Origin of the sequence: Kribbia dieselivorans NBRC 106261 (assembly GCF_001552435.1) — a bacterium.
GTDB classification, from domain to species: Bacteria; Actinomycetota; Actinomycetes; order Actinomycetales; family Dermatophilaceae; genus Kribbia; species Kribbia dieselivorans.
Genome location: NZ_BCRE01000029.1, coordinates 1 through 50,366, shown reverse-complemented (window position 1 = coordinate 50,366; position 50,366 = coordinate 1). Strand labels below are relative to the sequence as shown.

Annotated in this window: 52 protein-coding genes and 1 pseudogene; 11 read left to right on the top strand and 42 right to left on the bottom strand. The window is 68.7% G+C overall.

Annotated features, from left to right (window positions below; translation table 11 throughout):
• From KD1_RS02885 to KD1_RS02865, 5 genes are all read right to left on the bottom strand, one after another.
• A partial coding sequence (locus KD1_RS02885; protein ID WP_157073127.1) for a hypothetical protein occupies positions 1–205 on the bottom strand: 205 nt, incomplete at its 3' end.
• Positions 202–513, bottom strand: coding sequence for a thiamine-binding protein (locus tag KD1_RS02880; RefSeq protein ID WP_068397254.1), 312 nt, complete (start codon positions 511–513; stop codon positions 202–204). The genes KD1_RS02880 and KD1_RS02885, both read right to left, overlap by 4 nt.
• Positions 514–566: 53 nt before the next feature.
• On the bottom strand, positions 567–2,000 hold the full coding sequence (locus KD1_RS02875; RefSeq protein WP_068397250.1) for a WS/DGAT domain-containing protein: 1,434 nt from the start codon (positions 1,998–2,000) through the stop codon (positions 567–569).
• 22 nt (positions 2,001–2,022) lie between these two features.
• A complete protein-coding gene (meaB, locus tag KD1_RS02870; RefSeq protein ID WP_068397246.1) occupies positions 2,023–2,982 on the bottom strand; it encodes a methylmalonyl Co-A mutase-associated GTPase MeaB in 960 nt (319 codons plus the stop codon).
• A complete protein-coding gene (locus tag KD1_RS02865) occupies positions 2,982–4,184 on the bottom strand; it encodes an acetyl-CoA C-acetyltransferase (RefSeq protein ID WP_068397243.1) in 1,203 nt (400 codons plus the stop codon). Before KD1_RS02865 ends, meaB begins: the two co-directional genes overlap by 1 nt.
• A gap of 187 nt (positions 4,185–4,371) precedes the next feature.
• Here KD1_RS02865 and mce point away from each other — a divergent pair, with 187 nt between their 5' ends.
• Positions 4,372–4,800: a methylmalonyl-CoA epimerase gene (gene mce / locus KD1_RS02860; protein WP_068397268.1), complete on the top strand. Its 429-nt coding sequence runs from the start codon at positions 4,372–4,374 to the stop codon at positions 4,798–4,800.
• A 126-nt stretch (positions 4,801–4,926) separates the two neighbouring features.
• Positions 4,927–6,264, top strand: a complete 1,338-nt coding sequence (gene ccrA / locus KD1_RS02855; RefSeq protein ID WP_217995782.1) for a crotonyl-CoA carboxylase/reductase — start codon at positions 4,927–4,929, stop codon at positions 6,262–6,264.
• Positions 6,265–6,364: 100 nt separating this feature from the next.
• Here the strand turns inward: ccrA and KD1_RS02850 are convergent, their stop codons facing one another.
• The 4 genes from KD1_RS02850 to KD1_RS02835 form a co-directional block, all read right to left on the bottom strand.
• Complete coding sequence (locus tag KD1_RS02850) at positions 6,365–6,661, bottom strand: Rv1322 family protein (RefSeq protein WP_068397237.1); 297 nt, start codon at positions 6,659–6,661, stop codon at positions 6,365–6,367.
• A gap of 48 nt (positions 6,662–6,709) precedes the next feature.
• Positions 6,710–8,701: an MSCRAMM family protein gene (locus KD1_RS02845; RefSeq protein ID WP_068397233.1), complete on the bottom strand. Its 1,992-nt coding sequence runs from the start codon at positions 8,699–8,701 to the stop codon at positions 6,710–6,712.
• 566 nt (positions 8,702–9,267) lie between these two features.
• The gene (locus KD1_RS02840) at positions 9,268–10,797 is read right to left on the bottom strand and encodes a multicopper oxidase family protein (protein ID WP_068397266.1); all 1,530 of its coding nucleotides are present in this window, start codon (positions 10,795–10,797) and stop codon (positions 9,268–9,270) included.
• Between the two features lie 80 nt (positions 10,798–10,877).
• On the bottom strand, positions 10,878–11,078 hold the full coding sequence (locus KD1_RS02835) for an SHOCT domain-containing protein (protein WP_245627250.1): 201 nt from the start codon (positions 11,076–11,078) through the stop codon (positions 10,878–10,880).
• A 199-nt stretch (positions 11,079–11,277) separates the two neighbouring features.
• Between KD1_RS02835 and KD1_RS02830 the strand changes: the two genes are divergently transcribed.
• Entirely contained in the window at positions 11,278–12,000 is a 723-nt protein-coding gene (locus KD1_RS02830) for a response regulator (RefSeq protein ID WP_068397227.1), read from the top strand.
• A 5-nt stretch (positions 12,001–12,005) separates the two neighbouring features.
• Positions 12,006–13,133: a sensor histidine kinase gene (locus tag KD1_RS02825; protein ID WP_068397224.1), complete on the top strand. Its 1,128-nt coding sequence runs from the start codon at positions 12,006–12,008 to the stop codon at positions 13,131–13,133.
• 78 nt (positions 13,134–13,211) lie between these two features.
• Here the strand turns inward: KD1_RS02825 and KD1_RS02820 are convergent, their stop codons facing one another.
• The 7 genes and pseudogenes from KD1_RS02820 to KD1_RS02795 form a co-directional block, all read right to left on the bottom strand.
• The gene (locus tag KD1_RS02820) at positions 13,212–13,829 is read right to left on the bottom strand and encodes a peroxiredoxin family protein (RefSeq protein WP_068397221.1); all 618 of its coding nucleotides are present in this window, start codon (positions 13,827–13,829) and stop codon (positions 13,212–13,214) included.
• Positions 13,830–13,834: 5 nt separating this feature from the next.
• Entirely contained in the window at positions 13,835–14,779 is a 945-nt protein-coding gene (locus tag KD1_RS02815) for a cytochrome c biogenesis CcdA family protein (RefSeq protein WP_068397217.1), read from the bottom strand.
• Positions 14,779–15,018 carry a glutaredoxin family protein gene (locus KD1_RS02810; RefSeq protein ID WP_245627249.1) on the bottom strand — a complete coding sequence of 80 codons (240 nt, stop codon included), beginning with the start codon at positions 15,016–15,018 and terminating at the stop codon, positions 14,779–14,781. Before KD1_RS02810 ends, KD1_RS02815 begins: the two co-directional genes overlap by 1 nt.
• A 102-nt stretch (positions 15,019–15,120) precedes the next feature.
• Positions 15,121–16,677, bottom strand: coding sequence for an ABC transporter permease (locus KD1_RS16450; protein WP_157073126.1), 1,557 nt, complete (start codon positions 16,675–16,677; stop codon positions 15,121–15,123).
• Between the two features lie 58 nt (positions 16,678–16,735).
• Positions 16,736–17,089 (bottom strand): annotated as a pseudogene (locus KD1_RS17480) (ATP-binding cassette domain-containing protein); the annotation flags it as partial.
• 86 nt (positions 17,090–17,175) lie between these two features.
• Positions 17,176–19,467 (bottom strand): heavy metal translocating P-type ATPase, encoded by a 2,292-nt coding sequence (locus KD1_RS02800; protein ID WP_068397211.1) that lies wholly within the window; start codon positions 19,465–19,467, stop codon positions 17,176–17,178.
• A gap of 50 nt (positions 19,468–19,517) precedes the next feature.
• The gene (locus KD1_RS02795; RefSeq protein WP_068397208.1) at positions 19,518–19,751 is read right to left on the bottom strand and encodes a heavy-metal-associated domain-containing protein; all 234 of its coding nucleotides are present in this window, start codon (positions 19,749–19,751) and stop codon (positions 19,518–19,520) included.
• 500 nt (positions 19,752–20,251) lie between these two features.
• Between KD1_RS02795 and KD1_RS17270 the strand changes: the two genes are divergently transcribed.
• The 3 genes from KD1_RS17270 (at position 20,252) to KD1_RS02780 (ending at position 23,407) form a co-directional block, all read left to right on the top strand.
• Entirely contained in the window at positions 20,252–20,500 is a 249-nt protein-coding gene (locus KD1_RS17270) for a hypothetical protein (protein ID WP_245627248.1), read from the top strand.
• Positions 20,501–20,559: 59 nt separating this feature from the next.
• Positions 20,560–20,763, top strand: coding sequence for a hypothetical protein (locus tag KD1_RS02785; protein ID WP_068397205.1), 204 nt, complete (start codon positions 20,560–20,562; stop codon positions 20,761–20,763).
• A 79-nt stretch (positions 20,764–20,842) separates the two neighbouring features.
• Positions 20,843–23,407, top strand: coding sequence for a heavy metal translocating P-type ATPase (locus KD1_RS02780; protein WP_068397201.1), 2,565 nt, complete (start codon positions 20,843–20,845; stop codon positions 23,405–23,407).
• Between the two features lie 155 nt (positions 23,408–23,562).
• Here the strand turns inward: KD1_RS02780 and KD1_RS02775 are convergent, their stop codons facing one another.
• The gene (locus tag KD1_RS02775) at positions 23,563–25,344 is read right to left on the bottom strand and encodes a 3-hydroxyacyl-CoA dehydrogenase family protein (protein WP_068397197.1); all 1,782 of its coding nucleotides are present in this window, start codon (positions 25,342–25,344) and stop codon (positions 23,563–23,565) included.
• Between the two features lie 150 nt (positions 25,345–25,494).
• On the opposite strand from KD1_RS02775, the gene KD1_RS02770 reads away from it, so the two are divergent.
• On the top strand, positions 25,495–26,502 hold the full coding sequence (locus tag KD1_RS02770) for an aldo/keto reductase family protein (RefSeq protein WP_068397261.1): 1,008 nt from the start codon (positions 25,495–25,497) through the stop codon (positions 26,500–26,502).
• A gap of 6 nt (positions 26,503–26,508) precedes the next feature.
• The gene (gene nucS, locus KD1_RS02765) at positions 26,509–27,204 is read left to right on the top strand and encodes an endonuclease NucS (protein ID WP_068397194.1); all 696 of its coding nucleotides are present in this window, start codon (positions 26,509–26,511) and stop codon (positions 27,202–27,204) included.
• A 16-nt stretch (positions 27,205–27,220) separates the two neighbouring features.
• Here nucS and KD1_RS02760 read toward each other — a convergent pair whose 3' ends face one another.
• From KD1_RS02760 to KD1_RS02745, 5 genes are all read right to left on the bottom strand, one after another.
• Positions 27,221–27,586, bottom strand: a complete 366-nt coding sequence (locus KD1_RS02760; RefSeq protein WP_068397191.1) for a hypothetical protein — start codon at positions 27,584–27,586, stop codon at positions 27,221–27,223.
• A 6-nt stretch (positions 27,587–27,592) separates the two neighbouring features.
• The gene (locus tag KD1_RS02755) at positions 27,593–28,015 is read right to left on the bottom strand and encodes a hypothetical protein (protein WP_068397187.1); all 423 of its coding nucleotides are present in this window, start codon (positions 28,013–28,015) and stop codon (positions 27,593–27,595) included.
• 8 nt (positions 28,016–28,023) lie between these two features.
• Positions 28,024–29,442: a trypsin-like serine protease gene (locus KD1_RS16440; protein ID WP_157073125.1), complete on the bottom strand. Its 1,419-nt coding sequence runs from the start codon at positions 29,440–29,442 to the stop codon at positions 28,024–28,026.
• A 107-nt stretch (positions 29,443–29,549) separates the two neighbouring features.
• On the bottom strand, positions 29,550–31,634 hold the full coding sequence (locus KD1_RS02750) for an ethylmalonyl-CoA mutase (protein WP_083541976.1): 2,085 nt from the start codon (positions 31,632–31,634) through the stop codon (positions 29,550–29,552).
• A gap of 89 nt (positions 31,635–31,723) precedes the next feature.
• On the bottom strand, positions 31,724–32,056 hold the full coding sequence (locus KD1_RS02745; protein WP_068397183.1) for an STAS domain-containing protein: 333 nt from the start codon (positions 32,054–32,056) through the stop codon (positions 31,724–31,726).
• A 214-nt stretch (positions 32,057–32,270) separates the two neighbouring features.
• Here KD1_RS02745 and KD1_RS02740 point away from each other — a divergent pair, with 214 nt between their 5' ends.
• Complete coding sequence (locus KD1_RS02740) at positions 32,271–32,924, top strand: cob(I)yrinic acid a,c-diamide adenosyltransferase (RefSeq protein ID WP_068397182.1); 654 nt, start codon at positions 32,271–32,273, stop codon at positions 32,922–32,924.
• A gap of 4 nt (positions 32,925–32,928) precedes the next feature.
• On the opposite strand, the gene KD1_RS02735 is transcribed toward KD1_RS02740, so the two are convergent.
• The 15 genes from KD1_RS02735 to KD1_RS16435 form a co-directional block, all read right to left on the bottom strand.
• Entirely contained in the window at positions 32,929–33,357 is a 429-nt protein-coding gene (locus KD1_RS02735) for a DUF2550 family protein (RefSeq protein ID WP_068397179.1), read from the bottom strand.
• 8 nt (positions 33,358–33,365) lie between these two features.
• Positions 33,366–33,641: a F0F1 ATP synthase subunit epsilon gene (locus tag KD1_RS02730; protein ID WP_068397174.1), complete on the bottom strand. Its 276-nt coding sequence runs from the start codon at positions 33,639–33,641 to the stop codon at positions 33,366–33,368.
• A 141-nt stretch (positions 33,642–33,782) separates the two neighbouring features.
• Positions 33,783–35,240, bottom strand: a complete 1,458-nt coding sequence (atpD, locus tag KD1_RS02725; protein ID WP_068397171.1) for a F0F1 ATP synthase subunit beta — start codon at positions 35,238–35,240, stop codon at positions 33,783–33,785.
• A 17-nt stretch (positions 35,241–35,257) separates the two neighbouring features.
• Positions 35,258–36,160, bottom strand: coding sequence for a F0F1 ATP synthase subunit gamma (locus KD1_RS02720; RefSeq protein WP_068397169.1), 903 nt, complete (start codon positions 36,158–36,160; stop codon positions 35,258–35,260).
• 120 nt (positions 36,161–36,280) lie between these two features.
• Positions 36,281–37,918: a F0F1 ATP synthase subunit alpha gene (gene atpA / locus KD1_RS02715; protein WP_068397167.1), complete on the bottom strand. Its 1,638-nt coding sequence runs from the start codon at positions 37,916–37,918 to the stop codon at positions 36,281–36,283.
• A gap of 60 nt (positions 37,919–37,978) precedes the next feature.
• On the bottom strand, positions 37,979–38,791 hold the full coding sequence (locus KD1_RS02710; protein WP_068397165.1) for a F0F1 ATP synthase subunit delta: 813 nt from the start codon (positions 38,789–38,791) through the stop codon (positions 37,979–37,981).
• Positions 38,791–39,396, bottom strand: coding sequence for a F0F1 ATP synthase subunit B (locus tag KD1_RS02705; RefSeq protein ID WP_083541974.1), 606 nt, complete (start codon positions 39,394–39,396; stop codon positions 38,791–38,793). The genes KD1_RS02710 and KD1_RS02705 overlap by 1 nt, the downstream gene beginning before the upstream one ends.
• A gap of 68 nt (positions 39,397–39,464) precedes the next feature.
• On the bottom strand, positions 39,465–39,656 hold the full coding sequence (locus KD1_RS02700) for an ATP synthase F0 subunit C (RefSeq protein WP_068397163.1): 192 nt from the start codon (positions 39,654–39,656) through the stop codon (positions 39,465–39,467).
• A 124-nt stretch (positions 39,657–39,780) separates the two neighbouring features.
• Positions 39,781–40,581 (bottom strand): F0F1 ATP synthase subunit A, encoded by an 801-nt coding sequence (gene atpB / locus KD1_RS02695; protein WP_068397161.1) that lies wholly within the window; start codon positions 40,579–40,581, stop codon positions 39,781–39,783.
• 71 nt (positions 40,582–40,652) lie between these two features.
• A complete protein-coding gene (locus KD1_RS02690) occupies positions 40,653–40,895 on the bottom strand; it encodes an AtpZ/AtpI family protein (RefSeq protein ID WP_068397158.1) in 243 nt (80 codons plus the stop codon).
• Entirely contained in the window at positions 40,892–41,308 is a 417-nt protein-coding gene (locus KD1_RS02685) for a hypothetical protein (protein ID WP_157073124.1), read from the bottom strand. The genes KD1_RS02690 and KD1_RS02685 overlap by 4 nt, the downstream gene beginning before the upstream one ends.
• A gap of 159 nt (positions 41,309–41,467) precedes the next feature.
• A complete protein-coding gene (locus KD1_RS02680) occupies positions 41,468–42,556 on the bottom strand; it encodes an MraY family glycosyltransferase (RefSeq protein ID WP_306307005.1) in 1,089 nt (362 codons plus the stop codon).
• A 36-nt stretch (positions 42,557–42,592) separates the two neighbouring features.
• Complete coding sequence (gene glyA / locus KD1_RS02675; protein ID WP_068397149.1) at positions 42,593–43,870, bottom strand: serine hydroxymethyltransferase; 1,278 nt, start codon at positions 43,868–43,870, stop codon at positions 42,593–42,595.
• Between the two features lie 8 nt (positions 43,871–43,878).
• Positions 43,879–44,772 (bottom strand): L-threonylcarbamoyladenylate synthase, encoded by an 894-nt coding sequence (locus KD1_RS02670; protein ID WP_083541972.1) that lies wholly within the window; start codon positions 44,770–44,772, stop codon positions 43,879–43,881.
• Between the two features lie 137 nt (positions 44,773–44,909).
• Positions 44,910–45,059 (bottom strand): hypothetical protein, encoded by a 150-nt coding sequence (locus tag KD1_RS16435; protein WP_157073123.1) that lies wholly within the window; start codon positions 45,057–45,059, stop codon positions 44,910–44,912.
• Positions 45,060–45,090: 31 nt separating this feature from the next.
• On the opposite strand from KD1_RS16435, the gene KD1_RS16430 reads away from it, so the two are divergent.
• Positions 45,091–45,312, top strand: coding sequence for a hypothetical protein (locus KD1_RS16430; protein WP_157073122.1), 222 nt, complete (start codon positions 45,091–45,093; stop codon positions 45,310–45,312).
• A gap of 247 nt (positions 45,313–45,559) precedes the next feature.
• On the opposite strand, the gene prmC is transcribed toward KD1_RS16430, so the two are convergent.
• The 5 genes from prmC to rho form a co-directional block, all read right to left on the bottom strand.
• Entirely contained in the window at positions 45,560–46,432 is an 873-nt protein-coding gene (gene prmC / locus KD1_RS02660) for a peptide chain release factor N(5)-glutamine methyltransferase (protein ID WP_068397143.1), read from the bottom strand.
• Entirely contained in the window at positions 46,429–47,502 is a 1,074-nt protein-coding gene (gene prfA / locus KD1_RS02655) for a peptide chain release factor 1 (RefSeq protein WP_068397141.1), read from the bottom strand. The genes prmC and prfA overlap by 4 nt, the downstream gene beginning before the upstream one ends.
• 112 nt (positions 47,503–47,614) lie before the next feature.
• Positions 47,615–47,836 carry a 50S ribosomal protein L31 gene (rpmE, locus tag KD1_RS02650; protein ID WP_068397137.1) on the bottom strand — a complete coding sequence of 74 codons (222 nt, stop codon included), beginning with the start codon at positions 47,834–47,836 and terminating at the stop codon, positions 47,615–47,617.
• 129 nt (positions 47,837–47,965) lie between these two features.
• The gene (locus KD1_RS02645) at positions 47,966–48,448 is read right to left on the bottom strand and encodes a GNAT family N-acetyltransferase (protein ID WP_068397133.1); all 483 of its coding nucleotides are present in this window, start codon (positions 48,446–48,448) and stop codon (positions 47,966–47,968) included.
• Between the two features lie 178 nt (positions 48,449–48,626).
• The coding region (gene rho, locus KD1_RS02640) for a transcription termination factor Rho (RefSeq protein WP_245627247.1) at positions 48,627–50,366 on the bottom strand (1,740 nt) is incomplete at its 5' end.

Here is a 50,366-nt window from a genome sequence, read left to right as displayed (position 1 = left end):
CTCGAGCCGTGATTTCGACGGGCGCGTCGACCCGGTTGAGCACCTGCGGGTCGAGCGAGACGATGCCGTCGGTGTCGACCGCGGCGGTGAACGTCGCGCGACCGCCACTGCCGATGTGCGACAGGACGGGCAGCACCGTGGCCAGCACGACGATCCCCAGGATCGCGACGACCGCGCCGACGATGCGGCGAATGAGAACGCTCACTGCTGCGCTCCGTTCGTCAGGCGGGCCTCGACCCGGTCGACCTTCGCGGTCAACTGGCCCGTGTACCCGGGGCGGATGTCGGCCTTCATCACCAACGAGACACGATCGCCGTAGGGGGCCATCGCGTCGACGCACGCCTTGACGACGGCCATCACCTCGTCCCAGTCCCCCTCGAGGGTGGTGAACATGGCGTCGGTGCGATTGGGCAGGCCGGACTCGCGCACGATCCGCACGGCGTCGGCGACGGCGGCGGAGTACGAGCCGGAGCCATCGGGTCCGGATGGGGCGATCGAAAAGGCAAGAAGCACGCCCCCACGGTAACGGGTGATGCTGCGCTCCCCCGCCCTCCGCGTGCGCGGCCCTACCCGTGGGCCGCCAACTCCTCGACGATGAGCTCGGCGATGCGCTCCGGATCCGGCACCAGGACAGCGTCGCCGCTGATGCCGATGCTCACCTGGCCGTCGTAGCTGAAGATGCACAACCCGACACTCTGGTTGCCCGACGTGGGGACCCACCCCAGCACCCCGGCCACCGGCACGCCGGCGAACGTCATCGCCTGCCGCGGGCCCGGCACGTTGGTCAGCAACCCGGCGGTCTTGTTGGCGAAGTAGTTGGTCACGCGATACGCGATGGCCTGCGGGGTCTGCGCGATCATCCATTGCAGGCCGAAGGTGATGCTCGGCTGCACGCTGTTCTTGACGCGGCTCATCCGCTCCTGCATCGTCGCGATCGCGGCCCGCAGGTCGGCGTTGCGCAACGGCATCGGCAGGAACACCAGGGCGAAGTGGTTCCCGAGTTCCTCGGGGAGGTTGTCGTCGAACGGCAACAGCGACACCGGGACCAGCCAGGCGATCTCGGGCTGCGGCGTGCCCCGCTCCGTGAGGTACCGTTCGACGCCGCGCGCGACCAGGCCCATGAGCACGTCGTTGACGGTGGCGTCGTCCTCGCGTCCGATCTCCTTGATCCGGTCGAGGTCGAGACCGTCGGCCCAGGCGACCCGCTTGGCCACCCCGGGCACCCCAGACCAGGCCGCGCCGGTGTTGGGCGGTGTCGCGAGCAGGCGACTGAGTTCGGCCGCGGTGTTGACGGAGGCATTGTCGTCGGAGACAATGCCCTCGACAGCGGTGACGAGCCGGCGCGGGTGTCGCACGAAACCCAGCCCCGCCCGCAGTGAGGAGCCGAGCGAGCCGGCGGCGCGCACCGGCCAGAGCATCGCGCCCACGCTCACGTCGACGAGGTCGCCCAGGCCCTGACGCACGGCCTTGGCGCCGGTCGAGAGCAGTCCGCCGGCGGCCGGTTCTCGACCCACCGACGCGGTCTGCGGAGCGCCGTCGATCGGGTCGCACAGCGAGAACAACAGCTGGGTCAGGCGCACCCCGTCGGCGAGGGCATGGTGGAAGCGACAGAACAGCACGGCACCGCGCCCCTCGATCCCCGACACGAGGGTGGCGTCCCACAACGGCCGGTCGGGGTCGAACGGTTCGCTGAAGCGCTCGCCCATCCACCGCCGGAGGTCTCGTTCATCGCCGTCGAGCCGGACCTCACCCACGTGGTGGGTCAGGTCGAAGTCGGCGTCGTTCTCCCAGTACCACGCGCTGCCGCGCTGGACCGCACGCCGGCTGAAGACGGGGTAGCGGTCGATGAGCCGTTCCCGCAGGACGGACCGGACGGAGTCGAGATCGGGCTCCCCATCGAACGACATCAGCGAGCGCACGTGCATGAGGTTGTTGGGTCGATCCATGTGCAGCCACGTCTGATCGGACGGCGGGATCGGCTTCGAGGGCGCACCGCTCACATCCGCCATCCTAGCCACGGCCTCAGTTCAGGGCGGCGAGCACGCGATCCGCGGCGGAGTACGGATCGGTCCGGCGCTCCACGACGGCCGCCGCCTGCTCCTCGACCCGGTGGCCCTCGCGCAGGTCACCCATGCGGGAGCGCAGTTCGGCCAGCACCAGCGCCTCGACCTCGTTCACCGCCCGGGCCACGCGCCGCCGGTGGAGCGTGCCGTTGGCGGTCATCCACGCGGCGTGCTCGTCCAGGGCCGCGACCACCTCGGCGCCACCCTCGAGTCGGGCGGCCACGGTCTTGAGCACCGGCGGGCGCCACCGGCCGGGCTCGGTGCGGTCCGACATCGCGATCATGTGCCGGATGTCGCGCACCGTCGCGTCGGCCCCGTCACGGTCGGCCTTGTTGACGACGAACACGTCCCCGATCTCGAGGATGCCCGCCTTGGCCGCCTGGATCCCGTCGCCCATACCGGGCACGAGCAGCACGATCGTCGTGTCGGCCAACCCGGCGATCTCGACCTCCGACTGCCCCACCCCGACGGTCTCGACGATGATGACATCGCACCCGGCGGCGTCGAGCACCCGCAGGGCCTGCGGCGTCGACCAGGACAGCCCGCCGAGGTGACCGCGACTGGCCATCGAGCGGATGAACACGCCCGGATCGGACGCGTGGTCACCCATCCGGATCCGGTCACCGAGCAACGCTCCGCCGGAGAACGGGGACGAGGGGTCGACGGCGAGCACGCCGACGCGTTTGCCGGCCCGACGCAGCTGCGTCACGAGCATGTTCGTCGTCGTGGACTTGCCGGCCCCCGGCGAGCCGGTGATGCCGATGACGTGCGCGTGGCCGGTGTGCGGCATCAGCGCCGCCATGACCTCACGCAACGCCGGGTGGGCGCTCTCGACGAGCGAGATCAGCCTGGCCACCGCCCGCGGCGCCCCGGCCCTGGCCTGCTCGACCAAGGCCGGGACGTCGACGGCGCGTGACATCAGGACTGAGCAGGAACGCGCAGGATCAGCGCGTCGCCCTGGCCACCGCCACCGCACAGCGCGGCGGCACCGACACCACCGCCGCGACGCGCGAGCTCGAGCGCGAGGTGCAGGGTGATGCGGGCGCCGGACATGCCCAGCGGGTGACCCATGGCGATGGCGCCACCGTTGGGGTTGACCTTCTCCGCGTCGATCCCGAGCTTGCGGGTCGAGGCGATGCCCACGGCCGCGAAGGCCTCGTTGATCTCGACGACGTCGAGGTCGGCGGGGGTGATGCCCTCCTTCTCGCAGGCCTTGGCGATGGCGTTGGCCGGCTGGTCCTGCAGCGAGGAGTTCGGGCCGGCGACGACGCCGTGGGCGCCGATCTCGGCCAGCCAGGTCAGACCGAGCTCCTCGGCCTTCGCCTTGCTCATGACGACCACGGCCGCCGCGCCGTCGGAGATCTGCGACGCGGAACCGGCGGTGATGGTGCCGTCCTTGGAGAACGCCGGGCGCAGCTTGCCGAGGGACTCGACGGTCGTCTCGGCGCGGATGCCCTCGTCGGCGCGGAACGCCACCGGGTCACCCTTGCGCTGCGGGATCTCGACGGTGACGACCTCGTCGTCGAACACGCCGTTGGCCCACGCCTTGGCGGCCAGTTCGTGCGACCGCGCCGCGAACGTGTCCTGCTCCTCGCGGGTCGTGGCGGCCTCGTCGACGTTGTACGCCTCGGTCAGGGAACCCATCGCCTGGTTGGTGAGGATGTCGTGCAGACCGTCGAAGGCCATCGAGTCCTTGACGTTGACGTCGCCGTACTTGTAGCCGTCACGCGACTTGGTCAGCAGGTGCGGCGCGTTGGTCATGGACTCCTGACCACCGGCGACGATGATCTCGAACTCGCCGGCGCGGATGAGCTGGTCGGCCAGCGCGATGGCGTCGACACCGGAGAGGCAGACCTTGTTGACCGACAGGGCCGGGACGTCGAGCGGGATACCGGCCTTGGCGGCGGCCTGGCGGGCCGGGATCTGGCCCTCACCGGCGAACAGGACCTGGCCCATGATGACGTAGTCGACGTCCTCACCCTTGACGCCGGCCTTGTCCAGGGCGCCCTTGATGGCGACGGCGCCGAGGTCGGAGGCCGAGAAGCCCTTCAGGGAGCCACTCATGCGGCCCATGGGCGTGCGAGCACCGGCAACGATGACGGAAACGGGACGATCGCTCATGCGAGACACTCCAGTGGGGTCGGAGACGGATGGATCGGCCGGCGGGGTCACCGCGATCCGCGTACCTGCCAGCCTACCCAGCCGTGCCACGCCGCACGAGGGGCCAACCGGAGCGCGGACGGTGCCACATCTCACACCTGTGTCGCCGGACTCCCGCGCGGCCCGTGCGATCAATACTCTGGGCGGCATGACTGATCTGTTCACCGCCATCGACCACGTCGGCATCGCCGTTCCCGACCTCGACGTCGCCATCGCCTTCTACCGGGACACCTACGGGATGACCCTGGCGCACGAGGAGGTCAACGAGGAGCAGGGTGTGCGCGAGGCCATGATGGCCGTGGGCGGCTCCGGCTCGCACATCCAGCTGCTCGCTCCCCTCAACGAGGAGTCGACGATTGCCAAGTTCCTCGGCAAGAGCGGCCCGGGCATGCAGCAGATGGCCTATCGTGTCGAGGACATCGACGCCGTCAGCGCCACCCTGCGCGAGCGCGGCGTGCGCCTGCTCTACCCCGAGCCCAAGCGCGGCACGTCGAACTCGCGTATCAACTTCATTCACCCGAAGGACGCCGGTGGCGTGCTCGTCGAACTCGTCGAACCGAGCTCCGAGGGGCACTGATCAGGTCGCGGCACGCGTGGCGGGGTGAGTGACATCACCCGCTCGGGCACTCCCCCGTCACCTGAATTGCCAGTAACTTCCACCTCAAGTATCCGAAACCCAAGAGGACTGAGGAATCACATGTCCATGGAGCAGATCCGCGACGCCATCATGGCGGGCGACCGCACCGAAGCCACCTTTGCAGGGATGGCGCTTCCCGAGTCCTACCGGGCCGCCACCGTCCACAAGGACGAGACCGGCATGTTCGAGGGTGTCGCGACCTGGGACAAGGACCCTCGCAAGTCGCTGCATGTCGACGAGGTCGCGCTGCCGGAGCTCGCTCCCGGTGAGGCGCTCGTGGCCGTCATGGCCTCCGCGATCAACTACAACACCGTGTGGACCTCGATCTTCGAGCCGCTGCCGACCTTCGGCTTCCTCGAGCGTTACGGCCGCACCTCGGAGTACGCCAAGCGCCACGACCTGCCGTACCACATCGTCGGCTCCGACCTGGCCGGCGTCGTGCTGCGCACCGGCCCCGGCGTGACCAAGTGGAAGCCGGGCACCGACGTCGTCGCGCACTGCCTGAGCGTCGAGCTCGAGGACGCCGACGGCCACAACGACACGATGATGGACCCGCAGCAGCGGATCTGGGGCTTCGAGACCAACTTCGGTGGTCTGGCCGAGCTCGCCATCGTCAAGGCCAACCAGCTCATGCCGAAGCCGGCCCACCTGTCGTGGGAGGAGGCCGCCTCCCCCGGTCTGGTGAACTCCACCGCCTACCGCCAGCTCATCTCGAAGAACGGCGCCGCCCTCAAGCTCGGCGACCGCGTGCTCATCTGGGGTGCCTCGGGTGGTCTGGGCTCGTACGCCACGCAGATGGCGCTGGCCTCCGGTGCCGAGCCGATCTGTGTCGTCTCCTCCCCCGACAAGGCCGACCTCTGCCGCGCCATGGGCGCCGAGCACGTCATCGACCGCCGCGCCGAGGGCTACCGCTTCTGGAACGAGGACGGGACGCAGAGCCCGAAGGAGTGGAAGCGCCTCGGCGGCAAGATCCGCGAGCTCACCGGTGGCCACGACGTGGACGTCGTCTTCGAGCACCCGGGTCGCGAGACCTTCGGCGCCTCGGTCTACGTCGCGCGCAAGGGTGGCACCATCGTCACCTGTGCGTCCACCTCGGGCTACATGCACGAGTACGACAACCGCTACCTGTGGATGAACCTCAAGAAGATCATCTCCAGCCACTTCGCGAACTACCGCGAGGCGTGGGAGGCCAACGAGCTCATCAACCGCGGCCTCGTGCACCCGACGCTGAGCAAGACCTACGCCCTCGACGAGGTCGGTCAGGCCGCGCTCGACGTGCACCACAACAAGCACCAGGGCAAGGTCGGCGTGCTCACCCTCGCTCCCGAGGCCGGCCTGGGTGTCACCGACACCGAGAAGCGTGCCCAGTTCGAGACGGAGATCAACCGCTTCCGCAACGTCTGATCCCTTCCCGCGCCCCCGCGCCCCCACGCGATTCGAGGTATTGGCGACCGTTGCAGCGGTCGCCAATACCTCGAATGCGACTTTGAGGGGCGGAGCGTCGTCACATCCGGCCGCCGCCGGAGCGCCCCTGATCACGGGCCTTCCAGCAGGAGTTGTGCCAGTGCCGACGGTGGTCGACCCCGCCGAGCCCGTCGACCGGCCAGACGACGACGTGTGGTGTGCCGGGCAGGAGTTCCTGCTGGCAGCCCGGGCAGCGATAGGCGCGCGTCGACGACGCTCCGCTCAGTTGCCGGACGAACCAGGTGCGCCCCGACCATGTCACCCGCGCGTCGAGACCACGTAGCCGCTCCAGGTTCAGCGGTACGTGGTCCCGACGGTTGCGGTTGGCCCGGGGCATGCCGCGAGTCTTCCACAGGGGGCGCAGACCTGGGTCAGGCCCGACGTGTCACGGGTCGACGACGATGGTGCAGACCAGCGTGGTCTTCGGCGCGGTCGGCTCGAGGTCCTTCATCGACAGCGAGACATCGCCGGGCGCGTTGGTCAGGTCACGCTTGACCAGGGTGCCGTCGCCATCGACACAACTGATCGTCGAGGCCGTGCCGCCCGGGATCTGGCTCTTGACGTCCACCGTGACGTCGGTCAGCGGCGTGTTCACGAACGACACCGGCGCGGCGGCGGCCACGGCCGAGCCACAGTTCGCCTCGGCCGAGACGGTCACGGACTTGCTGTCGTTGTGGTTGACGTACCCGGCCGGGACGGACTCCTTGACGGTGTAGGCGCCGTAGAGCAGCCCCGAGACACACGCCTTGCCGGCGGCGTCGGTGGTGATCGTGACGTTCTTCGACTCGCCGAGGTTCGTGCCGGTCACGGTGAAGGACACGCCGGACTGCGGACCCTGACCACCGGTCGCGGCCGCGTGCTTGCGCGTCTTCGTGATCTCGATCGCACCGCGCTCCCGCTCGTTGGTGAACGTGCAGGTCACGTCATCACCGGCGGCGAGCGTGATGGCCGAGGGGTCGTTGCCGTTGCTGCAGGTCGCGCCGGCGAGGTTCCAGCCGGCCGGCACGGTCTCGGCGACGGAGTACGGACCGGTCGCGATGTTGTCGAAGACCTTCGAGTCCGCCCCGGCGGTGCCCGTGCCGGTCGGGGTCAGCGAGAAGCTGGACGGGCTGAGCCCACCGGTGCTGGTGAACGCGAACGCTTGGCCGCTGGGGCTGTCGTTGACCTTCTTGACGACGGTCAACTTGGCCAGTGCCTTGTTGGAGTAGGTGCACTTGAGGAAGTCATTGGCGTCCCCGATCGAGAACGTCACCGTTCGAGTGCTCTGGTCCACCGTGTACGAGACTCCGCCCGTGCTGGCCGAGCAATCGAGGTTGACGAAGCTCCAGCCGGTCGGGAGGGCGTTCTCGGTGACCGTGTAGCCGCTGCCGAAGAGCACGTTGTCGAACGACTTCGTCTCGTCGTCCTTGAGCGAGAAGGTGTTGGCCGATGTGGGGTCGGTCGCGAACGTCTTCGTGTAGTCGAACGACTGGGTGGCCTTGTCGGGGTCGGTCTGCTTGGTGATCTGGACCTTGCCGCAGTTGGTCAGCGTCAGCGGGATCGGGCTGATGAAGTCCTTGAGCTGTGACGTGAAGGAGTCGGAGGACCGGCTCTTGAGCATCGCGGACCCGAAGGACTGGCACTTGGTGCTGTCGAAGATGACGTTGAGGTCGACCGAGGCCTCGCCGAACGTGCGAGGACTCATCGCCGGCATGGGGTCGAGCGTCCCGTTGCCGTCGAGGTCGAGCTGGTCGGTACCGGCCGGAATGGCGGTCTCGTTGATGGTGCCGGCGGCGTGGGCGTCGCTGGTGATGTCGACCGGGTTGCCCCAGGCCTGGTTGGCACTGCTCCAGCGCCGCAAGGTCATGACCGCGCGGGCACCACCCTGAACGATGGAGTATTCGATGAGCAGGTCGCCGTCGGTCCGCACCTTGTTCGGGCCGATGGCGCAGGTCGCCGTGGACTGGTTGAACTCGAAGTCCATCAGCGTCGTGCCGGACGGGTCGCTCACCCGGACCCAGTACATGTGGAGGTAGCCCGGTGACCCATCCTCGGTCCACGTACCGAACTGGAGCAGGTCGCTCTTGTTGTTCGGGATGCTGCCGGTGGTCTCATCCGGACAGGTGGTGTCCTCCTTGACGCCGCCCTTGTACGAGTTGTCGGTCTGGCCCGTCGGCTTGTCGACGCTGAAGGTCTGGGTGACGTTGGCCCAGTCCTTGGTGGCCGCGGTGCTGGGGTCGACGACGAGGTTGGCGTCATTGTCGATCTGGAAGATGCTCGGCGGCTGAACCCCATTTCCGTCGAGCGAGGCCTGATAATGGTTGGCGAAAGCCGTTGGAACCCATGCCGTGAGAGCAAGGAGCAACGCGAGGACGGAACCGATGAGCGTTCGCGTCACGGTGGCGCGCGTGGTTGGCCGTGTTCGGCGAGCACGACGAGCACGACGATGTGCTGAGAACATGCGAAATCCTCTGATCATGGCCGTCCGGGCGTCGACGACCGACGATCGGCAGCGGCACGCAGGGCCACATCGCCCCACGTAGGGCTGCTGTGTGTGGGCGGGCGTGAGCCAAGCACGTCCCATGGCCCGAGAGGGTCTTCTGGATCTACTGGCGGCGAGTCACGCCGCCTCTGTGGACAGCGCTGCCGTCCAGACCCGTAGGGTACACCCGCATGCGTGCAGTTCACACAGGAAATCCCAAGGTTGGTGTGTTGAGCTGGCGGACCACGTGTAGGCCCAGCCGCCCCTACCGCACTCCCGCCCTCTCGCGGTTCGAGGTATGACCGACCGTTACAGCGGTCGGTCATACCTCGAACCGTGAGGGGGGCGATGTCGTCGGCACTCGCGGTGGCCGAGGACCGGGCATCCGCTGCGTCGTGCCGACCACGACGCGCTCAAGGGCATCGACGATGTGGAGTCGCGGCTGTACTGGTGAGGTCAGCCGGCCAGGACGAACGTTGAGGTCAGGAGTAGTTCAGCGCGATCATCATCCCGGCCTCGCCGTGGTAGGCGTTGTGGCAGTGCACCGCCCAGTTCCCCGGGTTGTCGGCCTCGACCTCGAGCGCGAAGGACTCCATCGGGGCCATCAGAAGGGTGTCCTTGCGCAGGCCCGACGGCAGCGCGAAGGTGTGCCCGTGCACGTGCAGGGGGTGGGTCATCATGGTCTGGTTGACGGCCTTGATCCGCAGCCGCTGCCCCTCGCCTACGTGCAGGGCCTCGTTCTGACCGAACGGCGCTCCGTTGATGCCCCACTGATAGGGCTGCATCGAGCCTTGGAGGGCCAGATCGACCTGCGCGTCGGCATCCCGGTCCGCGAGTCGGGCGGACTCCGCCGGCTGCAGATCCGAGCCGATGAGCACCTGCCCACTGAGCTCGCTCGGGTTGACGCCGGCCGATGGGGCCCGTCCCGAAGCCGTCCGGACCAAGGCCACGGCCTGGCCGCCACTCGTCTTGCCAAAGGGTCGCGCGACCAGCGGAAAGACACCGTCCTCCAGCGTGACGATGGCGTCGTACCGCTCCCCCATCCCGATGTAGAAGGCGTCGACCTCCGCCGGCTTCACCGGGAAGCCGTCGGTGTGCGTGATCCGCAGTCGGTGCCCGCCGAGCGCGACGGTGAAGATCGTGTCGGACGCGGCGTTGATGATCCGCAGCCGGACGCGCTGACCGGCCTTGGCACGGAACGTCTCCGGGGCCGTCGCCACCCGGCCGTTGACGAGGAAGTACGGGTAGGTGACATCGCCGGCGTCACCCCACGGCGAGGCGCCCATGGACATCCCACCCATGTCGCCGGAGCCGTGGTCCATCCCACCCATGTCGCCGGAGCCGTGGTCCATCCCACCCATGCCGCCGGACCCACCCGACCCGCCGGCCGCGATCAACTCCTCGAGCACGTCATCCGGGGTGCGGCCGGTGCCGTCAACCCAGTCGTCAAGGACGATGATCCACTCGGCGTCGTAGTCGCCCGGCTCCCGCGGATCGTCGATGATCAGCGGCGCGTACAACCCGCGGTCGAGCTGGACGCCGACGTGCGGGTGGAAGAAGTAGGTACCCGGGTCCGGCACGGCGAACTCGTAGACGAACTTCTCGCCAGGCGCCACCGGATTCTGCGTCAGGCCGGGCACGCCGTCGGCGGCCTGGCGCAGCGCGATGCCGTGCCAGTGGATCGTCGTGTCCTCCGGCAGCCGGTTGTCGAGCGTCACGCGCAGGACGTCACCGACGTTCGCACGCAGCACCGGCCCGGGCACGGAGTTGCCGTAGGTCCAGGTGGACACCTTCGGTCCGCCGAGGTCGACGGTGCGCCGGCGGGCCGTCAGCGTCCGCGAAACCACCCGCTGCCCCGCCGTCGGTGAGAGGGAGGACGGTCCGGGGAAGGACGACGCAATGCCGCTGTCCGCCGCGGTCGAGCGGGCGCAGGCACCGAGCGTGGTCACGCCGAGGGCGCCCAGGCCGCCGAGCAGCACGCTCCGTCGGGTCGGGTGGGGTAGGTGTGTCATGAAGGCCTCTTCGTCTCGGGATTCATCGATGGTCAGGTGGAACGGCGCTTCGGTGGCGGTGGCCGTCCGTGTCACCGCGGTCAATGGCCGCCGGTGATCAGCCGACGGCGCTGCTCATACTCCTCGGGTCCGATGTCACCGCGAGCGAGCCGCTCCTTGAGGACGTCCAGCGGGTCCGGCATCGGGACACGACCGGGGCCGGAGCCAGGCAGCATCGCCCGGATCACGAGGACCACGACGATCCAGAACGCCGCCGTACCCAGGAGCATGAGCGTCCACATGCCCCAACCCATCCCAGTACCCCAACCCCACATCATCGGTCCATCTCCCTGTTCAAGCGCACGCCTCTGCGTGACTCCTCAAGCGTCGATCCGGCGCCATGGGGGTGGGGTCTACGAATCCTCAAGATCTGACGAAGATTCGACCCGCCGATCGGCACTCGACTCCTCGCCACGTGCCACGGTGGAGAACACTGGGGCCATGAGTGCCCCCACCGAGCACCAGCCACCGGCCCTGGTCCTGGTCGTCGAAGACGAGAAGTCGCTGGCCGGCATCGTCTCGGCCTACCTCTCGCGCGCCGGCTACACCACGGACGTCGTCCACAACGGCCCGGACGCCGTGGTCGCCGTGCGCGAGCGCGATCCGGATGTCGTGATCCTCGACCTCGGGCTGCCGGGGCTCGACGGTGTCGAGGTGATGCGCCAGATCCGGACGTTCTCCGACTGCTACGTCATCATCACGACGGCCCGCACCGACGAGGTCGACCGGCTCGTCGGCCTGTCCGTCGGAGCCGACGACTACGTCACCAAGCCGTTCAGCGTCCGCGAGCTCGTGGCGCGGGTGCAGGCCGTGCTGCGACGACCGCGCAGCCGCCGCACGAGTGCTCCCGAGCCCTCCCAGCCGGCGTGGACGTTTGGCGGGTTGGAGGTCGATTCGGCCGGTCGCGAGGCCCGGCTGGCGGGCCAGACCCTGGCCCTGACCCCGACCGAGCGCGACCTGCTCATCACGCTGGCCGGCCGGCCGTCGCAGGCGTTCACCCGACGCCAACTCATCGACGCGGTATGGGGTGAGAACTGGGTCGGGGACGAGCACCTCGTCGACGTCCACATCGCCAATCTGCGCCGGAAGCTGGGCGACGCCCCCGACGCGGCTCGCTATGTGCTGACCGTGCGCGGGGTCGGCTACCGGATGGGGAAGGGGTGAGGGCGGTGATCCCCCGTCGCGCCACGGCCTCCCACGGGTTGACCAGCCGGCTGCTCACCGGACAGGCCATCGTGCTGCTCGCCGGCGCGCTGACCACCGGCCTGCTCGCCACCCTGCTGGGCCCACCGATCTTCCACGGGCATCTCATCGCCGCCGGTCAGGCCGAGAACTCGCCGGAGCTGCGCCACATCGAGCTGGCCTACCGCGACGCCTCGGTCCTCGCCCTGGGGGTCGGGCTGATCATCTCGATCGTCGCGGCCGGCGCCGTGACCTGGTTCCTGACGGGCCGGCTGCGACGCCCGCTCACCGCGCTGACCGACGCAGCGACGGAGCTGTCGCGCGGGCACTATGACACCCAGGTCCCCACGGGCGGCTCCGGTACCGAACTCGACACCCTGGCGGCGACCTTCAACGACCTGGCGCAGCGTCTGGCAGACGTGGAGGGTACGCGTCGCCGGCTGCTCTCGGACCTCGCCCACGAGCTGCGCACCCCGATCGCCACGCTGACGGCCTACCACGAGGCGATGTTCGACGGCGTCACGGACGCGCAGCAGGCGCATGCCGTGCTGTCCGAGCAGACAGCCCGCCTCACCCGGCTGGCGGATGACATCACCGAGGTCTCCCGCGCCGAGGAGGGGGTCATCGATCTGGAGCTCCGTCATCATGATGTCGTCGACGTCCTGACGTCGTCGGCCGACGGATTGCGGGATCGCTTCTCCGCCAAGAGTGTTCGTCTGGTGGTGGACGAGGCGGGTGCTGCCGGGCTCGTCGTGTGCGCCGACCGCGAGCGCCTGGGGCAGGTGCTGGCCAACCTGCTGACGAATGCGCTGCGGCACACTCCCCCAGGTGGGCAGGTCACGTTGTCGGCGGCCGAGCATGGCGCGGAGGTGGCGATCACCGTCACCGACACCGGTGAGGGGATCTCGGCGGAGCAGCTGCCGCACATCTTCGAGCGCTTCTACCGCGGCGACGAGGCCCGCGACCGGGACCGCTCCGGATCCGGCATCGGCCTGACGATCAGTCGCGCGATCGTCGACGCACACGGAGGCGCCCTCTCCGCGCACAGCGACGGCCCTGGCCTCGGATCTCGGTTCACCGTCTACCTCGGCCGGGAGACACCGGCCGAGTCATGACCGCCGAATGAGGAATCCGCGTGCCCCGGTGGTTGTGGGAGCGTTGTGGGACACGCGGATTCATCACTCGGCGCGGGGTCAGAGGTATTTCCGGACCTGCTTGAGCAGGGCCTGCGGGTCGAGCCACATGGACGGGTAGTCGCCCTGCCAACGCTGCACGCCGTCGGCGTCGATGAGCACGAACCCGTGCCCGGGAAGTCCCTCATGCATGCCCTTGCCGAGCGCGCCATATGCCTTCGAGGTGGTGCCGTCGTCGAGCAGGTAGGGGGTGGTGACCCCGAACGTCCTCAAATCGGGCGCGATCTGCTCGGCCGTGTTCATGACGATCGGCAACACGGTGATCCCGGCCTTGGCGAAGTCGGGGTCCTGCTCGATCGCCGCCATCTGCTGGGTGCACGAACCGCACCCGGCGCCCTCGTTGAAGTAGAGCACCACGGGAGTGCCGCGGTAGTCGGCGAGGGAGACCTTCGTGCCGGCCGTGGTCGGGAGCGTGAACGCCGGCGCGGCACCTGCCCCCTCGGCGGCCGTGGAGGTCGGGCGGGCCTGGACGAGGCCGAACGTCACCAGGGCGATGACCACGAGCCCTGCGGCGACGGTCAGGTAGGTCCGCAGCGCATGGCGACGGGCGGCCTGCTGCTGATCGTGGCGGACCTCCTCCAGGACGGCCGCACGGTGAGAATCCTGCTGACTGGTCATGGGTGTCACATCCTCGAGCCGGAGGGCTTGTCGAAGTGGGAATGGTCATGGCACGACGGCTCGGCAGCCGCCTCTTCGACCACCGAGGCGGGCCGGCGGCGCAGGCTGAACCAGACGAAGACCGCGGCCAGTGCGAGCAATCCGAGCCCGAGCACGGGCTCCGGCACTGGGTCGAGCCAGGCGAGGGTCCGCTGCGCGAACGCGATCACGCCCTGCCCCGCTGCCCGCTGGAACCAGTTGGAGTTGCCGGTCATGGTCGTGGAGTTGGCCAGCGAGATCACGCCGATCCCCATGGCGACGAAGGCGATGGCCACCGCCAGGTTGATGGTGTTGGTGCGCAGCGTGCGTCCGCCGAGGTGGATCCGCACCGGCTTGGCCTGACCCCAGCGGTGCTTCTGCAGGCCGGCGGCGTCCCACACCAACGCCATGATGAGCAGCGGCAGCACCATCCCGAAGACGAACGCCAGCCCGAGCAACACCCCGCCGGCCGGGTTGCCGGACAACGCCGACAGGGTCATGACGCCGGCCAGCACCGGTGCACAGCAACTCGAGGCGATGCCGGAGAACACGCCCAGACTGAAGAAGGTCGCCGAGTCACCACGCGTGCCATCGGGTGCCCGCAGGAAGCTCGGCATCGACCACATCGTGCCGGTCAGTGCCAGCCCGCCCAGCGCGATCATCAGCAGGCCACCGGCCCAGTAGAGCTCGGTGTGGTACATCGCGATCGCGCCGGCGAGCAGGCTGACCCCGAGGGTGATGGGCACCAGCACCAGCGCCAGCCCGGCGGCGAAGACGAAGGTCAACGGCAGCAGCCGCCAGCGGTTGTTCTTCACCGCAGCGGCCAGGTACGACGGCGCCAGGAAGACGATGCAGCACGGCGCGAAGAGGGCGACCGCCCCGGCGAAGAAGGCCGCCAGCACACTCCCGCCGGCGAGCAGATCCGTACCCATCAGCGCGCACCCCGCTTGGCCAAGGCCTTGTTCAGCTTGCCCCGCGACAGCCGGCCGCTGCTGAACGGCTGCCCGTCGAGCAGCACGAGCGGGAACATCGTGGGCCGGTGCGCGGCAAGGAGATGGCGCCCGGTGTCGGAGTCGACGTGGACCACCTCGAGGTCGACCTCACCACGCGCGGCACGCTGGGCCAGCTCGTCGTGGGCGTCCTCGCACAGGTGACATGCCGTGGAGGTCAACAGGGTGATGCGAGCGCGGGCCGCGACCTGCCCCGTAGCGGCTCCTGACGTCTGTAGGCCGTTCACGCAGTGAACCCTTCCGGCCGCGCCCCCGCCACCCGGTCAAGGCCCCATCAAGGTTCGATGAAGGACGCGGCGCCCTACTGCAGGCCCCCCTGGCTGGCCACTCCGCGGCCCCGCGGGGCGCCGCTGCACCGCCGGAGTCAGGACCACACAGGCCGCGATGAGGAGGACGCCGAGCCACGCCAACGCGACCAGCAGAGAGGTGGTCTCGTCGAAGCCGGCAGTGAGCGCGCCGTCGATGAGCACCCGGGTGCCACCGTAGCCGGGAAGCCAGCGCGTCCACGCCTCTGGCGCCTCGCGCAGCATCGGACCCTGCCAGATGCCCAGGTCGAGGAAGGGGATCAGGAACGCCAGGAACACGCTGCTCACCCGCCCGAACACCGGCCCCAGAATGATGCCGATGCAGGCGTAGGTCACCGCCAGCAGCGTGTTGCCGGCCGCGTAGATGCCCCATTGGCCCGGCTCGAAGACCGTGGCCGTCACCGTGAGCGCCACCACCGTGGCCACCACCGTCGCGCCCAGGACGAGCAGCAGGCGGGTGATGACGAGCACCACGCGACGCGCGCCGGCCTGCACGAGGCGACGATCCGCGCTCCGGGAGTCGAGCACCAGGAACACGCCCAGGAGCGTGGCCAACGACGCGACCGCGATGGGAGCCATCGTGCCGGCATGGATCTCGGCCGGGTCGACGATCGCCACCTGGGAGAGACCGCCCTCGCGCAGCACGACCGGTGTCTGGCCGTGCGGGGTGATCGCCTCGGAGAGCAGGATGAACACGGCGGGCACGACGGCGAGCAGGACCCAGAGCACCGGGGTGCGGCGCCAGTCGTGCCAGCCGAGGCGCAGTCCCGTCCGCAACTGTGCCCCACCGCCCGGCGGGCGTCGATGGGCACGGCGCCCCGGCCGGCGCCCCATCACCACCGCCGTGCCGAGCAGCAGGGCCGCCACGGTCCAGGCCAGCGACCACGCCAGTTCCCCGGGTCCGGCATGTCCGGCGGGGATGTCGACCGTCCAGAGCGAGATGAAGTGCGTCGGCAGGAGGCGGACCACCCAGGACTGCGTCCCACTGAGGGTGGGCCCGAAGAAGACGTCGAGGATCCAGATGAAGAGCAGCAGCACGGTGCCGTTGACGGCGCTGGGCACGGCGGCGCCCACGACGGCCCCGATCCCGACGTAGACCAGGGCGAAGAGGAGGGTGCCGACGATGACCCTATGGGGCTCGCGCACCTCGCCGCGTGCGGCCAGGGCCAGCAGGGCGGTCAGGCTGGCCAGTGTGCCCAGGGCCACGCCGGTCGCGATCCGGGCCGCTGCCAGGCGCAGCCGCGGCATCCCGGCCAAGACCAGACGGCGGTCGGCGGCGTGCGTGCCGGAGATCTGGAAGTACATCGCCACGCCCGCCAGGAAGCCTGCCGCCCAGCCGGCCGTCACCGTCTCGATGGCCGCACCACCCCCGGCCCCGCCCAACAGCGCCGAGGCGTCGGCCAGCGCCGGCGCAGCCGCGACCACGAAGGCCACCGGGACGAGGAGCAAGAGGATGAGGTTGGCCCGGTTGCGGCCATAGTCGGTCAGGAATCGCCGGATCAGGAGGGTGGTCATCGGTCCCACGTCCTGCCGTCACGCAGCGCCGACTCTCGTGCTCCGCCTCGGGGGCCATGCCGTAGGCCCGGCCGAAGAGCTCGAAGTGCTCGTCGCAGGTCAGCCGCGGGTAGACGACCGGCTGCTGTGGGCAGTAGCCGATCCGTCCGGACGTGGTCACCGACCCGGCGTCGGCGGAGAGGTCGCCGACGAGGATGCGCATCAGCGTCGACTTGCCCGAGCCGTTCTCCCCGACCAGACCGACCACCTCGCCGGGGAGCAGGCGCAGCCCTGCCCCCCTCAGCACCGCCGGGGGACGGTGCAGACCGCGGCGAGGGTAGGTCTTCTCGATGCCCGTGGCCTGTAGGACGGCCCGAGCGGGTCCTGTGCCGTCCGGCTCTCCGGTCGGCGGGTTGGGGAAGAGGGTGGTCATTCTCGACTCACCTGTTTCGTGATTGAGGATGTGCGAACGGTTTGGCGATCAGCACCGACCTACAACGCGGGCCTCAGGCGCCGACCTCAGCGGGTCGGCGTGAAGCCGCGCAGCCGGAGGCTGTTGCTGAGCACGAAGACCGAGCTGAACGCCATGGCCGCGCCCGCGATGAGGGGGTTGAGCAGCCCGAGCGCGGCCAATGGCAGCGCGGCGACGTTGTAGGCGAACGCCCAGAACAGGTTGCCCTTGATCGTGCGCAGCGTGGCGCGGGCCAGTTTGATGGCGTCCGGGGCGGCGCGCAGGTCCCCGGTCACCAAGGTGAGGTCGGAGGCCTCGATGGCGACGTCCGTGCCGGTGCCCATGGCCAGGCCGAGGTCGGCCTGCGCGAGCGCAGCGGCGTCGTTCACGCCGTCACCGACCATGGCCACCACCGCCCCACCCTCCTGCAGTCGCTTGACGACATCGACCTTGTCGGCCGGCAGCACCTCCGCCACGACGTCCTGCGCGGCGATGCCCACCTGGGCCGCCACCGCCTGGGCCGCCCGGGCGTTGTCCCCGGTGAGCAGGACCGGCCGCAGACCGAGATCCCGCAATTCGGCGATAGCCTGGGCGGAACTGTCCTTGATGGTGTCGGAGACGACGATGACGGCCCGGACAACGCCGTCCCAGGCGACCCAGATGGGGGTGCGGCCCTCCGACTCGGCGACGTCGGCGACCGCACGCAACTGCTCGGGCGCGGTCAGGGCCCACTCGGATTCCAGCCACGAGCGCCGACCGGCCAGGGCGGCGTGACCGTCGACGACTCCGGAGACCCCGTTGCCGCCATGGTTGGTGAACGACTCCACGTCGCTCAGGTCGCTCCCGGCTTCGGTGGCGTGCGCGGCGATGGCACGACCGATGGGGTGCTCGGAGGCATTCTCCAGGGCTCCGGCGATGGCCAGTACCTCAGGCCCGGACATGCCCTCGGCCGCGTGCACGGCCGTGACGCCCATGTGCCCGGTGGTCACCGTGCCGGTCTTGTCGAGCACGATCGTGTCGACACGGCGGGTGGACTCGAGGATCTGTGGGCCCTTGATGAGGATGCCGAGCTGGGCACCGCGCCCGGTGCCCACGAGCAGGGCCGTCGGCGTCGCCAGGCCCAGGGCGCAGGGGCACGCGATGATCAGCACCGCGACGGCGGCGGTGAAGGCTGCGGTCGCACCGTGTCCGGCCAGCAGCCAGCCGGCCAAGGTCAGCAGCGACAGCCCGATGACGATCGGCACGAACACGGCGGAGACGCGATCGGCGAGGCGCTGGACCTCGGCCTTGCCGTTCTGGGCGTCCTCGACGAGGCGCGCCATCTGCGCGAGCTGGGTGTCGGCACCGACCCGGGTGGCGCGCACCACGAGGCGGCCGCCGGCGTTCACCGTGGCTCCCACGACGGCATCTCCCGGGCCGACCTCGACCGGCACGGACTCGCCGGTGAGCATGGAGGCGTCGACCGCCGAGGTGCCCGTCTCGACGGCCCCGTCGGTCGCGACCTTCTCCCCGGGGCGGACGACGAAGTGGTCGCCGACGACGAGCTGGCCGATGGGGATACGCACCTCGTGCTGCCCGGTCGGTCCGTCCCGCAGCACGGCCACGTCCTTGGCACCCATGTCCAGCAGGGCACGCAGCGCGGCTCCGGAGGTGCGCTTGGCCCGCGCCTCGAAGTAGCGCCCGGCCACGATGAACGTGGTCACGGCCGCCGCGACCTCGAGGTAGATGTGCGCCTCGGAGTCGTTCGACCGGCTGGGCAGCAGTTCGAACGGCATGCGCATGCCGGTGGTGCCCGCATGGGTGAACAGCAGGGCCCACAGTGACCAGATGAAGGCCGCGCTCACACCCACTGAGATCAGGGTGTCCATCGTGGCGGCGCCGTGCCGCAGGTTCGTCCAGGCGGCCCGGTGGAACGGCAACGCGCCCCACACGACCACCGGAGCGGCGAGGGTCAGGGATATCCACTGCCAGTTGTCGAACTGGAGCGCCGGCACCATCGACATCGCCAGCACGGGCGCCGTCAGGAGCGCGGAGACGACGAGGCGCTGCCACCACGCTGCCGCCTCCGCGTCCTTGGCCCGCTGCGAGGGGTCCTCGCTGGGCTGGTCGGCTGCGGGCGGCGCGGGCAGAGTGGCGGTGTAGCCGGTTGCCTCCACCGTCGCCACCAGGTCGGCCGTGTCGATCTCCGACGGGAAGGTGACCTTCGCCTTCTCGGTGGCGAAGTTGACGCTGGCCGTGACGCCCGGCATCTTGTTCAGCTTCTTCTCGATGCGGGCCGCGCATGAGGCACAGGTCATGCCGCCGATGACGAGCTCGACATCACTGCTCTGCTGCTGGGTCTCGTCCACGTGGGTGGTCATCGTGAGCTCCTTCCGCCCCGGTGGGGCCGTCCGGCTGGGGTTGTCGGGGGTCAGTCGACGAGCTGGTAGTCGCCGGCCTCGTTGAGGGCGGCCGCCACCTGCTCGGCGGTCAGCGGCGTCTGGCTGGCCACGGTCACGGTCGACCGGCCGCCGGCCACCAGGTCCACGCTGACGCCGGTCACGCCCGGGATCGCGGTCAGCTCGCCCTTCACGGAGCTGGCGCAATGGCCGCAGGTCATGCCGGTGACGGCGAAGGTCTGGGTGTCGGTGGGGGTGGGGTTCATGTCGGTTCCCTTCGTTGGTGGTGTGAACACGGATGCGGAGTCAGGACCGGAGTCCCGATCGTCGACTCTTCTCCGACCATACCCCTGGGGGGTATGAAAAGTCCAAGGCGACCCGACCGCTCGATATTCCGCTCGCCGTCCGCAGGTGGCCGGGATCGCGTCCAAGGATGGCCACGGCACGCGCCGGGTCAGGCTCAGATCCCGTGAAGGTTTGCTCAAGGTTGCCGACGCGGGTCCCTTCAGCAAACCTTCATCAAAGCGAGACCGCACTCACGGGGTGCGCCGCCGACAGTGGCCGCATGGCGCACCACGACAAACCCTCCGCGTCCGGCTCGCTGGTGCTTGCAGGCGGCCCCGGGCCCAGCACTCACGCTCACGTCACCACGTCGACCAGGTCCCGACTGCGAGCCATCCGCGATGGGGTTGGCGCCGCGGTCGGCGCAGTCCTGGGCATCGCCCCACACGTGTTGCACCACGTGGGCCTCATCGCGGGAGCCGCCGTGCTCACCGGGGCAGGGGGGAACGCCCTCTTCTACGCGATCGGGCTACTGTTCTCGATCCCCATGCTGCGACGCATCCACCGCCGATTCGGCACCTGGATCGCGCCGACGATCGCGGTGGCCGTCTTCAGCGTCATGTTCCTGATCTCGGCCTTCATCATCGGACCGGCCCTCACCTCGGACAGCGGCGCCCAGGTGCCCGCGCCGACCCCAGTACCGACCGAGCAGCATTCCCAACACCACACCTGATCCGAGAGCCGCTGGGATCCGACCACGGTTCGCACAGTTCCACCGAGAGGATGAATGTCATGGCCAGTACCCCGAACCACCACCACGGATCAGGGCACGGACGCGGTCACACCCTGATGATGCTGTTGTGCATGGTGCCCATGCTCCTGATCGTGGCGGCACTGGTGGCCACCGGGGCAGCCGGGACCGGCGCCCTGCTGTTCGCGCTGCTCTGCGTCGTCATGATGGGCGCGATGATGCTCTTCATGCCCCGAGGTCACTGACCCGGGGGAATACCCCATAGGGGTATGTTGGTTGCTGAACATCGACAACCCGAACGAACTCTCGCGGAGGCGAACATCCATGAATCAGAAGACCGTCCTCAGTTTGGGTGGACTGCACTGGGCCACGTCGGCGCAGGCCATCGAGTCGACGCTCCTGCGTCGACCGGGCGTCGAGGCGGTGCAGGCCAACGCCGTCAACCAGACCGCGACGGTGACCTATGACGCCGATGTCACCTCGGTCGCCCAACTGGCGGGCTGGGTGCGCGAGTGCGGGTACCACTGCTCCGGCCGATCGGTGCCAGAGCACGTCTGCTCGCCGATGGCAGAGCCGGCGAACTATCCGGCGGAGCACGGCCACCCGGAGCACGGCCACCCGGAGCACGACCACGCGGGGCACGACCACGCGGGGCACGACCACGCCGGGCACGACCACGCGGGGCACGACCACGCCGGGCACGACGATCACGCCGAACACCAGGGTCACGCCGCGGAGGGCGCGCTGCGCTCCCCGCACGAGATGATGGGGCACGGCGGTCACGGCGGCATGTCGATGGCGGACATGGTGCGCGACATGCGCAACCGGTTCCTGGTCGCCCTCGTGCTCGCGATCGCCATCACCCTGTGGTCTCCGATGGGCCGCGACATGCTGGGCTTCACCGTGCCGGCACCCTTCGGCCTACGCGACGACGTGTTCGCACTGCTCCTCAGCCTGCCGGTCGTCTTCTACTCCGCGTGGATCTTCTTTGACGGCGCGTGGCGTGCCCTGCGCAACCGCACGCTGGACATGATGGTGCTGGTGGCCGTCGCGGTCGGCGCCGGCTGGCTTTACAGCGTCGGCATCACCTTGACCGGCGGTGGTGAGGTCTTCTACGAGGCCGCCGCCGTGCTCACCGCGTTCGTGCTCCTCGGCCACTGGTTCGAGATGCGCGCTCGCGGCGGAGCCAACGACGCGATCCGGACGCTGCTCGACCTGGCGCCGCCCAAGGCGACGGTGCTGCGCGACGGCGCCGAACTGGAGATCCCGACGGCGCAGGTGGTGGTCGGCGATCTCGTCCTCATCCGCCCCGGTGGCAAGGTCCCCGTGGACGGCATCGTCGAGGACGGCTTCTCCGAGGTCGACGAGTCCATGGTGACCGGTGAGAGCCTGCCGGTCGGCAAGACGCCCGGCTCCGAGGTCATCGGCGCATCGATCAACACCACCGGCACGCTGCGGGTTCGGGCGACCAAGGTCGGCTCCGACACCGCCCTGGCCCAGATCGTCGCGCTGGTGCAGGAGGCACAGAACTCCAAGGCGCCCGGGCAGCGGCTGGCCGACCGGGCCGCGTTCTGGCTCGTGCTCGTCGCCCTGGTCGGCGGTGTCGGGACGTTCCTGGTCTGGCTCGCTGCCGGAGCCTCTGTTCAGGTGGCGTTGCTCTTTGCCATCACCGTCGTCGTGATCACCTGCCCCGACGCCCTCGGCCTGGCCACGCCCACGGCCATCATGGTGGGCACCGGTCTGGGCGCCCAGCGGGGCGTGCTCTTCAAGAACGCCACGGCGCTGGAGTCCGCGGCCCGCATCGACACGGTCGTGTTGGACAAGACCGGCACCCTGACCAAGGGAGAGCCCGAGGTCACCGACGTCGTCACGACCGGTGGCATCGACCAGGACGAGCTGCTGCGGTGGGTGGCGGCCGTCGAGCGCGAGTCCGAGCACCCGTTGGCCGGAGCCATCGTTCGGCATGCCGACGAGCGAGGCGTGAGCGCGCCGACGCCCTCGGGGTTCCGCAATGTGCCCGGCCGTGGCGCCGTGGCCGACGTCGAAGGACGCCGGATCGTGGTGGGCAACCGCACCCTGATGGCTGAGGAGCGCGTGGATATCACTGCACTGCAGTCGAAGCGGGACGATCTCGCCGCCAGCGGACGCACCGCCGTCCTGATCGGCGTGGACGGGCGGGGCGCCGGCATCATCGCGCTGGCCGACGCCGTGCGGCCGACCAGCGCGCAGGCGATCCGCGACCTGCACGGACTCGGCACCCAGGTCGTCATGCTCAGCGGCGACAACCAGGCCACGGCCGAGCGGATCGCTGACCAACTGGCGATCGACACGGTCATCGCCGAGGTCCTCCCCGGTGACAAGGCGGCCAAGGTCGCCGAGCTCCAGGCCCAGGGCCGGAAGGTCGCGATGGTCGGTGACGGGGTGAACGACGCTCCGGCGCTGGCCCAGGCCGACCTCGGCATCGCCATCGGCGCCGGCACCGACGTGGCCATCGAGACGGCCGATGTCGTGCTCATGCGCTCGGACCCGCTGGACGTGCCGATCGCCCTGCGCGTCGGGCGCGGCACCCTGCGCAAGATGCGGCAGAACCTCGGTTGGGCCGTCGGCTACAACGTCATCGCGCTACCGATCGCGGCCGGGGTGTTCTATCCGGCGTTCGGGCTGGTGCTGCGCCCCGAGATCGCGGCGCTGTCGATGTCCGGCTCGAGCCTGATCGTCGCGGTGAACGCGTTGATGCTCAAGCGGCTCCGGCTCCCGGCACCGCCGTCGACGCCGGAGCCGGAGCGGGAGACCGTGACCGGACCGGAGCCGGCTCCAGTCGGCCGCCACCCGTCGTCGCCCACGGCCACCTCGGCGACACCGGACGGCGGGATGAACCGCCGTTCGTAGAGGTCCGCGCCCCCGCCCGCGGTCAGGTAGGGCATCGCCATGGACATGACGCCACCATGGCTGACCAGGACGACCGTCGCCCTCTCGCGGTTCGAGGTATGACCGACCGTTACAGCGGTCGGTCATACCTCGAACCGTGAGGGTGAGCGGACGCCTCAGACGTAGGAGCGGAAACCGCGACCCGTCTTACGGCCCAGGTATCCGGCCGTGACGAGGTGCTCGAGCATCGGCGCCGGCGCGAAGCCCGGCTCACGGAACTCCTTGTAGAGCTCGCGCTCGATGGCCAGCGAGACATCCAGCCCGACCACGTCGAGCAGCTCGAACGGGCCCATCGGCAGCGAACAGCCGAGCTTCATCGCGGTGTCGATGTCGTCGGCGTTGGCGTAGTGCGCCTCGAGCATCTTGACGCCGTCGTTGAGGTACGGGAAGAGCAGCGCGTTGACGATGAACCCGGCGCGGTCGCCACAGGTCACCGCGACCTTGCCGAGCTTGGCGCACAGGTCCTGCGAGGTGGCGATGACGTCCTCGGCCGTCGAGACCGTGGAGACGATCTCGACCAGCTTCATGACCTGCGCGGGGTTGAAGAAGTGCAGGCCGACGACGTCCTGCGGTCGCTTCGTGACGGCGGCGCACTCGATGACCGGCAGCGACGAGGTCGTCGTGGCGAGAATGGCGCCGGGCTTGCAGATCTCGTCGAGGTTCTCGAAGAGGGCCTGCTTGACCTGGAGGTCCTCGACGACCGCCTCGACGACGAGGTCGACGTCGGCCAGGTCCTCCTGCTTCGTCGTGCCGGTCAGGTTGCCCAGGAGCGCGTCACGCTGCTCCTCGGTCATGCGGCCGCGCATGATCGCCTTGTCGCACGACTTCTGGATCTTCGCGCGCACGCCCTCGACCTTGGCCTCGGAACGGGCCACGTACGTCACCGGGTAGCCGCTCTTGGCGAAGACCTCGATGATGCCACTGGCCATCGTGCCCGAGCCGACGACACCGACCTTCGTGATCGGGCGCAGCGCCACCCCGGCACCGGCCTCGGCGGGCTTCGGGGTGAGCTCGTCATCGACGACGGTCGACGAACCCGGAGCGTCGTAGGTGTAGAAACCCTGGCCGGTCTTGCGGCCCTTGAGGCCGGCCTTGACCATCTGCTTGAGGATCGGGCTCGGCGCGTGCAGGCGGTCGCGGCCCTCGCGGTACATCGTGTCGAGGATCTCGTAGGCGGTGTCGAGCCCGATGAGGTCCATCAGCGCCAGCGGGCCCATGGGGTAGCCACAGCCGTACCGCATGGCGGCGTCGATGTCTTCACGGGTGGCGTACTTCTGCTCGAACATCGACACGGCGTGGTTGAGGTACCCGAACAGCAGGCCGTTGGCGATGAAGCCGGCCTTGTCACCGACGACGACGGCCTGCTTGTCGATGCGCTCGGCCAGGGCCTTGACGTCCTCGACGACGTCGTCGCTGGTCACGACGGTGCGGATGATCTCGACGAACTGCAGCACCTGCGCGGGGTTGAAGAAGTGCAGGCCGACGACGCGGTTCGGGCGCGAGGTCGCCACGGAGATCTCGGTGACCGACAGGGACGAGGTGTTCGTGGCCAGGATGGCGTCGTCGCCGACGACCTTGTCGAGCTCGGTGAAGATCTCGCGCTTGAGGTCGAGGTCCTCGGGGACGGCCTCGATGACGAGCTGGCAGTCCTTGAGGTCCTGGTAGTTCGTGGAGAACTGCACGCGGGCGTTCAGCTCGGCCCGGGTCTCCTCGGTGAGCTTGCCGCCCTTGAGGGCGCGCTCGGTGCTGCGGGCCAGACGCTCCTGGCCACGCTCGATCCGGGGGTCGTCGACCTCGAGGGCCACGACGTCGATGCCGTTGCGGGCGAACACCTCGACGATGCCGGCACCCATCGTGCCGAGTCCGATCACACCAACCTTGCTGAAATCACGCGTCATGCCCCAGAGTGTTACAGGTGCGCCGCCGCGGGGCGAGGGGGGTCCGGGGCGACGGCGGTCACACTCGATGAGTGGCGCCCGATGAGTGGTGAGGGAGCATCGTCACCCGAGACCACGATGCTCCGTCACGAGAGCGATACGGTGACGGTCATGGAACACCGCTATCTCGGCAACAGTGGCCTCAAGGTCTCGGCGATCACGTACGGCAACTGGCTCACGCACGGCTCGCAGGTGGAGAACGATGTGGCGAGGGCGTGCGTGCGTGCCGCGCTCGATGCGGGGATCACCTCGTTCGACACCGCCGACGTGTACGCCAACACGGTCGCCGAATCCGTGCTGGGCGAGGCCCTGGCCGGCGAGCGCCGCGAGTCCGTGGAGATCTTCACCAAGGTGTACTGGGTGACCGGGCCCGGCGGCCCGAACGACTCCGGCCTGTCGCGCAAGCACATCATGGAGTCGATCAACGGGTCGTTGCGCCGGCTGGGCACCGACTATGTCGACCTCTACCAGGCACACCGGTACGACGTCGAGACTCCGCTCGAGGAGACGATGCAGGCCTTCGCCGACATCGTGCGCGCCGGCAAGGCCCTCTACATCGGTGTCAGCGAATGGACCGCCGAACAGCTCCGGGCCGGCCACGCCCTGGCCCGCGAACTGGGGTTCCCGTTCGTCTCGAACCAACCGCAGTACTCCATGCTCTACCGCGTCATCGAGCCGGAGGTCGTGCCCGCGTCCGAGGAGCTCGGCATCAGCCAGATCGTGTGGAGCCCCATGGCGCAGGGCGTGCTGTCGGGCAAGTACCTGCCCGGCCAGGCGCCGGCGGCGGACACCCGCGCCGGGCACGACGACCTCAGCGGCTCGATGCGCGCGTTCATGAAGGACGAGACGCTCGCGGCCGTGCAGCACCTGCGGCCCATCGCCGACGACGCCGGCCTGTCCATGGCCCAGTTGGCGATCGCCTGGGTGCTGCAGAACCCCAATGTCGCCTCGGCGCTGGTCGGAGCCTCCCGGCCCGAGCAGGTGGCCCACAACGTGGCCGACGCCAGCGTGGTGCTCGCGCCGGAGATCCTCACCCGAATCGACGACGCGTTGGCCGGCGTCTACACCCGCGACCCGAGCCTGACCGAGCGCCGCGCGCCGAAGCAGCGACCGAGCTGATCGCCGATGCGAGTGGTGATTGCGTCCTGCAGTGTCGATTACGAGGGGCGGCTGACGGCCCATCTGCCGTTGGCCCGGCGCCTGCTCATGGTCAAGGCCGATGGGTCGGTGCTCGTCCACAGTGACGGGGGATCGTACAAGCCGTTGAACTGGATGGCTCCCCCGTGCACGATGGCCGAGGTCGCGCCGGCGGAACACGAGGCGGCCGAGGGCGTCACGGCCGTGTGGGTCGTGCAGCACAGCAAGTCCGAGGATCGGCTGCGGGTGCGGCTGCACGAGGTCGAGCACGATTCGCAGCACGACCTCGGGGTGGACCCGGGGCTGGTCAAGGACGGCGTCGAGGCGCATCTCCAGGCTCTGCTGGCCGAGCACATCCACACCCTCGGCGAGGGGTACCGCCTCGTGCGCCGTGAGCATCTCACCGCGATCGGGCCGGTGGACATCCTCGCCAAGGACGCCACCGGGCGGTCGGTGGCCGTCGAGATCAAGCGTCGCGGCGAGATCGACGGAGTCGAGCAGCTCACCCGATACCTCGAACTCATGAACCGCGATCCGCACCTCGCGCCGGTGACCGGGGTGTTCGCCGCCCAGGTGATCAAGCCGCAGGCGCGCACGCTGGCCGAGGATCGTGGCATCCGGTGCGTCGTGCTCGACTACGACGCGCTCAAGGGCATCGACGACGTGGAATCGCGCTTGTTCTGAGCGGCCCGTGTGCCGGTCAGCCGTCGTCGCCGACGAGCAACTCGGTGACGATCGTGTCACCGGAGTGGTGGATCGCGGCCACGACCAAGACCGTCTCGCCCCGATGCTGATCGGCAATGGTCTGGACGGCATCGGCCCAGCCGTCGGTGCCCCGGTCCAGGTCGGGCAACAGCCACACCGGGACGTCCAGGGCGTCGGCGAGTGCGCTGGCGGTGACCGACGACGCTCCGGTCGTACCGCCGGCGACCCGGGCAATACGACGCTCCCGCACGTGTTCGGCGACGGCGAGTGCCCGGGCATGACCGGACGTCGTCAGGTCGCCGCTGCCATCGGTCTCGCATGGACCGAGCACCAGTAGGGTCGCGTCACAGAACAGGGCCATGTCGGGTCACCTCGTGGGCCAGTCCGGCGCGTAGACCCTGAACCATGGCATCGGACCACAGCCCTCAGGAAGTTTTTCCAGGGCAGTCTCCGGCGCGATGGTGCGGTTGAGGTCCTTCAGATCGCTGACTTGCAGGCCACGTTCGGTGTAGCGCTCACCGTCACGAAACTGTGTCCCATCAGGGAGGGTGATGACCCAGTCATCGACCCCACCGGTGACGGTGGTGCCTTCGTCGAACACCACCGTTCGACCCAACTGATCAACGATGCAACCGGTGCCGGCATCCCGAGAGAGACGCACGTCGGACGCCATGTCCACCCAGCTGCCGGCCTTCGGAACGGTCAGCGCCCGCACCTCGGCCTGCGACTCACTCGAGCAGGCACCCGCGAGGGCGGCGACCACGGTCAGACACGCGGCGACCCCAGCCACGCGGCGACTCATCGAGTCAGCACCCGGAATCCGAACTGTGAGTAATTCATGACTGGAGTGAATGCACTCACAGCATCACCATTTCTCACATCCACCCCGTAGTGGATTCCGTAGGCCGACTCGGACCAGTACCAAGGCCCACCGCTGTCACCCTGCTCAGTGATGGCTTCCGTCATCACTACCATTTCTCCCATGCCATCGACGTCAGCTCGTCGGGCACGCACCTCAGTGCAAACCGGATGCAGAGGCAGGCTTCCACTTGTGCGCCCATAGACGCAAAGCGTCTTACCCACAGGCATGTCGGCAACCTCATCTGCAACCCAACGGATAGATCGTTTCACATCCTTCGCAGCATAAAATGTCGCTATCCCATTAAACGCCCCATGACTCGTGTAGCCGATATCGCCGTAACTTCCCTGATGAGACCACATTTGGTTCACAGCAGTACTTCCGCCGTCAACGGGATGATTCCTGTACGTGTCGCTGTTTCGAGAGACCGTGCAGTGCCCCGCCGTCCCTAGGCGCTTGGCTCCAGACGTCTGAGCCGCCAGCACGAAACCCACCGTGCAGGCGTTGAGATGACCCCCACCTCGCGCTGCACTATCCTGAGGTCGCGCCTGGCGTTCCGGCACGGCGTTCCACGTCACTCGCGGGCCCTCGGAGGAGGCAGCCAATCCATATCCGACGGTTTCCGCAACCGCACGCTCAGCCGCGGTACGAGAATCTTCTGGTACCGCGATGTCGATGGCCATGGCTTCTTCATCAACAAATGTGGTCACCGCTCCCGGCGTCACGCGTCGAGCCGCATCGTGCACCTTGGAACTGTAATCCTGCATTTCCTGCAAGGACCATCCTCTGCCGGGGCGCACGGTGATGCCCGCGGCTCGCGCGGTGGTCGCAATCTCCTCAGGAACGGAGCCCTTGAATCCGATCCAACTCTCCGCCATCGTTCCGCGAATAGCCCCACCAGCGAAGCCGTCAAGCTTGGCAGCCTTGCGGTAGATCGGCATGAATTCCTTGTCCACACGCGCCTTGGCCACGACCTGTCCGGCAGACTTCTTCCCGCTCCGCGCAACCGACGTCATGTCCTGAAGTTCAGCAATGGGGAAGCCGTCGTAACGACCTTCCAGAGTGCCGTCGGCCAGCTTTGTGGTGACTCGCGCCACATCGGAAACCTGCTCCACGGCGATTCCGCTGGAGATCGCCTCCTCGATGGCGCGAGCGGCTGGTGTCTGACTCGCCTCCAGCACCTCGGGCGAATTCGAGACATCGGCATCGGCGTCAGGACTCGTCGACACCTGACTACTCCCGTTCAAGGCCCCCTCGACACCATCACTCTGCGCCAAGGAACTGCCCCCCGCGGCGAGCACCAACACCGCCGATGCCGCGCTACCGAGCAGGACTCTGATGAACACACGGCGTGACATTGGGACTCCCCTTTTCCGCGGCGCCGGAGGCACCGTCTAAATCGTCCACTACCAAGAGCCTACTCGAGCGCATCCGGTCTCAGCCGTCAAGGCGGGCGGTGGGCTGCTCAGACGCCGGCGGGCTCCCGCGTGGGCAGGCCGCGGCTCTCCCGCACGACCTCCACGCATCGTCCCATGATCTCGTTCAGGCCGAAGTCCTTGGGGGTGAACACCTCGGCCACACCCATCTCCTTGAGACGCTTACCATCGGACTCCGGAATGATGCCCCCGACGATGACGGGAATGTCGCCCGCGCCCTGCTCCTTCAAGCCCTGAAGAATCTCCGGCACGAGTTCCATGTGCGACCCGGAGAGGATCGAGATGCCCACGAGGTGCACGTCCTCCGCGACCGCCGCGCCCACGATCTGCTCGGGGGTCAGGCGAATGCCCTGGTAGACGACCTCGAACCCGGCGTCGCGGGCGCGCACGGCGATCTGCTCGGCTCCGTTGGAGTGACCGTCCAAACCCGGCTTGGCGACCAGCATGCGCAACTTCTCGCCGAGTTCCTCACCGGTGGCGGCGACGGCCGCCCGCACGGCACGCAGTTCCTCGGAGCCGCCGTCCTGCACGCCGACCGACCCCGACACACCCGTCGGAGCGCGGTACTCCCCGAACACGTCGCGCAGCGCCTGGCTCCACTCCCCCACCGTCACGCCGGCGCGGGCGCACTCCAGCGAGGCCGCCATGAGGTTCTCGTCGGTGGCCGCCGCCGCCTTGAGCGCCGCGACCGCTGCCTCGGCGCGGGCCTTGCCGGCCGGATCGCCGTCACGCTGGGCCCGCCACGCCTGGATCGCCTCGATCGCCTTGGCCTCAACCTCCGGAGAGACCGTCTCGATCGCCGTGTCGAGGTCGGCCGTCAGCGGGTTGGGCTCGGTCGTGGCGAACTTGTTCACGCCGACGACGGTGTCCTCACCGGCCTCGATGCGCTGCCGGCGCAGGGCGTGCGAGGCGACCAGCGCCGACTTCATGTAGCCGGACTCGACCGCCGGCACCGCGCCGCCCATCTCCTCGATGCGGGCCATCTCGGCCTTCGCACCCTCCTTGAGCTCGGCGACCTTGGCCTCGATGACGGGGTTGCCGGTGAAGATGTCCTCGTACTCCAGCAGGTCGGACTCGAACGCGAGCACCTGCTGCATGCGCAACGACCACTGCTGGTCCCACGGGCGCGGCAGACCGAGCGCCTCGTTCCACGCCGGGAGCTGCACCGCACGGGCCCGGGCGCTCTTCGACATCGTCACGGCGAGCATCTCGAGCATGATGCGCTGGATGTTGTTCTCGGGCTGCGCCTCGGTCAGGCCCAGCGAGTTGACCTGCACGCCGTACCGGAAGCGCCGCTGCTTCGCGTCACCGACGCCGTAGCGCTCCTGCGTGAGCTCGTTCCACAGTTCGGTGAAGGCGCGCATCTTGCACATCTCCTCGACGAACCGCACTCCGGCATTCACGAAGAAGGAGATGCGCGCGACGACCGTGCCGAACTCGTCGGCGGGCACGTGGCCGGAGGCCTTCACCGCATCGAGGACCGCGATCGCCGTGGACATCGAGTACGCGATCTCCTGGATCGGGGTCGCGCCGGCCTCCTGCAGGTGGTAGCTGCAGATGTTCGTCGGGTTCCACTTGGGGATCGCGCCGACGGTGTAGTTGACCATGTCGGTGATCAGGCGCATCGACGGCGCCGGCGGGAAGACGTACGTGCCGCGGGACAGGTACTCCTTGATGATGTCGTTCTGGGTGGTGCCGGCGAGCTTGGCGACGACCTCGGCCGGGTCCTGGCCGGCGGCCTGCGCCTGCTCCTCGGCGGCGACCTGGTAGAGCGCGAGCAAGTACATCGCGGTGGCGTTGATCGTCATCGACGTGTTCATCTCGCCGAGCGGGATCTGGTCGAACAGCGCCCGCATGTCACCGATGTGGCTGATCGGCACGCCGACCTTGCCGACCTCGCCGCGCGCGAGCACGTGGTCGGGGTCGTAACCCGTCTGCGTCGGCAGGTCGAAGGCCACCGACAGGCCGGTCTGGCCCTTGGCGAGGTTGCGGCGGTAGAGCGCATTGCTCGCCGCTGCGGAGGAATGCCCGGCGTAGGTGCGCATGACCCACGGGCGGTCCCGCTCGGGGCGGGCAGGAGCGGCAGACGGTGTCACGGCAGGGGTGTCGGGCATACCCCAGAAGGTACCGCTCGGTTCGGCCTCGAAACAGGGGTGGGTGGGGTGAGTGCTGACACAATCCGGCGCGACTGGAGCGCCGTTCGTCAGGCGATGCGCAGGCGCGCCGAGGCCGGAGCGGCGGAGGGCCGTGCCCGCACCGACAGCCCGAGCGCGCGCGCAATCCCGACGCGGCGAAGCATCCGCTGGCTGCGCTCCTCGACCCCGGTGAGGTGGAGTCGGCACCCGGCGCGTTCGGCGCGGCGGCAGGCCTCGACAAGCAGGCCGATGCCGGTGGAGTCGTGGATGGGGTGTCCGTTGAAGTCGACGACGACCTCTTGGCTCGTCTCGAACGCCGTGAGCAGTTCGGTGCGCAGGTCGGCTGCGGTGTGCACGTTCAACGCATCGGTCATCTGGATGTGGTGCTGCTCCGACGTCATGCTCGGTAACCCCCCGGTTGTCCTTCAGAAGGCAGTCACCGACGCCGTTGTCGATGACTGTCTCCGACATGTTGCCCGATTCGCGCCGCTGACGTGCCGGAATGCGCCTCCCCCGACGTAACGATGCGGTCACAGTGCACGGATCTCGGTTCGGCGAGGCAGCGGTCGACGGTGTCCGTCGCGGCGGGTTGCGGCCGTCTGCCACGCTGTCTGCATGGTCAACCTCACGAAGATCTACACCCGCACCGGCGACGACGGCACGACCGCACTCGGCGACTTCGGCCGCACGAGCAAGAACGACCCGCGCCTGGAGGCGTACGCGGACGCCAACGAGGCCAACGCCGCGATCGGCATCGCGGTCGCCGCGGGCGGTCTGCGCGAGGACGTCATCGACACCCTCAAGCGGGTGCAGAACGACCTGTTCGACGTCGGCGCGGACCTGTCCACGCCGCTCAAGAAGAGCTACGAGTACCCGCCGTTGCGCGTCGAGCAGGCGTGGATCGACGAGCTCGAGCAGGACTGCGACCGCTACCTCAGCGAACTCGAGCCACTGCGCTCCTTCATTCTGCCGGGGGGCACGGCTGGATCGGCGTACCTCCACCTCGCGTGCACGATCGTTCGACGGGCGGAGCGTCGTTCCTGGGCGGCGGTGGAGGCGCACGGGACCGATCCGGGCTCCGAGAAGGGCCACGGCGGCGTGAATGTGCTGACGGCGAAGTACCTCAACCGCCTGTCGGACCTGCTGTTCATCCTCGCGCGCCTGGCGAACCTCGGCTCCGGTGGCGACGTGCTGTGGCAGCCGGGCGGTGGTCGGGCGCAGGCGCCGGAGCGACGCAAGCGCGGTGCCGCGGGATCAGCCTCCCAGTGAGAGGTCAGGCGAAGTTGACGTTGTAGCCCGGCGGGGGGCTCTCCACCCACGAACGCATGGCGAAGTAATCGCCGCGAGCCAAGGCCAGGTCGGCGGGCTCGCCCGCCCCCTCCAGGGTGATGATCACCTGGTCGGGAGATCCGGCAGGCTCACTGACATCGGTCGGCAGGCCCACGACGAGGCCGGCCCGTGACCAGTGGCGGTTGGGCTTGAGGCGCACCCCCACCGCGGCGTACCAGTCGAGCGTGGTCGGGCCCATACGGGCGAACCCGAGCCGCCACGGCGACCCGGGTTCGTGAAGCGCGCACAGCATCATGGGCTTGTTGGCCGAGATGAGCCGCTGGCGCGCCCAAACGTAGAACAGACAGAGCAGGGCCCCGCAGACGACTGCGAGCAGAACGGCCCCGATCAGTTCGAGGACGTCCCCGGTCATCTATCGCCTCAGTGGGACAGCGACGCGGCGTCGACAGTGTCGGCGACGACGGTCACACGGTTCTGGTCGACGGACAGGAACCCGCCGGAGACGTTGATCGCCCGACGGCCGGCGTCGACGGTGTGGACGGAGACCTCACCCTCGTCGGCCAGAACGGCGAGCACCGGGGTGTGCTCGGGCAGGATGCCGAGGTCACCCTCAACGGTGCGGGCCGTGACCATCGTGGCCTCGCCCTCCCAGACCTTGCGGTCGGCGGCCACGATGTCTACGTGAAGGGTGCTCACAGTCCATCCTCGAAGTAGGGGAAACGTTCGGGTCAGTCTACCGCCGCCACGGGGATGCCCCGCACCGCGTCCAGCCCGGCAGACGCCGAAGGCCGGCCCCCAACGGGGACCGGCCTTCGGCGTCTGCGTGCGGGGAGGAACTCAGAGGTTCTTCTGGATCTCCGCCCACTGGCGCTCGACGTCGTCGAGGCCACCACACATGAAGAACGCCTGCTCACCGACGTGGTCGTACTCACCGTCGGCGATCTTCGTGAACGCCTCGATCGTGTCGGGCAGCGACACGGTCGAACCCTCGATGCCGGTGAACTGCTTGGCAACGTAGGTGTTCTGCGACAGGAAGCGCTGGATACGGCGAGCGCGGTTGACGAGGATCTTGTCCTCTTCGGAAAGCTCGTCGATACCGAGGATGGCGATGATGTCCTGCAGTTCCTTGTTCTTCTGGAGGATCTGCTTGACGCGCACCGCGGTGTTGTAGTGCTCCGCCGAGATGTACCGACGGTCGAGGATGCGCGACGTCGAGGTCAGCGGGTCCACGGCCGGGTAGATACCCATCGAGGCGATCTCACGGCTGAGCTCGGTCGTGGCGTCCAGGTGGGCGAACGTCGTGGCCGGAGCCGGGTCGGTGTAGTCGTCGGCGGGCACGTAGATGGCCTGCATCGAGGTGATCGAGTGACCACGCGTCGAGGTGATGCGCTCCTGGAGCACACCCATCTCGTCGGCCAGGGTCGGCTGGTAACCCACGGCGGACGGCATCCGGCCGAGCAGCGTGGAGACCTCGGAACCGGCCTGCGTGAAGCGGAAGATGTTGTCGATGAAGAGCAGCACGTCCTGGTTCTGCACATCGCGGAAGTACTCCGCCATGGTCAGCGCCGAGAGGGCCACGCGCAGACGCGTGCCCGGCGGCTCGTCCATCTGACCGAACACGAGGGCGGTCTGGCCGAGAACGCCGGCCTCCTCCATCTCGACCATGAGGTCGTTGCCCTCACGGGTGCGCTCGCCGACACCGGCGAAGGTGGACACACCGCCGTGGTTGCGCGCCACGCGGGCGATCATCTCCTGGATGAGCACGGTCTTGCCGACACCGGCACCACCGAACAGACCGATCTTGCCACCCTGCACGTACGGGGTGAGCAGGTCGATGACCTTGATGCCGGTCTCGAACATCGTGGTCTTCGACTCGAGCTGGTCGAAGTTCGGCGCCTGGCGGTGAATGCCCCAGCGCTCCTTGACCTCGAGTTTCTCGCCGGGCTCGAGGTTGAGGCAGTCACCGGTGGCGTTGAACACGCGACCGAGGGTGACATCGCCGACCGGAACGCTGATCGGGCCACCGGTGTCCTGCACCTGGGCGCCGCGGACGAGGCCGTCGGTGGGCTGCAGGGAGATGGCGCGAACCATGTTGTCGCCGATGAACTGGGCGACCTCGAGGTTGACCGTGCGGGTCTCGCCGCCGACGGTGACCGGGGTCTGGAGCAGGTTGTACATCTCCGGCATGGAGCCGGCCGAGAACTCGACGTCGACGACCGGGCCGATGACGCGGGACACGCGCCCGACGCCACCCGGCTGGGTGGCCTCGCTGGTCTCGTTGATGGTGGCAGTCATGGTCTCTCTCTACCTCTTCACTTGGCCTCGGCGAGGGCGTTGGCGCCGCCGACGATCTCGGTAATCTCTTGGGTGATCTCGGCCTGGCGCGCCTGGTTGGCCAGCCGGGTGAACTTCTTGACGAGCTCTTCGGCGTTGTCCGTGGCGGACTTCATCGCGCGCTGACGGGAGGCGAGCTCGGAGGCCGCCGCCTGCAGCAGGCAGTTGAAGATGCGCGCACGCACGTACTTCGGCATGAGCAGGTCGAGTGCCTCTTCGGCGCTGGGCTCGAAGTCGTAGAAGGCGAGCATCTCGCCCTCGGCGGGCTGCGAGACTCCTTCAACGACCTCGATCGGCAGCATGCGGATGATCTCGGGAACCTGCGTCACCATCGACTTGAAGCGCGTGAAGACGATGTGGAACTCGTGAATGCCGGGACCGGAGTCCTGCTCGGTCTCGAAGTCCTCGAGCAGCCGGTCGCCGATCTCCTTGGCGTTGGCGAAGCTCGGCTTCTCCGAGAAGCCCTCCCACGACGCGACGTACTCGCGGTGGCGGAAGCTGAAGTAGCTGATCGCCTTGCGCCCGACGAGGTACAGGACCGGAGTCTTGCCGTCCTCGAGGAGTTCGCCGATGAGTCGCTCGGTCTCCTTGAGGATCGCCGAGCTGTACGCGCCGGCGAGCCCACGGTCAGAGGTGATGACCAGGACACCAGCGCGCTGGACGTCCTCGTGCTCGTGGGTGAAGTGATGCTCGACGTCGGAGTGGTACGTCAGGGCGGAAACAGCGCGGGTGATGGCGTTGGCGTACGGCGTCGACGCGCGCACGGCCTGCTGTGCCTTCACGACCCGCGAGGCTGCCATGAGCTCCATGGCGCGCGTGATCTTACTGGTCGCCTTGACGGACCGGATGCGCTGCCGGTACTCCCGGATCTGCGCTCCCATGTGTTTCCGCCTCTCCTGTGGTGCTGGGCTGTAGGTGGTGTGGTCGGCCGGTGTGGCGCCACGAGGGGTGGTCCCCTCCGGTGGGTCGGGCGCCCGTCACGGGCGCCCGACCGTCACGGATCAGGGACGGGCGACGATCTGCTCCTGCTCGATCTCGGTCTCGAGATCGCCGGCCTCGGGCTCGTGGCCCAGCGGCACGTTCTCGGACCCGGAGGCCTGGAACTGCGACTTGAACGTGTCGATCGCGGCCTGCAGGGAGTCGCGCGTGGAGTCCTCGAACTTCCCGGACTCGCGGATCGCGTCAAGGATTCCCTTGTTGTTGCGGCGCAGGTTGTCGAGGAACTGCTCCTCGAAGCGACGGATGTCCTCCACCTCGACGTCGTCGAGCTGACCGGTGGTACCGGCCCAGATCGAGACGACCTGCTCCTCGACCGGGTACGGCGAGGACTGGTTCTGCTTGAGCAGCTCGACCAGACGCGCACCCTTGGCCAGCTGAGCACGGGAGGCGGCGTCGAGGTCGGAGGCGAACATCGCGAACGCCTCCATCGCGCGGAACTGCGCCAGGTCCAACTTCAGTCGACCGGAGACCGACTTCATCGCCTTCGTCTGGGCAGCACCACCGACACGGGAGACCGAGATACCCACGTCGACCGCCGGGCGGACGTTGGCGTTGAACAGGTCGGCCTGCAGGTAGATCTGACCGTCGGTGATGGAGATGACGTTGGTCGGGATGTACGCCGAGACGTCACCGGCCTTCGTCTCGATGATCGGCAGGCCCGTCATCGAACCGGCGCCCAGGTCGTCGGAGAGCTTCGCGCAGCGCTCGAGGAGACGCGAGTGCAGGTAGAAGACGTCGCCGGGGTACGCCTCGCGGCCCGGCGGGCGACGCAGCAGCAGGGACACGGCGCGGTAGGCCTCGGCCTGCTTGGACAGGTCGTCGAAGACGATGAGGACGTGCTTGCCCTGGTACATCCAGTGCTGACCGATGGCCGAACCGGTGTACGGGGCGAGGTACTTGAAGCCGGCCGAGTCGGAGGCCGGGGCGGCGACGATGGTGGTGTACTCCATCGCGCCGGCCTCTTCGAGGGTGCCCTTGACCGACGCGATCGTCGAGCCCTTCTGACCCACGGCGACGTAGATGCAGCGCACCTGCTTGCTCGGGTCGCCGGTCTCCCAGAACTCCTTCTGGTTGATGATCGTGTCGACCGCGATGGTGGTCTTGCCGGTCTGCCGGTCACCAATGATCAGCTGACGCTGGCCACGGCCGATCGGGGTCATGGCGTCGACGGCCTTGAGGCCCGTCTGCAGCGGCTCGTGCACCGACTTGCGCTGGACGACCGAGGGAGCCTGCAGCTCCAGCGGACGACGCTCGTCGATCGGGGTGATCTCACCGAGACCGTCGATCGGGGTGCCGAGCGGGTCGACGACGCGGCCCAGGTAGCCGTCGCCGACCGGCACGGACAGGACCTGACCGGTGCGCTTGACCTGCTGGCCCTCCTCGATCTTGGAGAAGTCACCGAGGATGACGACACCGATGGCGTTGACGTCCAGGTTCAGCGCCAGGCCGAGGGTGCCGTCCTCGAACTCGAGCAGCTCGTTGGTCATCGCCGAGGGAAGGCCCTCGACGTGGGCGATGCCGTCACCGGCGTCGATGACGCGGCCGACCTCCTCGCGGGCAGCCGCGCCCGGCTCGTAGGCCTGGACGCTGGCGTCCAGGGCGTCCCGGATCTCCTCGGGACGGATCGAAAGCTCCGTCATGGTTCTTCTCCTCGTTGCGACCCCATCGGGTCAGCGTCTGTTGTGGTCTGCGGTGGGGGCTCAGCCGGCGAGGTGCTGGCGTGCGCTGTCAAGCTTGCGGGCGACCGTGCCGTCGATGACCTCGTCGCCGATGGCGACCTTGAGGCCGCCGATGACCTGCGGGTCGATCACGGTCTGGATCTGCACCTGCTTGCCGTAGAGCGACTGCAGCGAGGCCGCGAGGCGGGCGCGCTGGGCCTGGTCCAGTTCGGTCGCCGTGGTGACGATCGCGGTGAGCTGGTCACGACGCTCCGCCGCGGCCTTGAGCATCGACGTCACCCGCGAGGCGAATTTCTGCCCACGGGGCGCCAGCACGGCCTGACGAGCCAGGCGCTCCGTCTCCGGCGCCGACTTGCCCTGCAGCAGGCGGTCGATGATGGCCGCCTTGGCCGCCGGGGTCGACTGCCGGTTGGTCACGGCGTCCTCGAGCTCCGGCGAGTCGGCGACGATCTGGTCGAAGCGGAACAGTTCGTCCTCGACCTGCTGGAGTCGACCCGCCTTCTCGGCCGACGACAGCACGGCCTGAACGCCGAGGGTGTCGACCGTGCTCGGCAGATCCAGGTCGCTCGACCAGCGCTGGGCGACCAGGTCGCTCAGGAGCTGCTCGGTGGCCGAACCCACCTTGCCGGAGAAGAGACGCTGAACCACAGCGCGCTTCGCCTCGGTGGGACTGGCCGGCTCGGCGAGCGCACGCCGCAGGGTGCTGTTGGTGTCGAGCACCGACGCGACCGCGAAGAGGTCCTCCGCGAGCGCGTTCGTGTCGGCTCCGCCGGCCACCGCGGAGGCGAGGGCGTTCTTGCCGACGATGGCGGCATCCCGCGACGCGCCCCGCATCAGTTGCCGACCTTCTCGGGACGGATCTGACCGGACTCGAGCTCGGCGAGGAAGCGGTCGACGGTGCCCTTGGAGCGGACCTCGTCGTGCAGCGACTCGCCGACGATCTTGCTGGCGAGGTCGGTGGACAGTCGGCCCACCTCGGAGCGCAGCGAGGCCGACGCCTGCTGACGCTCGGCCGCGATCTGCTTGGTCGCGTTCTCGGTGATCCGGCCGGCCTCGGCGTTGGCCTGCTCACGCATCTCCGCCACGATCTGCGCACCCTCGGCGCGCGCGTTCTCACGGATCTGCGAAGCCTCGGCACGGGCCTGGGCGAGCTGCGATTCGTACTGCTCCTTGGCAGCAGCCGCGGCGGCCTGGGCCTCTTCGGCCTGCTTCATTCCGCCTTCGATCGCGGCGGTGCGCTCGGCGTACATCTGCTCCATCGCGGGGACGACCTTCTTCCACGCGACGAACAGGATGATGCCGATGGCGATGATGCCGAAAATCAGCTCCCCGGTGTGCGGGAGGATCGGCAGGCCGGTTCCGTCGTTACCGCCACCGCCGCCCTCCCCGCCGCCGGAGGCGACGAGTCGACCCGCGAGGGTCGTTACATGTGCAAGCACTGGGTTCTCCTAGTTCCTGGGCTCGTGACCCGCCGAGCGGGCCACCTGATTACGCGGTGGTGTCGCGCTCAGGCGAGGAAGAAGAGAACGAAGCCCAGGATGGCGAGGGCTTCGGCCACGGCGAAGCCGAGGATGGCCAGCGGCTGCAGCACGTTCTTGGCCTCGGGCTGACGGGCAACGGAGTTGATCAGCGCGGAGAAGATGAGGCCGATGGCCAGGGCGGGGCCGATGGTCGCGATGCCGTAACCGATAAGGTTCATGATTCCTCTTTCAGTTTCTCCGGTGGCGTTGCCCACCGGACGATGTGGGGGTGGTGTTCAGTTGTGGTCGGGTGGTTCTGGGTCGCCGGGCGGAGCACCGTTCGGCGAGGTCAGGGTTCGCGGATCAGTGTTCGTCCGCCTCGGCGGTGCCGATGTAGGAGGCCGCGAGCAGCGCGAAGACGTAGGCCTGCAGGGCCTGGATCAGGATCTCGAAGATCTGCATCAGGAAGCCCATGCCGAAGGCGCCGACACTGAACAGCTTGAACAGCCAGTTGTCGTGGAAGAGCAGGAACTCGCCACCGAGCACGAACACGAGAATGAGCATGTGGCCGGCGAACATGTTGCCGAAAAGACGCAGGGCGAGCGTGAGCGGGCGGATCAGGAAGAACGTCGCGGCCTCGAGGAGGAAGATCACCGGGACCATCGCCGGGGCCAGGCCGGCCGGGACCATGAACTTGAAGTAGCCCAGGAAGCCGTGCTTCTTGAAACCGACGTAGTGGTAGGCGATGTACACGACGGCAGTGGCCGCAATCGGCACCGCGATGCGCGCGCTCGGCGGGTTCTGCACGAACGGCGTCGAGGCCATGAGGTTGCTCAACAGCACGAACAGGAAGAGGCCGAAGATCAGCGGCAGGTACTTCTTGTAGTTCGGGCCGATCATGTCGCGGGCGATGCCGCCGCGCACGAAGTCATAGATCTGCTCGAAGTAGAACTGGCCCTTGCTCGGCACCACGGAGGCGTTGCGCGAGCCGGCCAGCATGATCCAGCAGGCCAGGATCGTCACGAGCACCAGCACGAGCATCGGCCGGGTGATCTCGATCCACCCGAAGTCCCACATCGGCTGGTAGAAGTCCGCCGGAGAGGGGCCGGTGAACTCATCCGCGGTGACGACTGCTCCGCTGGTCAGGGCGGCGGAAAGGCTCACAAGGACTCCTCTGTGCTACGGGGATTGGCGCTGGTTGTGGGGGCAGGCAGGCAGGCAGTTCTGACTCAGCGTCATGGCCTACCGTACCGAAGCCATATGACGTACATCGACAGGGCCACCCCCACGATGATGCCAATGGGTCGAAGGAAGTGCGTGCTCAGGAGGGCGTCGAGACCCCAGCCGATCGCCCCGAAGGTCAAGGGGCCGGCGATGAGGTACGACACGATCTGGGCCGCCAGGTCGGAGCCGCGTGAGAAACCACTGCGCTCGTCCTTGCCGCCCGACGGGGTGAGGTTGGGCGATGCCGGGCTCATGCAGCGTCTCCGAGCAGCGGAGTGCGCGAGCGCAGCAGACCGACGGCGATGCCGGCCTGGGTCGCGATGACCGTGATCGCGGCCGACAACGCGAACGTCGGCCGGATCAGCCAAGCGGCAGCGTCGAACACCTGCCAGGCGAGCGCCATGACGAGCAGGGTGGCGGTGAACGCGACGATGGCGCCGAACAGGGGAAGGACACCAGAGAGCCCGACGACGAGTTTGATCCCCACCAATGCGGTGAGCATGAGCACGACGGTCATGGCCCAGCCGGCCAGAGCCGACCACACCCCGGGCACGCCTTGGGCCAGGGCGGCGACGGCTAGCACTCCGACCCCAGCCACGAGCCCACCCACGAGGAGGCCGCGCAGCATCCCCCGGAAGGGGTGGCGTCGGGAGGTCGAAGGCGTCACTGGTCCATCTGTTCGGTGAGGATCACGGGGGCTGACGGCTCGACGAAACTCGTCGGAAACCGCTTGTGAAAGTTATCACAAGGTCGGTCGCACCTCGCAACCGTCCGCGATCCGGGACGCCGTCTCAGTCGGTTCGAGACGACGCGAACGGAGCGTCGATCAACGCCTCGGGCGGTACCGCTTGGGTCGACTGCCGAGCACGTGCGCCCGCGGCAGATGCCACGTCAACGCGGCCACGGCCAGGAGCGCCACGGCGAACGCCGGAGCGGCGATCCGCGTCTCGAGCAACACGAAACTCACCGAACCCAGGCCGATCACCGCCGTCCACGCCCAGAGCAGCAGCACGGCCCGGCGGTGGCCGTGACCGATCTGGAGCATGCGGTGGTGCAGGTGCTGCTTGTCGGCCGTGAACGGGCTCTGCCCCCGCGAGACGCGCCGAATCACGGCGAGCAACACGTCGAGCAGCGGCAACAGGATGATCGACAGGGGCACCGCCAGCGGCAACAACATCGCCAGGATCGGATTCGTCGACACCTCGCTCGGCGAGACTCCGCCCGTCGTCGAGATCATCGCGGAGGCGAGCAGCAGCCCGAGCAGCAGCGCGCCGCTGTCGCCCATGAACAGGCGGGCCGGATAGAAGTTGTGCGGCAGGAAGCCCAGACAGCACCCGATGAGCGCCGCCGAGATCACGGTCGACGAGGTGAACACGTTCGGCGGGTTGTACGTGTACGAGATGAAATAGCTGTAGACGAAGAACGCGATCGCGGCAATGCCGACGACACCCGCGGCCAGGCCATCGAGCCCGTCGATGAAGTTCACCGCATTGATGCTGAGCAGCACGAGGAAGATCGTCAGCAGCACCATGACCGGTGTCGGGAGCACCGTGACCGTCCCCAACGGCACCGAATACATCTGTACTCCGCCCCACGCCACCATCGCTGCGGCGATGAGTTGACCGCCCAGCTTCGTGAAGGGGTCAAGCTCATGGAAGTCGTCGATCGCCCCGACCAGGCAGACCAACGCCGCTCCGCCCAGTACCCCGTACAACTCGCGGGTCTCGAACACCTGCTGGAGGAATGGCAGCCGACTGGCCACCATCGTGCCCGCGGCATAGCCGATGAGAATGGCCACGCCGCCCAGTCGCGGAATCCTCACGGCGTGCACATCGCGGTTGCGCACCGGCGTGAACGCTCCCCACCGCACCGCGACCTGTCGAATCGCAGGCACGGTGAGGAACGTCGTCGCCATGGCGACGAGAATCACGAACAGGTATTCGCGCACCCGTCAGCGGGGGTAGGCGGGGAACTGCGTGACCAGGTCGGTGACCGTGCCGCGCACCTCGCGGGAGACCGCGTGCTCAGGGTCGGCGTCACCGGTGGTCACGGCCTTGTGGATCAGGTCGGCGATGACCGTCATCTGCTCGGTGCCCATGCCCTGCGTGGTCACGCACGGCGTGCCGACCCGGATGCCGGAGGCGATGTTCGGCTTCTGCGGGTCGTTCGGAATCGCGTTCTTGTTGAGCGTGATGCCGGCCGCGTCGCATCGGGCCTCCGCGTCGGCGCCGGTGACCCCGACACCCTGGAGGTCGAGCAGCGAGAGGTGCGTGTCGGTGCCCCCGGTCGTCGGGCGAATCCCCTTCTCCTGCAGGGCCGCGGCCAGGACCTTGGAGTTCTCGATGACCTGGGTGGCGTACTGCTGGTACTCGGGGGTCGCGCACTCCTTGAAGTTGACCGCCTTGGCCGCGATGACGTGCATGAGCGGGCCGCCCTGCATCATCGGGAAGACGGCCTTGTCGATGGCCTTGGCGTGCTCCTCCTTGCACACGATCGCACCGGAGCGCGGACCGCGCATCACCTTGTGCGTGGTGAAGGAGACGACGTCGGCGTACGGCACCGGGGACGGGATCGCCTTGCCGGCGACCAGGCCGATGAAGTGCGCGGCGTCGACCCAGAAGATCGCGCCGATCTCGTCGGCAATCGCCCGGAAGCGAGCGAAGTCGATCAGCCGCGGGATCGCCGATCCGCCCGCGACGATGAGCTTGGGGCGGTGCTCCTTGGCCAGGCGCTCGACCTCGTCGTAGTCGATGTCCTCGGACGTGGGGTCGACGTGGTACGGGATCGGGTTGAACCACTTGCCGGAGAAGGAGACCTTCGCGCCGTGCGTGAGGTGACCACCGTGCGGCAGGCTCATCGCGAGGATCGAGTCGCCGGGCTGGAGGAACGCGCCGTAGACGGCCATGTTCGCGCTTGCGCCCGAGTGCGGCTGGACGTTCGCGTGATCGGCGTCGAGCAGGGCCTTGAGGCGGTCGATGGCCAGGGTCTCGACTTTGTCGACCTCCGCGCAGCCACCGTAGTAGCGACGACCCGGGTAGCCCTCGGCGTACTTGTTGCTCAGCGTCGAGGCCATCGCCGTGAGCACCGCCGGAGAGGAGAGGTTCTCGCTGGCGATGAGTTGCAGACCCGAGCGGATGCGGGTCAGTTCGGACTGCAGCACGCCGGCGACCTCGGGGTCGAAGGCCTGCAGAGCCGCGTGGTCGGCGCCGTAGAACGGTTCGGTGCTCACGGTTCTCCTCAGTTGTCGGTGTTGTCGGGCTGGCGGCGGACGACGGGGAGCTCGGTGGTCTCGGGCTCATCGTCGTCGAAATCGGTGCTGAAGCGGCTGAGCGGAGCGTCGAGCTCGGTGGCGTCATCGCCGGTGAAGAACTGGCCGTGCGGGGACTCGAGGGAGGCCTCGTCGGCGGCCAGTTGCGCGTTGAGCGCCGCCTCGTCGTCGGGCGTGAGGGCTTCGGTCGTGCCGTCGGTGTCGTCCTCGAGGCCGGTGTTCGCCTCGAGGTGCGGAGCAGCGATCTCGGCGATCTGCTCGGGCGTGATCGCGCCCTCGCGCAGGACGACGGGCCGATCGCCCGTGCAGTCGACGATCGTCGAGGGCGCCACGTCACGGCGCTCCCCGCCGTCGAGGTAGATGCTCACGGCCGGGCCGAGTTGGGTGGCCGCCTCGGTGACGGTGTGGGCCGGCGGGTGGCCGGTGCGGTTGGCGCTGGTCACGGCCATGGGCCCGACCTCGCTGAGCACGGCGACGCAGATGTCGTCGTGGGGCATGCGCAGCGCGACCGTGCCGTTGGTCTCGCCGAGGTCCCACTGCAGTGAGGGCTGGGCGACGAAGATCAGGGTCAGCGGGCCGGGCCAGAAGGTGCGGATGAGGTCGCGGGCGTAGCCGGGCACGTCGGTGGCCAGGCCGTCGACCGTACGGGGGCTGGGCACGAGCACCGGCGGGGGCATGTCGCGGCCGCGGCCCTTGGCCTCGAGGAGGGACTCGACGGCGCCGGGGTTGAACGCGTCGCACCCCACGCCGTAGACGGTGTCGGTGGGCAGCACGATGACCTCACCGGCGCGGACCGCATCGGCGGCCTGCTGGATGGCTTCGTCGCGACCCCTCTCGGAGGTCGCATCGACGACAGGACTCATGGGGCCAGCCTAGGCCCGTTGGGTGGGTGGTCATGCGCTCGTCCGCGCCGTGGTCGCGCCGCGCCCCTTCGCCGAGTGATGGATCCGGGTGGGCTATGGAGTCCCATAGCCCACCCGGATCCATCACTCGGCGGGGGTCAGCGGCGTGCGTAATACCAATGGCCGACGGAGCCGCTGCTTCTACCAACGAGGCCCTTGGCACCGGAGAGCGACCCGGTCACCACGCCGGTCGTGCCCCACATGCTCCCGACCCAACCTGCGCCCTTGTGCTCGCTCATCATCGGCATGGGACCGTCCTGCCTCCACACGAGGTTGGCCGTGAGCGGCACGTTGACCCACCCCTTCGAGACGATCGTTCCGGTGATCCGAGCCGACTTGATGCCGTGCCGCAAGGTGCCCCTGGAGACGGGCCGCGAAGAGCGCAGCACGCACCGCGACGAGGTCCAACTGTCCGAAATGGTCGCGCCTGACGGGCAGAAATACGACTGCAACCTGCCCGACCGGCGATCCCAGAACGACTGGCTCCACGTGAGCCGGTGAGTGTTACCCAAGTGGCGCGGCAGTGTGCCCTTCAACAACACCGTGGTTCTGGCATAGGACCCCTGCGCGTCCCACTCCTGGACGGCTCCAGCGGAGGACACTCCAGTGGGGAGCCCAACACTGCCAGAGCCAAGACGCTCGTCAGGACACCCGCAGAACGCATTCTTGATCGCTTTTTCCCCATGACCTGCACGCTACCGGGGGCCCGCCCCTCCCTCAATTGGAACGCGAAGTTCTCTTCAGATCCCTACCGACAGTCCGCTTGGACGGCGCTCACGACACGGGGCCTGCCGGTCAGGTCACGGTGATCGGTGACCTGCTCCCAGCCACGCGCGCGCAGTGCCGCCGGCAGGGACTCCCCCTGCTCGTCGGCGTGCTCCATGAGCAGCACTCCCCCGGGACGCAGCAGCGTGGCCGCGCGATCGGCCAGGGCCAACGGAATCGCCAGCCCATCGACGCTCCCGCCATAAAGCGCGAGGTCGGGGTCGTGGTCGCGCACCTCCGGGTCGATCGGCACCCGATCGATCGGCACGTAGGGCGGGTTGCACGTGACGAGGTCGACCAGCCCGCGCAGATGCTCCAGTTCGGGCACCTCGGCCATGGCATCGGCGTGGATGAGATCGACGTCGAGACCCGTGGTGGTGACGTTGCGTTCAGCCCACGCGTGCGCCTCGAGGGAGACCTCGACCGCATGCACCTCGGCAGACGGAGCCTCGTCCTTGACAGCCAGCGCGATCGCGCCGGACCCCGTGCACAGGTCGACGACGACCGGCGACTCCCCCGCCACGCTGGTCTCCGCCAACACCGTCAACGCAAGATCAACAAGGATCTCCGTCTCCGGGCGCGGCACGAACACGCCCGGCCCGACGTGCAGCTCCAGGCGGCGAAACGCGGCTCGCCCCGTCAGGTGCTGCAACGGCACCCGCGCGGCCCGGGCGTCGATGAGGTCGTCAAACCCCGCAGGCACGGGCGCGCCGAGCACGAGCCGACGGTGGATCTCGGAACGATCGGTGCCGGCCGCGTGGGCTGCGAGCGCGATGGCGTCCGCATACGGCGATCCGACGCCGGCTTGGGTCAATCTCGCCGTGGCCGCGTCGATCGCGCGCCGCAGATCACTCACTCGGCCACCGCGGCGAGACGGGCGGCCTCGTCGGCGTCGACGGCGGCCTGGACGACCGGGGCGAGGTCCCCGTCGAGCATGTGATCGAGGTTGTACGCCTTGTAGCCGGTGCGGTGGTCGCTGATGCGGTTCTCAGGGAAGTTGTACGTGCGGATGCGCTCGGACCGGTCGACCGTGCGCACCTGACTGGCCCGCGCATCCGCCGCCGCGGCCGCCGCCGCCTCGGCCGCCAACTGGTGCAGCCGCGCCCGTAGCACGCGCATGGCCGCCTCGCGGTTCTGCAACTGCGACTTCTCGTTCTGGCACGACACGACGGTGCCGGTGGGCAGGTGCGTGATGCGCACGGCCGAGTCGGTGGTGTTGACGCTCTGGCCACCCGGTCCGGAGGAGCGATACACGTCGATCCGCAGATCGTTCGGGTCGATCTCGACCTCGACCTCGTCGACCTCGGGCATGACCCAGACCCCGGCGGCGCTGGTGTGGATGCGCCCCTGCGACTCGGTCACCGGCACCCGCTGCACCCGGTGGACGCCGCCCTCGAACTTCAGCCGTGCCCACGGCCCCTCCCCCGGCGCCGGGGTGCCCTTGGCCTTCACGGCGATCCGGATGTCCTTGTACCCGCCCAGGTCGGAGTCGGTGGAGTCGAGTACCTCGGTGCGCCACCCCACCTGCTCGGCGTAGCGCATGTACATGCGGGCCAGGTCGCCGGCGAACAGCGCGGACTCCTCGCCGCCCTCGCCGGCCTTGACCTCGAGGATGATGTCGCGATCGTCGTCGGGGTCACGCGGGATGAGCAGGCGGCGGAGCCGATCGGCGGACTCGTCGAGCGCCGTCTGCAGGGCCGGGATCTCGTCGGCGAACGACGGATCCTCGTCGGCCAATTCGCGGGCCGCGGCCAGGTCGTCCTGGGCGGCGCGCCACGCGTCGTACGCCACCACGGTCGGGCCGAGTTGGGCGTAGCGCTTGTTGACCTCGCGGAGCTTCGCTTGGTCGGCGAGCACCTCGGGGTCGGCCAGTTGCGCCTCGAGGTCGGCGTGCTCCTGGGCGAGTGCGGCGGCGGACTCCAGCATGCGGACCTCCGTGGCGTTCGGTGGTGGGGGTGGTGGGTGACGGGTGGCGAGTGCGGGCGGAAACACGCCGACCCCGCCACCTGGCGCAGGTGACGGGGTCGGAGCGGACAGCCTAGTTGGCGGCGGCCTTCTTCTTGCCGTAGCGGGCCTCGAAGCGGGCGACGCGGCCACCGGTGTCGAGGATCTTCTGCTTGCCCGTGTAGAACGGGTGGCACTGGCTGCAGACCTCGGCGTTGATGACGCCGTTCTTGGCGGTGCTGCGCGTGGTGAACGTGTTGCCGCAGGTGCAGGTGACCTGGGTCGGACCGTAGTCCGGGTGGATGTCCTTCTTCACGGTGGCTCCTTGTTGCTGGCCCGGGTCGACCCGACGCGCCTCGCGGCGACCGGTCGGTGAGGTGTCGGTACCACGTGTCGTGAACCGGACCAAGGATCGATTCTGCCAGAACAGCGGGGAGGGCCCAAATCATTCCCGCTGGACGCGCAGGTGCATCCGCGGGGAGTCGTCGACCTCGAAGCCGATGCGGTCGTAGATCGGGCGCCGCTGCGGGGCCGCGAGGACCTCGACCTCCCTGACCTCGGTCTCGTCCCGGAACCAGCGCATCACCTCGTGCACGCACTCCTCCCCCAGTCCCTGGTCCTTGTGGCTGGGGAAGGTCGCGACGTTCGAGAGCACCCCGGTCACGCCCGTCGGGTGCGTCGGCGAGGGCGCGGTCTCGATGACATGACCGATGGCGGAGGACACGATCGCGCCCTTGGCCTCGGCCACCACGGCCCGCGTGCGTTCGGTGCCGACGCGCAATTGCAGCCATCGGGCGGTGCGGGTCTGCCACTGCGAATCCGCGACGAGCACCGGGTCGACGCCCATCTCGGAGAACATCAACCCGCGCAGTGCGACCAGGGCCGCGACGTCACCGCGAGTGGCAAGCCGGATCGTGACTCCGCCCACGTCGCCCAAGGGAGCGGCCGGCACGGAACGGTTCGAAAGGCGAGGCAGTCGAGGCACATACGCATCATGCCCGACACGACTGCCTCCGGCACCACAACGCCGAGAGGTCGATTCGGGTGGGATAAGTCGTGCTTATCCCACCCAAATCGACCTCTCGGCGATCAGGGGGTGCCGGCGATCAGTCGGACTTCTCGTCGTCCATCCGCAGCGCGGAGGTCTGCTGCACCTGCACGAGGAACTCGTAGTTGCTCTTCGTCTTGCGCAGCTGGCTGAGGATGAGCTCGATCGAGGCCTGCGGGTCGAGCGCGGAGAGCACGCGACGCAGCTTCCAGGTGATCTTGAGCTCGTCCGGGCCGAGGAGGATCTCCTCGCGACGCGTGCCGGAGGCGTTGACGTCGACGGCCGGGAAGATGCGGCGGTTGGCGAGCTCGCGGGAAAGTCGCAGCTCCATGTTGCCGGTGCCCTTGAACTCCTCGAAGATCACCTCGTCCATGCGCGAGCCGGTCTCGACCAGCGCGGTGGCGAGGATGGTCAGCGAACCGCCGTTCTCGATGTTGCGCGCGGCGCCGAAGAACTTCTTCGGCGGGTACAGCGCGGCCGAGTCGACACCACCGGAGAGGATGCGCCCGCTCGCCGGCGCAGCGAGGTTGTAGGCGCGACCCAGCTTGGTGATCGAGTCGAGCAGCACGACGACGTCGTGACCCATCTCGACGAGGCGCTTGGCCCGCTCGATGGCCAGTTCGGCGACCGTGGTGTGGTCGTCGGCCGGGCGGTCGAAGGTCGAGGAGATGACCTCACCCTTGACCGCGCGCGACATGTCGGTGACCTCTTCGGGGCGTTCGTCGACGAGGACGACCATGAGGTGGCACTCGGGGTTGTTCGTCGTGATCGCGTTGGCGATGGCCTGCATGACCATCGTCTTACCGGCCTTGGCGGGCGCGACGATCAGACCGCGCTGGCCCTTGCCGATCGGGGCGACGAGGTCGATGACCCGGGTGGTCAACTGACCGGGCTCGGTCTCCAGACGCAGGCGCTCCTGCGGGTAGAGCGGGGTGAGCTTGCCGAACTCGGGGCGCTTCTTGGCCTCCTCGGCCGTCATCCCGTTGATCGAGTCGAGGCGCACCAGCGGGTTGTACTTCTGCCGGTTGCCACGACCGCCCTGCTGGGGCTGCTGCTCGCCCTCGACGGCGGCCTTGACCGCGCCGGTGACCGCGTCTCCCTTGCGCAGACCGTTGCGCTTGACCATACCGAGCGGCACGTAGACGTCGTTCGGGCCGGCGAGGTAGCCGGAGGTGCGCACGAAGGCGTAATTGTCGAGGACGTCGAGGATGCCTGCGACCGGCTGCAGGACGTCGTCCTCGCTGATGGTGGGCTCGTCGGTCATCTCGTCGCGACGGCCGCCGGTGCGCCCCTTGTCGCGGCCGCGGCCACGGTTGCGCCGGCGGCGGCCACCCTGACCGTCGTCGTCGTGCTGACCGGCGTTGTCGCGGCTCTGGCCGGCATTGTCGCGAGCCTGACGGTTGTCACCCTGGCGGTTGTCGCGACCCTCGCCCTGATCGGAGTCTCGCTCCTGGCGGTTGCCACGGTTGTCACGGTTCTCGCGGGGCTCGCCCTGGTCGGTGTCGTCACCGCCCTGACGCGTGCGCTGGCCACCCTGACCACCCTGACCACGGTTGCGGCGGGTGCGCGGGTTCTGGTCGAGGAGTGCCTCGGCGCCCTTGGTGTCGGGGTGCGAGTCGTCGTCGGTCGGCTCGGCGGTGTCGGCCTTGGGCTCGGGCAGCGGCAGGGCGTCGAGGACGTCCGCGGCGCTGGGAGCCTGCGTTGGGGCCGAGGCGGCACGACGGCGACCACGGGTACCGCGGGCCGGAGCGTCGTTGGGCTCGGTGGTCGCGGAGTCGCGCGACTCGGGCGCCGGCTC

Bases quoted from the DNA above. Each gene is read 5' to 3' on its own strand.
- meaB (WP_068397246.1), bottom strand. From the start codon at position 2,982: ATGTCACGCGCCGTCGACGTCCCGGCCTTGGTCGAGCAGGCCAGGGCC.
- KD1_RS02865 (WP_068397243.1), bottom strand. From the start codon at position 4,184: ATGAGCGATCGTCCCGTTTCCGTCATCGTTGCCGGTGCTCGCACGCCC.
- mce (WP_068397268.1), top strand. From the start codon at position 4,372: ATGACTGATCTGTTCACCGCCATCGACCACGTCGGCATCGCCGTTCCC.
- ccrA (WP_217995782.1), top strand. From the start codon at position 4,927: ATGGAGCAGATCCGCGACGCCATCATGGCGGGCGACCGCACCGAAGCC.
- KD1_RS02850 (WP_068397237.1), bottom strand. From the start codon at position 6,661: ATGCCCCGGGCCAACCGCAACCGTCGGGACCACGTACCGCTGAACCTG.
- KD1_RS02840 (WP_068397266.1), bottom strand. From the start codon at position 10,797: ATGACACACCTACCCCACCCGACCCGACGGAGCGTGCTGCTCGGCGGC.
- KD1_RS02835 (WP_245627250.1), bottom strand. From the start codon at position 11,078: ATGTGGACGCTCATGCTCCTGGGTACGGCGGCGTTCTGGATCGTCGTG.
- KD1_RS02830 (WP_068397227.1), top strand. From the start codon at position 11,278: ATGAGTGCCCCCACCGAGCACCAGCCACCGGCCCTGGTCCTGGTCGTC.
- KD1_RS02820 (WP_068397221.1), bottom strand. From the start codon at position 13,829: ATGACCAGTCAGCAGGATTCTCACCGTGCGGCCGTCCTGGAGGAGGTC.
- KD1_RS02815 (WP_068397217.1), bottom strand. From the start codon at position 14,779: ATGGGTACGGATCTGCTCGCCGGCGGGAGTGTGCTGGCGGCCTTCTTC.
- KD1_RS16450 (WP_157073126.1), bottom strand. From the start codon at position 16,677: ATGACCACCCTCCTGATCCGGCGATTCCTGACCGACTATGGCCGCAAC.
- KD1_RS02800 (WP_068397211.1), bottom strand. From the start codon at position 19,467: ATGACCACCCACGTGGACGAGACCCAGCAGCAGAGCAGTGATGTCGAG.
- KD1_RS02795 (WP_068397208.1), bottom strand. From the start codon at position 19,751: ATGAACCCCACCCCCACCGACACCCAGACCTTCGCCGTCACCGGCATG.
- KD1_RS02785 (WP_068397205.1), top strand. From the start codon at position 20,560: ATGGCCAGTACCCCGAACCACCACCACGGATCAGGGCACGGACGCGGT.
- KD1_RS02780 (WP_068397201.1), top strand. From the start codon at position 20,843: ATGAATCAGAAGACCGTCCTCAGTTTGGGTGGACTGCACTGGGCCACG.
- KD1_RS02775 (WP_068397197.1), bottom strand. From the start codon at position 25,344: ATGACGCGTGATTTCAGCAAGGTTGGTGTGATCGGACTCGGCACGATG.
- KD1_RS02770 (WP_068397261.1), top strand. From the start codon at position 25,495: ATGGAACACCGCTATCTCGGCAACAGTGGCCTCAAGGTCTCGGCGATC.
- nucS (WP_068397194.1), top strand. From the start codon at position 26,509: ATGCGAGTGGTGATTGCGTCCTGCAGTGTCGATTACGAGGGGCGGCTG.
- KD1_RS02760 (WP_068397191.1), bottom strand. From the start codon at position 27,586: ATGGCCCTGTTCTGTGACGCGACCCTACTGGTGCTCGGTCCATGCGAG.
- KD1_RS16440 (WP_157073125.1), bottom strand. From the start codon at position 29,442: ATGTCACGCCGTGTGTTCATCAGAGTCCTGCTCGGTAGCGCGGCATCG.
- KD1_RS02750 (WP_083541976.1), bottom strand. From the start codon at position 31,634: ATGCCCGACACCCCTGCCGTGACACCGTCTGCCGCTCCTGCCCGCCCC.
- KD1_RS02745 (WP_068397183.1), bottom strand. From the start codon at position 32,056: ATGACGTCGGAGCAGCACCACATCCAGATGACCGATGCGTTGAACGTG.
- KD1_RS02740 (WP_068397182.1), top strand. From the start codon at position 32,271: ATGGTCAACCTCACGAAGATCTACACCCGCACCGGCGACGACGGCACG.
- KD1_RS02735 (WP_068397179.1), bottom strand. From the start codon at position 33,357: ATGACCGGGGACGTCCTCGAACTGATCGGGGCCGTTCTGCTCGCAGTC.
- atpD (WP_068397171.1), bottom strand. From the start codon at position 35,240: ATGACTGCCACCATCAACGAGACCAGCGAGGCCACCCAGCCGGGTGGC.
- KD1_RS02720 (WP_068397169.1), bottom strand. From the start codon at position 36,160: ATGGGAGCGCAGATCCGGGAGTACCGGCAGCGCATCCGGTCCGTCAAG.
- atpA (WP_068397167.1), bottom strand. From the start codon at position 37,918: ATGACGGAGCTTTCGATCCGTCCCGAGGAGATCCGGGACGCCCTGGAC.
- KD1_RS02710 (WP_068397165.1), bottom strand. From the start codon at position 38,791: ATGCGGGGCGCGTCGCGGGATGCCGCCATCGTCGGCAAGAACGCCCTC.
- KD1_RS02700 (WP_068397163.1), bottom strand. From the start codon at position 39,656: ATGAACCTTATCGGTTACGGCATCGCGACCATCGGCCCCGCCCTGGCC.
- KD1_RS02690 (WP_068397158.1), bottom strand. From the start codon at position 40,895: ATGAGCCCGGCATCGCCCAACCTCACCCCGTCGGGCGGCAAGGACGAG.
- KD1_RS02680 (WP_306307005.1), bottom strand. From the start codon at position 42,556: ATGGCGACGACGTTCCTCACCGTGCCTGCGATTCGACAGGTCGCGGTG.
- KD1_RS02670 (WP_083541972.1), bottom strand. From the start codon at position 44,772: ATGAGTCCTGTCGTCGATGCGACCTCCGAGAGGGGTCGCGACGAAGCC.
- KD1_RS16435 (WP_157073123.1), bottom strand. From the start codon at position 45,059: ATGCCGATGATGAGCGAGCACAAGGGCGCAGGTTGGGTCGGGAGCATG.
- prfA (WP_068397141.1), bottom strand. From the start codon at position 47,502: ATGCTGGAGTCCGCCGCCGCACTCGCCCAGGAGCACGCCGACCTCGAG.